This is a genomic window from Bacillus canaveralius (assembly GCF_002860125.1).
Lineage (GTDB): Bacteria > Bacillota > Bacilli > Bacillales > Cytobacillaceae > Bacillus_BJ > Bacillus_BJ canaveralius.
In genome coordinates this window covers 115,344-173,014 of the sequence record NZ_PGVA01000028.1, presented here as the reverse complement: position 1 = coordinate 173,014, position 57,671 = coordinate 115,344, and the positions used below count along the sequence as shown (strand labels likewise).

Annotated in this window: 51 protein-coding genes, 1 tRNA gene and 1 pseudogene (2 of these 53 cut by a window edge); 11 read left to right on the top strand and 42 right to left on the bottom strand. The window is 40.1% G+C overall.

Annotated features, from left to right (window positions below):
* From CU635_RS13120 to CU635_RS13095, 6 genes are all read right to left on the bottom strand, one after another.
* Positions 1–202, bottom strand: partial view of a malate synthase G gene (locus CU635_RS13120; protein ID WP_101577821.1) — the 5' end (the start) only. It extends 1,973 nt beyond the left edge of the window; the window shows 202 of its 2,175 coding nt (coding positions 1–202); its start codon is at positions 200–202; the stop codon falls past the left edge of the window.
* A 194-nt stretch (positions 203–396) separates the two neighbouring features.
* Positions 397–1,854, bottom strand: a complete 1,458-nt coding sequence (locus tag CU635_RS13115; RefSeq protein WP_101577820.1) for an FAD-linked oxidase C-terminal domain-containing protein — start codon at positions 1,852–1,854, stop codon at positions 397–399.
* Positions 1,854–3,212 (bottom strand): (Fe-S)-binding protein, encoded by a 1,359-nt coding sequence (locus CU635_RS13110; protein ID WP_101577819.1) that lies wholly within the window; start codon positions 3,210–3,212, stop codon positions 1,854–1,856. Before CU635_RS13110 ends, CU635_RS13115 begins: the two co-directional genes overlap by 1 nt.
* A 2-nt stretch (positions 3,213–3,214) precedes the next feature.
* Complete coding sequence (locus CU635_RS13105) at positions 3,215–4,540, bottom strand: FAD-binding oxidoreductase (RefSeq protein ID WP_101577818.1); 1,326 nt, start codon at positions 4,538–4,540, stop codon at positions 3,215–3,217.
* Positions 4,541–4,648: 108 nt separating this feature from the next.
* A complete protein-coding gene (locus CU635_RS13100) occupies positions 4,649–5,335 on the bottom strand; it encodes a FadR/GntR family transcriptional regulator (protein WP_101577817.1) in 687 nt (228 codons plus the stop codon).
* Between the two features lie 777 nt (positions 5,336–6,112).
* Entirely contained in the window at positions 6,113–6,394 is a 282-nt protein-coding gene (locus CU635_RS13095) for a hypothetical protein (RefSeq protein ID WP_101577816.1), read from the bottom strand.
* A 395-nt stretch (positions 6,395–6,789) separates the two neighbouring features.
* Here CU635_RS13095 and CU635_RS13090 point away from each other — a divergent pair, with 395 nt between their 5' ends.
* Positions 6,790–8,091, top strand: coding sequence for a hypothetical protein (locus tag CU635_RS13090; RefSeq protein ID WP_101577815.1), 1,302 nt, complete (start codon positions 6,790–6,792; stop codon positions 8,089–8,091).
* A gap of 362 nt (positions 8,092–8,453) precedes the next feature.
* On the opposite strand, the gene CU635_RS13085 is transcribed toward CU635_RS13090, so the two are convergent.
* The 11 genes from CU635_RS13085 to CU635_RS23370 all read right to left on the bottom strand — a co-directional run bounded on the left by CU635_RS13085 (position 8,454) and on the right by CU635_RS23370 (position 20,754).
* On the bottom strand, positions 8,454–9,455 hold the full coding sequence (locus tag CU635_RS13085; protein ID WP_101577814.1) for an agmatinase family protein: 1,002 nt from the start codon (positions 9,453–9,455) through the stop codon (positions 8,454–8,456).
* Positions 9,428–10,729: an imidazolonepropionase gene (gene hutI / locus CU635_RS13080; protein WP_180956512.1), complete on the bottom strand. Its 1,302-nt coding sequence runs from the start codon at positions 10,727–10,729 to the stop codon at positions 9,428–9,430. The genes CU635_RS13085 and hutI overlap by 28 nt, the downstream gene beginning before the upstream one ends.
* Positions 10,730–10,831: 102 nt before the next feature.
* The gene (gene hutU / locus CU635_RS13075; protein WP_101577813.1) at positions 10,832–12,502 is read right to left on the bottom strand and encodes a urocanate hydratase; all 1,671 of its coding nucleotides are present in this window, start codon (positions 12,500–12,502) and stop codon (positions 10,832–10,834) included.
* A 201-nt stretch (positions 12,503–12,703) separates the two neighbouring features.
* Positions 12,704–14,194, bottom strand: a complete 1,491-nt coding sequence (locus CU635_RS13070) for a helix-turn-helix domain-containing protein (RefSeq protein ID WP_101577812.1) — start codon at positions 14,192–14,194, stop codon at positions 12,704–12,706.
* Between the two features lie 130 nt (positions 14,195–14,324).
* Entirely contained in the window at positions 14,325–15,728 is a 1,404-nt protein-coding gene (bcaP, locus tag CU635_RS13065; RefSeq protein WP_101577811.1) for a branched-chain amino acid transporter BcaP, read from the bottom strand.
* Positions 15,729–16,086: 358 nt separating this feature from the next.
* Positions 16,087–17,343, bottom strand: a complete 1,257-nt coding sequence (locus CU635_RS13060) for a DUF445 domain-containing protein (protein WP_101577810.1) — start codon at positions 17,341–17,343, stop codon at positions 16,087–16,089.
* 201 nt (positions 17,344–17,544) lie between these two features.
* Positions 17,545–17,745, bottom strand: a complete 201-nt coding sequence (locus CU635_RS13055) for a cold-shock protein (RefSeq protein WP_101577809.1) — start codon at positions 17,743–17,745, stop codon at positions 17,545–17,547.
* A 174-nt stretch (positions 17,746–17,919) separates the two neighbouring features.
* Positions 17,920–18,087, bottom strand: a complete 168-nt coding sequence (locus CU635_RS13050) for a FeoB-associated Cys-rich membrane protein (protein ID WP_101577808.1) — start codon at positions 18,085–18,087, stop codon at positions 17,920–17,922.
* 14 nt (positions 18,088–18,101) lie between these two features.
* Positions 18,102–20,108 (bottom strand): ferrous iron transport protein B, encoded by a 2,007-nt coding sequence (gene feoB / locus CU635_RS13045; RefSeq protein WP_101577807.1) that lies wholly within the window; start codon positions 20,106–20,108, stop codon positions 18,102–18,104.
* Positions 20,108–20,332, bottom strand: a complete 225-nt coding sequence (locus CU635_RS13040; protein WP_101577806.1) for a FeoA family protein — start codon at positions 20,330–20,332, stop codon at positions 20,108–20,110. Before CU635_RS13040 ends, feoB begins: the two co-directional genes overlap by 1 nt.
* Before the next feature lie 272 nt (positions 20,333–20,604).
* Positions 20,605–20,754 carry a hypothetical protein gene (locus CU635_RS23370; RefSeq protein WP_180955651.1) on the bottom strand — a complete coding sequence of 50 codons (150 nt, stop codon included), beginning with the start codon at positions 20,752–20,754 and terminating at the stop codon, positions 20,605–20,607.
* Positions 20,755–20,878: 124 nt separating this feature from the next.
* Here CU635_RS23370 and CU635_RS13035 point away from each other — a divergent pair, with 124 nt between their 5' ends.
* Positions 20,879–21,118, top strand: a complete 240-nt coding sequence (locus tag CU635_RS13035) for a DUF1090 family protein (RefSeq protein ID WP_180955650.1) — start codon at positions 20,879–20,881, stop codon at positions 21,116–21,118.
* A gap of 321 nt (positions 21,119–21,439) precedes the next feature.
* On the opposite strand, the pseudogene CU635_RS24215 reads toward CU635_RS13035, so the two are convergent.
* From CU635_RS24215 to ald, 12 genes and pseudogenes are all read right to left on the bottom strand, one after another.
* A pseudogene (locus CU635_RS24215) lies at positions 21,440–21,558 on the bottom strand (phage terminase small subunit); the annotation flags it as partial.
* A gap of 126 nt (positions 21,559–21,684) precedes the next feature.
* Positions 21,685–21,879 carry a hypothetical protein gene (locus CU635_RS13030; RefSeq protein ID WP_101577804.1) on the bottom strand — a complete coding sequence of 65 codons (195 nt, stop codon included), beginning with the start codon at positions 21,877–21,879 and terminating at the stop codon, positions 21,685–21,687.
* A 1,425-nt stretch (positions 21,880–23,304) separates the two neighbouring features.
* Positions 23,305–25,320, bottom strand: a complete 2,016-nt coding sequence (locus CU635_RS13025; protein WP_101577803.1) for a S9 family peptidase — start codon at positions 25,318–25,320, stop codon at positions 23,305–23,307.
* 28 nt (positions 25,321–25,348) lie between these two features.
* Positions 25,349–26,338 (bottom strand): ABC transporter ATP-binding protein, encoded by a 990-nt coding sequence (locus CU635_RS13020; RefSeq protein ID WP_101577802.1) that lies wholly within the window; start codon positions 26,336–26,338, stop codon positions 25,349–25,351.
* Complete coding sequence (locus CU635_RS13015) at positions 26,338–27,342, bottom strand: ABC transporter ATP-binding protein (protein ID WP_101577801.1); 1,005 nt, start codon at positions 27,340–27,342, stop codon at positions 26,338–26,340. The genes CU635_RS13020 and CU635_RS13015 overlap by 1 nt, the downstream gene beginning before the upstream one ends.
* A 13-nt stretch (positions 27,343–27,355) precedes the next feature.
* Positions 27,356–28,366: an oligopeptide ABC transporter permease gene (gene opp3C, locus CU635_RS13010; RefSeq protein ID WP_101577800.1), complete on the bottom strand. Its 1,011-nt coding sequence runs from the start codon at positions 28,364–28,366 to the stop codon at positions 27,356–27,358.
* Positions 28,363–29,298, bottom strand: a complete 936-nt coding sequence (locus CU635_RS13005; RefSeq protein WP_101577799.1) for an ABC transporter permease — start codon at positions 29,296–29,298, stop codon at positions 28,363–28,365. The genes opp3C and CU635_RS13005 overlap by 4 nt, the downstream gene beginning before the upstream one ends.
* A gap of 71 nt (positions 29,299–29,369) precedes the next feature.
* Positions 29,370–31,022: a peptide ABC transporter substrate-binding protein gene (locus CU635_RS13000; RefSeq protein ID WP_245917459.1), complete on the bottom strand. Its 1,653-nt coding sequence runs from the start codon at positions 31,020–31,022 to the stop codon at positions 29,370–29,372.
* Positions 31,023–31,530: 508 nt separating this feature from the next.
* Positions 31,531–31,824, bottom strand: a complete 294-nt coding sequence (locus tag CU635_RS24350; protein ID WP_374702650.1) for a DUF3899 domain-containing protein — start codon at positions 31,822–31,824, stop codon at positions 31,531–31,533.
* Positions 31,825–32,217: 393 nt separating this feature from the next.
* Positions 32,218–32,937 (bottom strand): gamma-glutamyl-gamma-aminobutyrate hydrolase family protein, encoded by a 720-nt coding sequence (locus CU635_RS12985; RefSeq protein ID WP_101577796.1) that lies wholly within the window; start codon positions 32,935–32,937, stop codon positions 32,218–32,220.
* Position 32,938: 1 nt separating this feature from the next.
* Positions 32,939–33,790, bottom strand: a complete 852-nt coding sequence (gene dat / locus CU635_RS12980; RefSeq protein WP_101577795.1) for a D-amino-acid transaminase — start codon at positions 33,788–33,790, stop codon at positions 32,939–32,941.
* A 12-nt stretch (positions 33,791–33,802) separates the two neighbouring features.
* Positions 33,803–34,933: an alanine dehydrogenase gene (ald, locus tag CU635_RS12975; RefSeq protein ID WP_101577794.1), complete on the bottom strand. Its 1,131-nt coding sequence runs from the start codon at positions 34,931–34,933 to the stop codon at positions 33,803–33,805.
* 125 nt (positions 34,934–35,058) lie between these two features.
* Between ald and CU635_RS12970 the strand changes: the two genes are divergently transcribed.
* Positions 35,059–35,955: a LysR family transcriptional regulator gene (locus tag CU635_RS12970; RefSeq protein ID WP_101577793.1), complete on the top strand. Its 897-nt coding sequence runs from the start codon at positions 35,059–35,061 to the stop codon at positions 35,953–35,955.
* A gap of 179 nt (positions 35,956–36,134) precedes the next feature.
* Here the strand turns inward: CU635_RS12970 and CU635_RS12965 are convergent, their stop codons facing one another.
* On the bottom strand, positions 36,135–37,181 hold the full coding sequence (locus CU635_RS12965) for a DmpA family aminopeptidase (RefSeq protein WP_101577792.1): 1,047 nt from the start codon (positions 37,179–37,181) through the stop codon (positions 36,135–36,137).
* 140 nt (positions 37,182–37,321) lie between these two features.
* A tRNA-Val gene (locus CU635_RS12960) sits at positions 37,322–37,393 on the bottom strand.
* A gap of 374 nt (positions 37,394–37,767) precedes the next feature.
* Here CU635_RS12960 and CU635_RS12955 point away from each other — a divergent pair.
* Positions 37,768–38,316, top strand: a complete 549-nt coding sequence (locus tag CU635_RS12955; protein ID WP_308303497.1) for a DsbA family oxidoreductase — start codon at positions 37,768–37,770, stop codon at positions 38,314–38,316.
* 212 nt (positions 38,317–38,528) lie between these two features.
* On the opposite strand, the gene CU635_RS12950 is transcribed toward CU635_RS12955, so the two are convergent.
* On the bottom strand, positions 38,529–38,993 hold the full coding sequence (locus tag CU635_RS12950) for a DinB family protein (protein WP_101577790.1): 465 nt from the start codon (positions 38,991–38,993) through the stop codon (positions 38,529–38,531).
* Positions 38,994–39,174: 181 nt separating this feature from the next.
* Between CU635_RS12950 and CU635_RS12945 the strand changes: the two genes are divergently transcribed.
* The 3 genes from CU635_RS12945 to CU635_RS12935 all read left to right on the top strand — a co-directional run bounded on the left by CU635_RS12945 (position 39,175) and on the right by CU635_RS12935 (position 41,048).
* Positions 39,175–39,897, top strand: coding sequence for an alpha/beta hydrolase (locus tag CU635_RS12945; RefSeq protein WP_101577789.1), 723 nt, complete (start codon positions 39,175–39,177; stop codon positions 39,895–39,897).
* Between the two features lie 207 nt (positions 39,898–40,104).
* Entirely contained in the window at positions 40,105–40,626 is a 522-nt protein-coding gene (locus tag CU635_RS12940; RefSeq protein WP_101577788.1) for a YjcG family protein, read from the top strand.
* Positions 40,623–41,048 carry a GNAT family N-acetyltransferase gene (locus CU635_RS12935; protein WP_101577787.1) on the top strand — a complete coding sequence of 142 codons (426 nt, stop codon included), beginning with the start codon at positions 40,623–40,625 and terminating at the stop codon, positions 41,046–41,048. Before CU635_RS12940 ends, CU635_RS12935 begins: the two co-directional genes overlap by 4 nt.
* A gap of 304 nt (positions 41,049–41,352) precedes the next feature.
* Here the strand turns inward: CU635_RS12935 and CU635_RS12930 are convergent, their stop codons facing one another.
* The 4 genes from CU635_RS12930 to CU635_RS12910 all read right to left on the bottom strand — a co-directional run bounded on the left by CU635_RS12930 (position 41,353) and on the right by CU635_RS12910 (position 47,628).
* A complete protein-coding gene (locus tag CU635_RS12930; protein WP_180955727.1) occupies positions 41,353–42,786 on the bottom strand; it encodes an amidase in 1,434 nt (477 codons plus the stop codon).
* A gap of 116 nt (positions 42,787–42,902) precedes the next feature.
* The gene (locus CU635_RS12925) at positions 42,903–44,396 is read right to left on the bottom strand and encodes a sodium:solute symporter family protein (protein WP_101577785.1); all 1,494 of its coding nucleotides are present in this window, start codon (positions 44,394–44,396) and stop codon (positions 42,903–42,905) included.
* A gap of 420 nt (positions 44,397–44,816) precedes the next feature.
* Positions 44,817–46,301 carry an aldehyde dehydrogenase family protein gene (locus tag CU635_RS12915; protein ID WP_101577783.1) on the bottom strand — a complete coding sequence of 495 codons (1,485 nt, stop codon included), beginning with the start codon at positions 46,299–46,301 and terminating at the stop codon, positions 44,817–44,819.
* A 487-nt stretch (positions 46,302–46,788) separates the two neighbouring features.
* Entirely contained in the window at positions 46,789–47,628 is an 840-nt protein-coding gene (locus tag CU635_RS12910) for a helix-turn-helix domain-containing protein (protein WP_101577782.1), read from the bottom strand.
* A 532-nt stretch (positions 47,629–48,160) separates the two neighbouring features.
* On the opposite strand from CU635_RS12910, the gene CU635_RS12905 reads away from it, so the two are divergent.
* Both CU635_RS12905 and CU635_RS12900 read left to right on the top strand, forming a co-directional pair.
* Positions 48,161–50,083, top strand: coding sequence for a primary-amine oxidase (locus CU635_RS12905; RefSeq protein WP_101577781.1), 1,923 nt, complete (start codon positions 48,161–48,163; stop codon positions 50,081–50,083).
* 61 nt (positions 50,084–50,144) lie between these two features.
* Positions 50,145–50,630, top strand: coding sequence for a hypothetical protein (locus tag CU635_RS12900; RefSeq protein ID WP_101577780.1), 486 nt, complete (start codon positions 50,145–50,147; stop codon positions 50,628–50,630).
* 255 nt (positions 50,631–50,885) lie between these two features.
* Here the strand turns inward: CU635_RS12900 and CU635_RS12895 are convergent, their stop codons facing one another.
* Positions 50,886–51,674 (bottom strand): putative hydro-lyase, encoded by a 789-nt coding sequence (locus CU635_RS12895; protein WP_101577779.1) that lies wholly within the window; start codon positions 51,672–51,674, stop codon positions 50,886–50,888.
* Between the two features lie 896 nt (positions 51,675–52,570).
* Between CU635_RS12895 and CU635_RS12890 the strand changes: the two genes are divergently transcribed.
* Positions 52,571–53,257, top strand: a complete 687-nt coding sequence (locus CU635_RS12890) for a DUF421 domain-containing protein (RefSeq protein WP_101577778.1) — start codon at positions 52,571–52,573, stop codon at positions 53,255–53,257.
* Positions 53,258–53,278: 21 nt separating this feature from the next.
* Here the strand turns inward: CU635_RS12890 and CU635_RS12885 are convergent, their stop codons facing one another.
* Positions 53,279–53,554: a hypothetical protein gene (locus CU635_RS12885; protein WP_101577777.1), complete on the bottom strand. Its 276-nt coding sequence runs from the start codon at positions 53,552–53,554 to the stop codon at positions 53,279–53,281.
* A gap of 149 nt (positions 53,555–53,703) precedes the next feature.
* Here CU635_RS12885 and CU635_RS12880 point away from each other — a divergent pair, with 149 nt between their 5' ends.
* Complete coding sequence (locus tag CU635_RS12880) at positions 53,704–56,004, top strand: UvrD-helicase domain-containing protein (RefSeq protein WP_101577776.1); 2,301 nt, start codon at positions 53,704–53,706, stop codon at positions 56,002–56,004.
* A 78-nt stretch (positions 56,005–56,082) separates the two neighbouring features.
* On the opposite strand, the gene spoVIF is transcribed toward CU635_RS12880, so the two are convergent.
* The 4 genes from spoVIF to spoVAD all read right to left on the bottom strand — a co-directional run.
* Positions 56,083–56,337 (bottom strand): sporulation-specific transcription regulator SpoVIF, encoded by a 255-nt coding sequence (spoVIF, locus tag CU635_RS12875; RefSeq protein WP_101577775.1) that lies wholly within the window; start codon positions 56,335–56,337, stop codon positions 56,083–56,085.
* Positions 56,338–56,488: 151 nt separating this feature from the next.
* Entirely contained in the window at positions 56,489–56,626 is a 138-nt protein-coding gene (locus tag CU635_RS12870; protein ID WP_101577774.1) for a YjcZ family sporulation protein, read from the bottom strand.
* Positions 56,627–56,801: 175 nt separating this feature from the next.
* Entirely contained in the window at positions 56,802–57,158 is a 357-nt protein-coding gene (gene spoVAE / locus CU635_RS12865) for a stage V sporulation protein AE (protein WP_101577773.1), read from the bottom strand.
* A 15-nt stretch (positions 57,159–57,173) separates the two neighbouring features.
* Positions 57,174–57,671: the end of a stage V sporulation protein AD gene (spoVAD, locus tag CU635_RS12860; RefSeq protein WP_101577772.1), read on the bottom strand. It continues 522 nt past the right edge of the window; only the last 498 of its 1,020 coding nucleotides appear in the window; the start codon falls outside the window, past its right edge; its stop codon occupies positions 57,174–57,176.

Sequence of the window (57,671 nt, the reverse complement as noted above, 5' to 3'; positions counted from 1 at the left end):
GCAAGCGATTAATTTTAGCCTGGATCTGATCGCGACGGGCCAATAATTCCCTGTTTTTTGGAGTCAAATCGCGAACCAGTGATTCCAAGTCGGACCAAAATTGCTGCTGGTCGACACCGCTTCCCGGCAGGGCCTCTGAATTAATAAACTCATAGAAAACGCGAGCTACCTGTAGATTGCCTGTTTTTACATAGTTCGTCATTGAATGCTTCCTCCTTTACATCGATCGAGACAGCGCTTTCAAACAAACAGTAGCTTTATATTGTAAAAAAGAAAACCAACCTACTAACTATCTGTTTGTTATTACGAAACACCGTTTCAAACTTTCTTTAAAAAAAGAATATCATGGAACCTTTCTGTATTTCAATATTTTTCTTAAAATTTGTTCAATTTAAATTATGAGCTCGCTGCTGCTTTCATTTCCGTCTTTATTTCGACACAGAGCGCCGGGGATGGGAACAACTTGCCGGCATTTAAGAGATTATCAGGATTAAATACTTGGCGAATATCTGTCTGTGCTTTAATTTCAGTTTCGCTAAAAACAAAGCGCATTTCCTCTCTTTTTTCAATTCCAACGCCGTGTTCACCTGTAATCGTCCCGCCGGCATCTGCGCACGCTTGCAGACATGCACTGCCAGCTTCAAGCGCCTTTTCTGTTTCACCAGGTTTTCTTGCATCAAAAAGAACAAGCGGATGCAAATTTCCGTCTCCGGCGTGAAAAATATTGGCAATACGCAGACCTGTTTCTCCACTGATCTTATTGATTTTGCTTAATACTTCCGGCAGCTTGCTGCGCGGAATCACTCCGTCCTGCACCAGATAATCTGGCGATATTGCCCCCATTGCGCCAAATCCGGTTTTGCGATTGGCCCACCATTGCGCCCTTTCCAATTCATCGCGGGCGGCTCGTACCTCACGTACGTTCCTGTTTCTGCATACTTCAAGAATCTGGTGGATTTGCTCGTCGATGCCAGCAGAAATTCCATCAACCTCAATCAGCAATAACGCGGCAATGTCTTTCGGGTGCCCGACAGGAAAGGCAGCTGCTTCGACAGCTTCGATTGCTGTTTTATCCATCATTTCAAGAGCAGCTGGTACGATACCTGCCGAGATAATATCGGAAACAGCCTGGCTTCCGTCTGATACTCGATCAAAATAAGCGAGAACCGTTTGTTTGGCTTCCGGATTTTTCAAAATCCGCACGGTTATTTTTGTGACGATCCCCAGCGTCCCTTCCGACCCCGTTAACAGCCCGAGCAGATCGTATCCAGGTGTATCCAGAATTCCATTATGACCCAGTTCAATGATCTCCCCGTTTGGCAGGACTACCTCCAGTCCGAGAATATGATTGGTCGTCACCCCGTACTTTAAACAATGTGCCCCACCGGCATTTTCAGCAACATTTCCGCCAATTGTGCAGCAGTACTGGCTTGATGGATCCGGCGCATAATAATACCCTTTATCAGAGATCGAATTCGTCAGCTTTAAGTTCACAAATCCGGGTTCAACTACTGCGCGCCGATTCTCCAGGTCCACACTTAGCAGCCGTTTCATTCGAACAAGGCTAATAATGACCTCGCCATTGATCGGGATCGCTCCGCCGCTTAAACCCGTACCAGCCCCCCGCGCGAGAAAAGGCAATTGGTGTTGTGAGCAGTACTTAACAAGCTTTGCCACTTCCTGTGTATCCTTTGGAAAAACGACCGCTTTCGGCAAATGCTTAAGAATCGTAAAGCCATCGCAATCGTAGGCGAGCAGATCCTCTTTATGGTAAAGGATTGAACGGCTGTCACCGACAATGCTTGCCAACCCTTGAATGTGAGGATCGTTTGTTTTTAACCCTTTAACAGCCATTACTTTTCCCCCTCAAGATCCGCTTCTTTTTGATAAGCCCAATCAAGCAGCTGGACAGTATGGACAACTTTTTGATCCCTGCCGTACTTTTGGACTCCAATTGCCATTTGCAGCATACAACCCGGGTTCCCCATTGAAATCATCTCCACGTCGGCAGGAACATTCTCCATTTTGCTTTCGAGGACGGCACCCGCCATGTCAGGATTGGTTATATTGTAAATGCCTGCACTGCCGCAGCAGCGGTCTGCATTCGGCATATGGACCATGTCGACACCAGGAATATCGAGCAGAATGCTGCGCGGTTCCGTACGTACTCCCTGGCCGTGTGCAAGGTGACATGCATCATGGTAGGTGATCCTTGCATTGATGGCTGCTTTTGGTTTCTCATACCCGGTATCATGAAGATATTTTGCGATATCTTCAACCTTGGCAGAAAACTCTTCGGCTTTCTCATGCCATGCCGGGTCTTCCCTGAACAGCTCGGGATACTCCTTGAGCATGCAACCGCAACCGGCCGCATTAACAATCACTTTATTGGAATCTTTGAAAGCCTCGATGTTTTGTTTTGCCAGCTTTCTCCCGGTTTCCCTGTCGCCTGCATGGACATGGAGCGCCCCACAGCATGTTTGCTGGTTCGGGATCGTTACATCGCTTCCATTCCGCGTTAAAACGTTAATCGTTGCTTGATTAATATCACTGAACATAACATCCATAACGCAGCCCGTTAAAAAGGCCACTTCATTCTTTGTTTCGCCGTTCGCTTTAATGACGCTGTCATTTTTGTATTTTTTACGGACCGGCTCTTTTATTTCCGGCATGATCGCTTCCATTTCGACTAAATGCCGGGGCATTACATTGATCAGCTTCGTTTTTCGAACAGCCTTTTGCAGACCGCTTTTTTGGTAAAATTCCAGCAGGCGTCCGAAAGAATTTAAGCGGTTATGATGGGGGAATAAACCTTGCAGAAAAAATTTGCTGACCGTACCTTTCCAGCCTGTTAACGGCATCGCCTGGCGAATTTGTCCGCGCGCCTCTTCGATCAGGCCGCCCACATCAACATCAGCAGGACAAGCGGTTGTACAGGCGCGGCAATCCAGACAAGCAAAAACCGGGTCCATAAAGTGCTCATTCACCTCGAGCTTTCCTTCCGCCACTGATTTAATCAAGTGAACACGTCCCCGCGGTGAGTGCTGCTCCTGGCCGGTTAGTTCATAGGTTGGACACGATTCTAAACACATGCCACAGTGAACACAATCCGCCCATTTATTTTCATCAGGATGATCGCTCCAAAGGTAATTGCTTAAGCTTTTTGATGTACAAGCCGGGTCCTGCTTTAAATCAAACTCTCTTAAACTCACTTTCATATCCCTCCCAAGAACCGATTCGGATTGAGAACTCTGTTCGGATCAATCTTTTCTTTTATTCCTTCCAACAGGAAGAAATATGGTGGCTTATCACCCCAAACATTGACTTGCTGGCGGAGAGCAAAAGGCAAATGTTTCACAACAACATAGCCGCGCAGTTTTGATACATGGTCTCTTAGATGACCAATAGCAGCAACAACTTCTTCGTTTGTCCCGCGCAAATTTACGTGGCACAGTCCATGTCCGAACCCGCCATGCGCTTCGATTTTCAGATTGAAAGAGTCCTGCAACAGCTCGCTTTCTTTGATGACGTTAAGAACATCAAGATTGACTACACCGATTTTCAAAACGGCTTCTATGTCTTCACCAGCGAGGTCGCGTGTTCCATTCGGGGCGATCGCAGAAAACTGATCCCAAAATGCCCGTGCTGCTGATTGTTGAAGTACGTCAAGATCTGTACGTGCCGGCTGGATGCTTTTGATAAAATTTTCTTGATAATAAACAGAGCTTTCAACGTCCTCCAGACCGATTGCCAGCGTGTATTGCTGGCGCCCGTTTAGCCTGGCTGATAAAGAGGGGTTTAATAGTTCAAGTGTGACGGGCTCCATCGTTGAATCGAGCAGGCGAATCACAAATTGCCGAATCTCTTCATCACTTCCATTTGGAAAGGAAATGAGAATCAGACTTTCGAATTTTGCAATTGGACGGAGTTTTACAGTCACTTCTGAAACAACGCCAAGCGTCCCCATTGCACCAATAAATAGTTTGTTCATATCATAGCCGGCGACATTTTTTACAACCTTGCCCCCTGTGCGGATAATCGACCCATCTGGATAGACAATGCGAAGTCCGATAACTGCATCCCGGGCAGATCCATAGCCAAGCCGCTTAGGACCGCTTTCATTTGCAGCAATAATACCGCCAATCGTTGCAAGTTCAGGCGATGCCGGGTCGAGCGCAATTTTTTGGTTATAAGGCTGTAAAAAATCCTGTAATTCCGTGAATGTAGTACCTGCTTTAACGGTCAAGGTCATGTCGCCAACCGTATGCTCGACAACCCCTTTATAATTTGCTAAAGAAAGGAGAATGTCGCAAGCTTTTGTTAAGCCGCCAAACCCTCTTTTCGTGCCGCCGCCCTCAATAGCCACTGTTGTCCGATGATCATTTGCATACTTTAAAACAGCTGAGATTTCTTCCTCTGAAATCGGAAAAATGTGCAATTGTCCGTTATTTCCTAAATAATTACAGGGACTCGCAGCCACGATTATTCGTTCCTCTGGTAAAATTGTTCGCAATTCCGTTAAAAGTTCTGCAGTAACCAAGTCTCACACCTCCTGTTGTTTTGTAGTAACAAACAATGTTTTCTACCAGTCACAGAAAAAGACATTTTTTCGCCTGGTAATCTCCTTGGTTTACAGTCCTGTTGATGGTCAGGTGAATTTTCTTTTCAAAAGTTCATGTTCAACAAAGTCCAAATGCCGGATCATGAGCCGATTGGATGCATCACGATTTTGCGCTTTAATCGCTTCATAAATTTGTTTATGCTGTTTTTTGATTTTAATTACAGTTGCTGGATTCGTTTCAATATGATGATGAAAATCGATCATTGCTTTTTTCGTCGTTGCAGAAATCATTTGCAGCAACTCAATCAATATTTCATTGCCGGCGGATTTAGCAATCGCAATATGAAATTGGTAATCAGCTTCCCATTCACTGGCTGCTTGATTGAATATCGCATCTTCCATCTTGTGCAAATTCTCACTGGAACGATTTGAAGCAGCCAGTTCAGCAATACCCGGTTCCAATAATTTTCTTACCTCGAACAGTTTACCAATTTCATAGTTACTTGGGATTGCCACCTGATGGTTGAATAATTTCGCCGTCTCGAATTCACAAATATAAGTACCTTCCCCCTGCTTCACAAAAACAGTCCCTTTTCCCTTAAGCGTAGTAATCGCGTCGCGGACTGCCGAGCGGCCCACGCCGAACAAATCACATAGCTCGCGGACGGAAGGAAGTTTTTCGCCCGCTTGAAACTCACCTGAGTCAATCAGCTTTTCAATTCCTTCCACAACTAATTCAGAGACTTTCTTTGTTGGTATTTTTTCTACATTCACAACCCTCGACCCCATTCCTTTCACATATCACATATCAGATATGTTACCGCTTACAATTTATTAAAACATCTTTGATGTTTATTTTCAATCAATATTTAGAATTTACTAAATAATTTGAAATTATTTTCACTGTTTAAATACACTCGAATACAGCTTCTTTGATATTTTTTAAACACCAATTAATTCTAAAATGACGCGGATATGTTCCGCTAATAAGTCTTTGTTCAAATCTGCCAACATTTGTGTTCCTTTAAAAGAAATTTTAAAAAATCGATTATAAAAGCGGTTTACTTTTACGCAGCTTCGGGTATAAAACCAGTAGCTTTTAAAAATATATGACCATTTTCCTATAATGATCGGGAAAATAATTGTGGGGAAAAAGGAATCATGTTATTCTTATCTAGAATAGGACTTTTTACATAATTAGGAGTTTTCTATCTATGGTTACAGAGTATGATCATTTACTTTATATTAAGGAAATTGGAAATTTATTGGACGAATATAAAAAGTGCGATGATCCAAATATCCAACAGCATATTTATAAAGATATCGTTCTTTTGTGCGAGGTATTAGTAGATAACTAAGCGGTGGATTCTGGAATTTACGGGCGATCGGGCAAGTTGAAAGCCATTTGGCGACCTATTAATTGTGCAGGGCAAATTGGATGAACCACGAGGACGATTATCTTGCACTGCGTCCGAATTACTATGGGACAGAGGCTAAGCCATGAACAATTGTTCATGGCTCAGTTTCTGTCTTATTTTATATGATCCTGTTTTACTGCATTTGGCCATATTGCTGTTGCTGAAGCTGACGGGCCATCAATTCAATTTGCTGACATAATTGAGTAGCATTTTGCTCAGCAAGAGCTAGATACTGGAGTTGGCTGGTTACTCCATCTTGTGGATAAGTTTGCAATTGCATACCTGTTTGTGCCTGCATTTGCTGAAGTTGTTGGGCATTACGCTGTTCTTGGTACTGTAACTGGCGGGCAATCTGTTGAATTTGTTGCAGCTGGAGCTGCGCTTGTTGAGCTGCTTGTTGAATTCGCTGATGCATTTTTAATTCCTCCATAACTGTTGTGTAATAAGCATCCAAAAGATAGCATGATCTATATTCAAAAAACTTATGCAAAAATATTCAGGACGATTATCAGGTGAAATGTCTCGATATATTTGAAAAACTAGCCCTTTACTAAATACCTAAAAGGCTAGCCGAATTAGACATTAGAATGATAACAATACATTTAATGAAAATAAAATATGACGAGCATTTTTAAAACAAATATATGACTCTGTCCGCAAGATCGGTTTCTTTCGGTAAAAAGTAAATGTTTTGTAAGAAACGTAATTTCAAAATGATAATGTCGAAAAAAATAAAAAAAAAACGGTATAAAAAATAAAATAAAACGAATTCTATAGTTGTTGCTTAACACAATTCAAGGAGGAATGAGAATGTATCAAGCAGCAAGACAAGGACAATTCGGTGGCGGCGCTATGGGACAAACCATGATGGGTGGAACCATGATGGATGGAACTATGATGGGAGCTACTCGCCCTCAGCAAGCCATATTCCAACCGGGCTTCGCCGGTACTAATGCCAATCAGGTGAGACAGGATATCTTTGGAGGCATGACGGGGGATGGTTTCACCCAGCAAGCTGTTGGTATGCAAGGTGGGATGATGGCTGGTGGCATGCAAGATGGCTTATATCCGATAAGACGCGGCATGCAAGGTACGCCTCAACAAGCTGGAAATGTGCAATCAGTCCTTCAGCCAGGATTCGGAACGAATCCTCAGCAGGTGAGACAGGATATCGCCCGGGATTTAGCCTACGGAACCCAGCAGCAGCAAGGTGGTATGATGGCTGGCGGAATGCAAGGTGGTATGATGGCTAGCGGAATGCAAGGTGGCATGATGGCTGGCGGAATGATGGACGGTACATCCATGATGGCCGGCGGCATGCAAGATGGCTTATATCCGATAAGACGTGGCATGCAAGGTACGCCACAAATGGCTCAAAATGCTCAATCAGTCCTTCAGCCGGGATTCGGAACAAATCCTCAGCAGGTGAGACAGGATATCTCCAGGGATTTAGCCTATGGAAGCCAGCAGCAGCAAGGTGGGATGGCTGGCGGAATGCAAGGCGGACTGATGGCTGGCGGAATGATGGATGGTGCCTCCATGATGACGGGGGGTATGCAGGGCGGAATGATGGCTGGCGGATTGATGGACGGTTCAGCACCGATCAGACGCGGCATGCAAGGTACGCAACAGATGGCTCAAAATGCTCAATCAATCTTTCAGCCGGGATTCGGAACGAATCCACAGCAGGTCAGACAGGATATCGCCCGGGATTTGGCCTATGGAGGCCAGCAACAGCAGGGTGGCATGATGACAGGCGGCATGATGGATGGTTCAACCATGATGGCTGGCGGCATGATGGACGGTGCGTCCATGATGGCAGGTGGCATGCAAGGTGGGATGATGGCAGGTGGAATGATGGATGGGAGCATGATGGCTGGCGGCATGATGGACGGTTCAGCACCGATCAGACGCGGTATGCAAGCTTCACAACAAATGGCTCGAAACCCTCAATCAGTACTTCAGCCAAATTTCGGAACAAATCCTATGCAAGTAAGACAGGATATCGCCCGGGATTTAGCCTACGGAAACCAGCAGCAACAAGGTGCCGGCCAGCAGATGACCAGCTTACAAGCAGGGATGTTAGGTGCAGGCCAAGGCAGCTTATCGTAGTTTGCCGGCCAGTTAGTATTTCTATAGCAACAGCCCTCTTTGGAGGGCTGTTGTTATTTTACTTGACCGGGCCACGGGCATAACGGGAGCTAAAGAAATGGGCCAATAGCAGCGAGTTTTTTGTCTGAATTAAATCTGCTTAATATTTCCGCGCAAGGATGATGGATGTTGATTGGTGAATTTTCTTATAGTTTTTAAGTCGTTTCACGAACTGAGTAATTGTCACAATGTAAGAAGCTAAACCGAAAAACGAATGAAGTTGTCTACACTAAACGGGAGTATGCCGTAGGAAACGAATTATACTATCTTAATTTTAAATAATTGTTCGTTTTTCAATTAAAGGATTGTTTTATGAACTTCATTCATCTATTAATTCTTTGTTTATAACCCGTTAAAAAGGAAAGCATTGTATGGACTGCTGTTTTCACCGTTATTTCTTGATGGTCTTTGTAAGGATCAACACATACAATGTCAAACACTTTCACTTTAGAACATTTTCCTGCTAAATAAACAGCCTCAAACAGCTCGGTACTAAGCATTCCGCCCGGTGTAGATGCCGGCACTCCAGGCCCGAAACTCATATCCAGGACATCCATATCAACCGTAACGTAGATCGTATCAACTTTGGTGCTGAGTTTCTCCAATGCTTCTTTTATTGTAGTTTCGATCCCATGTTTTCGGGCAATTCGCATCGTTGTGTAGTTTAATCCAACTTCGTCAGCATACTGTTTTAAGGACCTGGCATTAAAAAACCCGTGCAATCCAATATTGTACACATCTTCTCCTTTGACCGTACAACTTTCAATTAAATTACGAATTGGAGTGCCATTGCTCGGTCCGTTGTCTTCCAAATCCCTTAAATCGAAATGAGTATCTAGCTGAAGAATACCAATCCGCTCATTAATATGAACTTCTTTCCATCCTTTTACCAGCATCGCTGTGATTGAGTGGTCACCACCGATCACGACAGGGAGCAGTTCTGGATGATGGATTTGCATACTGATCATCGCTTCTCTTATATTGTTATGGCACACCCTTATGTCAGTCACATGCTGGCGAACATCACCAAGATCCACTACGTTTAAACCGGAAAGATCCTCATCATGATCCAGGTTGTAAGTCGTAAAGTATTTCCAGGCTCTGCGTAGAGCGTCCGGATTTTCACTTGCAGCGGAGGCCGAGATAGAAGATCGCGATAATGGCACTCCGAGGATGGCAACATCATAAACGGTCCAGTTCACTTTCTCAGCGTCCTCCGAATTAAGTGTTCTGATCCATTCGTTTACTCTCGGCTCATGAATAACTGCGCTTCTATCCCAAGAAAAAGCAGGCCGTTTTAGCTGTGGATACGGGTATTGCTGCAAACCAATCTCCCTCCCTTAACGACCACTTCGCCATTTTTGAGGACCGTATGCACATGGTTGATGCCATACCGATATTGAAGTGATACGTAGTTTGGCACATCAAAAATGGTGATGTCAGCCTTTTTTCCTGTCTCGATACTGCCGATTACTTTACCTTTATTAATCGCATGTGCAGCATTAATGGTGGCTGCTGTAAGTACTTCAGCAGGAGTCATGCCCATTTTCATGCAGCCAAGATTCATGATAAGGGGCATTGCAACCGTTGGTGATGAACCGGGATTACAGTCAGTCGATAAGGCGACAGGTACACCTGCATTGATCATTTTTCGCCCGTTGGCCGACTCCTCCATCAGGAAGAATGCTGTTCCTGGCAAAAGAACGGCAATGACGCCCTTTTCGGCCAGTGCTGCAATTCCTTTATCCGATGCCTTTAACAGATGGTCGGCAGATATCGCACCAATCGATGCCGCCAGTTCTGCACCTCCATATGGTTCAATTTCATCGGCGTGGATTTTAGGAAGCAGACCATGTTCAAGTCCCGCCTTAAGAATGAGCTTTGACTGCTCAGGTGTAAAAACACCGCGTTCGCAAAATACGTCGTTAAACTCTGCAAGCTTTCGCCGCGCTACTTCAGGGATCATCTCGTTAATAATGTGATTGACAAACTCCTCAGGGTTTTCCTTATACTCAGACGGGACAGCGTGCGCACCCATAAACGTTCGGACAATATCGATCGGATGGTTTTCATGAAGAGTTTTGGCTACTTCCAATTGCTTTATTTCGTGCTCCAATGAAAGGCCGTAGCCGCTTTTTGCTTCTATGGTAGTTACACCGTGCAGCAAGAACTGATCAAGACGCTTTTTGCTTTCATTAAAAAGCGTCTTGTGGCTTGCTTCCCTGGTGGCGGACGTCGTAGCATGGATTCCTCCGCCGCTATTCATAATTTCCATATAGGTCGCACCGTGCAGACGCATGTTAAACTCATTTTCACGGCTTCCGCAATAAACAACATGGGTATGCGGGTCAACTAACCCCGGAGTAATAAGCTTTCCGGAAGCATCAATCGTTTCCGCTTCACTTAGCCGGTCATTGAAAGCCTCAGCCACAACTTCATCTTTCCCAACAAATTGGATGACACCATCTTCAAGCCAAACACTGCCGTTTTCGATAACATGGAGTTGTTCCATTTGTTTTCCAGTCAGTGGTGCATCACTGCTTCCTTTTAATGTGACCAGTTGGCCGGCGTTACGAATAAAAACTGGTTTATTGATCATGTCGTTTCCCCTCTCACAAAGTTGGCTAAATAGGTTCCGTTTAACTAATACGCATAGCTATTTATTCAGCACTAGTTGTATTAAACTTTTGCTAAAAAAGGCCTACTTTTTCAACATTGGAATCTGGATGCCTGTTTCTTTTGCAGTCTTGATCGCCAGCTCATAGCCGGCATCGGCATGGCGAATAATACCCATTCCTGGATCCGTTGTAAGTACGCGTTCAAGGCGTTTTTCCGCTTCCTTTGTTCCGTCCGCGACAATAACCATACCGGCATGCAGCGAATATCCCATTCCAACTCCGCCGCCCTGATGCACTGAAACCCAGCTTGCTCCGCCAACGCTGTTGATCAGGGCATTTAAAATGGGCCAGTCTGCCACAGCATCGCTGCCATCCTTCATTGCTTCTGTTTCACGATTCGGTGACGCAACAGAGCCCGAATCCAGGTGATCACGGCCAATCACAATCGGTGCCTTCAGCTCGCCACTAGCGACCATATCGTTGATCATTTTTCCGAATCTTGCCCGTTCTCCGTAACCTAACCAGCAAATACGGGCCGGAAGTCCCTGGAACTTGATTCTATCGCGGGCCATTTTAATCCAGTTGCAAAGGTGCGTATTGTAGCTGAATTCACGTAAAATGACCTCATCTGTTTTGTAAATATCGTCTGGATCCCCGGACAGAGCAGCCCAGCGGAACGGACCTTTCCCTTCACAAAACTGTGGCCGAATATACTCCGGTATAAAACCAGGGAAATTGAAGGCATCTTCGACTCCTTCATCCTTTGCGACTTGGCGGATGTTGTTCCCATAATCAAACGTAACCGCACCCTTGTCTTTGATTTTCAACATCGCGCGTACATGCTCTGCAATGCTTGCTTTGGATTTCACTTCGTATCCTTTAGGGTCTTTACTGCGCAGTTCGGCAGCTTCTTCCAAGCTCATGCCGATTGGATTATAGCCGTTAATCGGGTCATGGGCAGATGTTTGATCGGTCAACACATCGGGAATAAAACCTTTTTCAAGCATCTCGTTTAAGACTTCGCCGGCATTCCCCAGTAACCCGATGGAGGTTGTTTTTTTGTTGTGTTTTGCTTCTAAAGCCAAATTGATTGCTTCATTAAGGCTTTCTGTCATCACATCAAGGTATTTTGTATCCAAACGGCGCTGGATGCGACTGCGGTCAACTTCTATGGAGATGCTGACACCGCCGTTCAATGACACCGCAAGCGGCTGCGCGCCTCCCATGCCTCCAAGTCCGGCCGTTACGGTAATCGTGCCTTCGAGAGTACCGTTGAAATGCTTGCGCCCACATTCAGCAAACGTTTCATACGTTCCTTGGACAATTCCCTGACTGCCAATGTAAATCCAGCTGCCAGCCGTCATTTGTCCATACATCATCAATCCTTTTTTATCAAGCTCATGAAAGTGATCCCAGTTTGCCCATGCCGGTACAAGGTTGGAGTTGGCAATTAGCACTCTCGGGGCATCCGTGTGCGTTTTAAAAACAGCTACCGGTTTTCCGGACTGAACCAATAGCGTTTCGTCATTTTCCAGGTTTTTCAGCGTCGAAACAATCGCATCAAAGCTCTCCCAATTGCGAGCCGCTTTTCCGATTCCTCCATATACAACTAAGTCTTCCGGCCGTTCGGCGACATCGACATTCAAATTATTGCACAACATCCGCAATGCCGCTTCCTGTATCCATCCCTTTGCATGGAGCTCACAACCTGTATAGTTTTTAACTACTCTTTTCCCTGTTTGCTTTACAGACATATCATCACCCGCTCATTCAGTATTTTAAAGACTACAAAAGGATGGGAGTTCTTTTCAGAAACTCCCCTTGTTCTATACCGTAATTGTAGACAAATGATGCAAGCGAAAATAGATGTCTGTTTTTTGAATTTTTAAAATTTTTTTCGAATTTTATACTGTATTATAGCGCTTACATTTTAAACCTATATTTATTTTAGTTTTCTATACTTTTTTGCGATCTCTAAATGAGCGAGGGGTTATCCCGGTTTGTTCTTTAAAAATTTTGCTGAAGTAATTTGCATTTATAAATCCCGTTTGTTCCGCTACATCCTGGATTGATAGTTTTGTTTCAAGTAAAAGACACTCTGCTTTTTTTATCCGATTTTTCGTTAATAACTGCCTGAAAGAGATTCCTCGTTTTTTGGTTAGGAGCGAGCTGAAATAAGCCGGGCTTCTGTCTACATGATTCGCGACATCCCCAAGATTTAACCCGGGATTGTTAAAGTGCTCTTCAATATACTGGATACCCTGTTCGACCACATCTGTACGTGGATGCTCCTCGTGAGTTGCGGCCCGGTCAAGCACTTCGTAAAGGAATAACAAAAACTCCTGAACAATCCGGTACAAAATAGGATTGTATAGAATGGTTTCAAATATTTGATGGTAACGAGCCTCAAGCAATCCTTCGTCAAGGTAAAATGACTTCATGAAGCGGCGAACCTGGGCTAATAAGCTTGTTAACCTCGTCCGTAATAAACCTGGCTCGGGGTATGGTTCTCTCATATTTAAAAATTCTTTATACATCCACTGTTTAAACTTGTTCCTGTCGCCCTCATTTAGCATCTGAATCCATTCCCTCTGTTCTGACGGGGTCAGAAACGGATCGATCATTACCCAGTCCACTTTGTCTTCAATGACCGAAAGCTGCCGATATCCTTTAAAAAAACGGATTTCAAGCCCTTGCTTCGCGCGACGATATTGTTCATTTAACGAAAGAAACGGATCGTGGGAGTCATATAAAACAAGTGATATCGGTTCTGAAAACCGCTCTTCCCACTCTATTAAAATTCGATTGCTTATCTGTTTTAGGTATTCGAGCGGTGATATGTGATCGCATGAAAAAACTAAAACGATCATATCGCTAAGCGGCAGTAATACCGGCGGGTAATGAAAATAATATTCCTGTAAAAAAGAAAGCAGTATAGGAAGTTTTTTCGGGTTCTCCAACTGCATTAGCATTAATCGGTAATTTACGTCCAGCGTTTCTTGATGGACGAACAATGAACGGTAAGAGATGGAGGATTCTTCGCTTTGAGCCGATGGGTCTTGTTTTTTCTTAGCTTGGGAAACATCCTTGCAGCAGAGGGATAACACTCGTTTGATATGGTCAGGCGAATGCGGTTTTAACCAGAGATCAAAGGCATGAAGTTCAATGCCTTGAAGTGCCCGTTCAAATGTGGCCTCTGCAGTCATGACGATGACCTTGGTTCTATACCGTTTGACCAACTCCTTAAAGCGGTCCCATCTATCCTTTGAAATCATATCGAGTTCAATGCAGATAACATCCGGCAATTCGGCCTCGAAAAGGTCAAATAGCTTCGATATTGAGCCTGCCGCAAGAACATGATCAAACGGAATTGAATACGAGGAAACAAGCCAGCCAATCCCTGTTCGTTCATTGTGATCACGGTCGGCAATTAACAACTTAACCATACAGACCCTCCCTTATGGTAGTTAGGTATATTGTAAACTATATTCAGCTGCCGCTTATCATTTTTCCTATTAAAAAACCCCGCACTAAGATTAAACAAAAAAAAGCTGCCAAAAAAGACAGCTAAAAAAGTTATTTGTTGCGAGTAGCGTCGTTTAAGGTGCTGTGCTTTCTCCCATAGGAAAAGTAAATCACTAATCCGATCAAGATCCAGGTTGCAAAGCTTATCCATGTTGTTGCTGGAAGCTGAAGGGATAGATAACCACAAAACAGAATCGCCAAAATCGGAATTAATGGTACAAATGGGACTTTAAAGCCGTTACTTTCAGAGCGATTTGTTTTACGAAGATAAAGAATTCCCGCTGATACGGTCGTAAATGCAAATAATGTGCCGATATTGGTTAACTCCGCCAGCTTGTTGAGCGGTACCACCCCGGCAAAAAACGATACGACAATACAAGTTATCCATGAATTTGTAATCGGTGTTTGCCTCTTTTTATCCACCTGTGAGAATACTTTCGGCAGCAATCCATCACGGCTGATTGCATACAGCAATCTGGTTTGTCCATACATCATGACTAGTAATACGGTGGTTATGCCAGAGATGGCACCGAGGGAAATAAAACCGGCTACCCAGTCCTGGCCAATATAAGATAGCGCAAATGCAACAGGGTTTTTCACTCCCAGTTGATCATAAGGAACGATGCCTGTCAATAGCAATGAAACTATAATATATAAAGCTGTACAAATTAACAGTGAGGCGATGATACCAATCGGCAGGTTTTTCTGTGGATTCTTTACTTCTTCAGCCGCAGTAGCAACCGCATCAAAGCCGATGTAAGCAAAGAAAACAGTAGCGGCGCCTGCGGTAACACCGGCGAAGCCAAAAGGCATAAACGGTGACCAATTAGCCGGTTCAACATACCATACCCCTACCACAATAAACAAAAGGACAACAATAAGTTTAATAATGACCATGACGGTATTAAAACGGGAAGATTTCTTAACACCCTGAGTTAATAACAGGGTAATCAAAACTGCAATCATTATAGCCGGAACATCGATGAAGGTACCTTCTGCCGGGTTATAAGCGCTTGATAACGCCTTTGGGATTTCGATACCAAACCCCTGCAGCAGCCCTTGAAAATACCCCGACCAGCCACTTGCCACAGCAGAGGAGGCAAGACCGTATTCAAGTATTAAATCCCAGCCCAGTATCCAGGCAATCAGCTCGCCAAAGGTTGCATAGCTATAAGTATACGCACTACCAGCAACGGGCACTGTGGACGCAAATTCCGCATAGCAAAGAGCGGCAAAAACGCAAGCAAGGCCTGATAAAACAAATGAAAGAATAAGTGCAGGGCCCGCATGCTCTGCAGCAGCTACTCCAGTTAAAACAAAAATCCCAGTGCCAATTATGGCTCCAACCCCAAGCATTGTTAAATCAAATGCGCCAAGTTCTTTCTTAAGGGTAGTCCCTTTTTTACCCGTTTCCAAGATGAGCGCACCAATTGATTTTTTCCTAAACAAATTCATAACGAACCCCCGAAAATTAAATATTCAGAATTTATCTCCCAATAAATATATATTAAGATAATATATTTATTATATTGAAAAAAAAATAAAATTCAAATTTTTTTCATTTGTAGTTCTTGCCAATTCCAATTACCGCTGACTAAAGGTATTGTGCGCCAGTATAAGTTTTCACATAATATAGATGTTATTATCATATCCGCAAGCTTAACATTTCAAAACAGCAACAACAATCCACCCATCTATAATTGTACCCAAAGCAAAAGCATCTACAAAAAATAGATGCCTGTTTTGAGCAACATTATTGTTTTTAAGCTTTTCCAACTAAACAAATGCAATTTAATGTGATTACGGGTAAATGCTACAGAACCATTTTTAAAACCGCTAACACAACTCCTATCATAAACCCGCAAACAGCTCCATTGACCCGAATCCACTGCAGATCTTTTCCGACATTGTTTTCCATCATATGGATCAGCGACTCGGTATCAAGCTTGTCTAAATTTTCTTTAACCAGCTTGCCAATTTTTGAATGGTTGCTTTCAATCAATTCGGCAATTTGTTTTTGCAGCCAATTCTCAATCGCGTTGATTTTGGCCGGGTCAGTTTTTAGATCGTCAATAAATCGTTTCATAAGCGGGAATATATATTGATGATAAAAGGTTTCTTCATTGATAAATTTTACAGCTCTCTGCTGCGCCTGTAGTAATAGTTCTGTTATTTGGCCTGATAACCGCCAATCATCAATGATTTGTTCTTTCCAGTCATTTATTTCTTTTACCAATTCTTTTCGATTATCTATATCTGCGAGTTCTGTCCGGATTCGCGTAAGAACAATCTGTCTATATTCGTTATCCGGTTCCCTCAAAAGAGGAATTCTTTTCATAAGGAAACTTTGGAGAATCTGGCCAAGCTTTTCTTTATTGATAAACTGTTTTAAAGACTGGAGAGCAAATTGCATAAAGCCGTCGGATTTTGTGTTTTCAAGCAGTTCCATCGCGATGCTGCCCATCTTTTCTTTCGCATCCTCTTTTGCAGCCCATTTTTCAAGCTCGGCTAATAAATAATCAATTGTCTTTTCATCATATCTCTTTGCGATTACCTGCGACGCTCCCGAATGAAGAATTTTTCCAGCATCGATCCGGTAGAGATAATCTTTGAGCTCTTTTTCCAGGAAAGGAGAAATTTTCTCTGCATCGAGGCTGCGAATGATTTGTTCCATAATAGAAACTGCACCCTTTTTGATCGGTTCAGAGCGAATTTCAGTTTCTATGATAGGAATGAGCTTTTTAGTAATCTCTACTTCATTAAGCTTTTCGCGAATGCTTTCTTTAGTGAGCCAATTATTTTCAAGCATATGGATTAGCGCACTTACCATTTTGTCGCGATTTTTCGGAAGCAATGCCGTATGCGGAATCGGCACACCAAGCGGATGGCGAAATAAAGCTGTCACTGCAAACCAGTCAGCCAATCCTCCAACTAATCCCGCTTCAAATCCGCCATGTAACAATCGTCCGATTATGTGATCCTGAACGGGAATCGATACAAGGAACCCGCTTCCCATGATTATTAAAGAAATAGTTGCCAAATATTTTGACCTCGTGCTTTGTTTAGCCATAAAATCTTCCTTATCGTTTTGTTTTATATCACTTTAACATCTAATTTTACCACAGGAAAAATAATTTGCTAAATGTATGGTATAATAGTTAAACCATTTGCTTTACTTGTACCATTGAAGCCCTGCTCATTCGATGAGCAGGGTTTTTCAATATAAAAAAACAGACTCTCGCGATGGAGAGTCTGTTTTGAAAATCAATTATTATGCTTTTTGAACGTTGCTAGCTTGGGGTCCGCGTTGACCTTGCTCAACGTCAAAAGTAACTTCTTGGCCTTCATCTAAAGATTTGAAACCTTCGCCTTGAATAGCTGAGAAATGAACGAATACATCTTCTCCACCTTCACGCTCAATAAATCCGAAACCTTTTTCAGCGTTGAACCATTTAACTTTACCTTTTTCCATCTTTTGTTGCCTCCCTGTGTGTAAGCACACAATGTATTACTATCCTTGCTCTTTTGATATTCAGGCGAAAAGTATCAAAACTTGTTCCTTCCTTATATACCGAACAAAAATAATTCTTCTTTATAATAACAGAACTTAACGAAATAAACAATTATCCTGTTGATTTTTTTCTTTTTAAGCTTTTTTATGAACCGCCGTGGTCGTTTCTACACAATTTTGTGAGCAGGATTTTTTAATGCTGCAGCTTGCACATTTCCCTTGTTTTGACTTATTTATAAATCTAAATAGAGCCCAGCCCGCATATCCAAATATCGCTCCGGCAATAACAATGTTGGCAATCATTCGATTTCCCCCCTTTACGACAGACCCAGGAATTTGCCGCCCTGAAAAACAAGAAACGCTAAAGTATAGGCAATAAAAAATGCGTATAGAATAGAAAATGCTGTCCATTTTTTTGAACCGGTTTCTTTATAAATCGTTGCTGTCGTCGCAAGGCAAGGAATATAAAGTAAAATAAATACCATAAAGCTATAGGCAGCAAGGGGAGTAAAATATTCTGCAAGCAATCCTTGCAAACTTGCTTCATCAGGCACAAAATAGATAATATTCATCGTTGAAATAATTGCTTCCTTCGCAAAAAAACCCGTTAATAAGGATGCACCTGCCTGCCATGTACCAAATCCGATTGGCTCAAATAGAGGTGCAAAGAGACCTCCAACCGCTGCCAAATAGCTATCATCCATGGCAACGTTGAAGCCGTTTGGTCCGATATACGATAATGTCCATATAAAGACGGAACCTGCAAAAATAAACGTTCCAGCCTTTTTTACAAAGCCTTTCCCTTTATCCCATGTACTTTTCCATAATGCCTGGAATTGTGGGATCCGATATGGGGGAAGTTCAATCACAAATAAAGATGTTTCCCCTTTTAAAATCGTTGAAGAGAATATTTTAGCCAAAATAAGCGCCGTCAAAACGCCGAGGACGTACAGGGATAAAACAACAAATGCTTTATTTTGCACAAAAAATGCTCCAACAAACAAAGCATAAACCGGCAATCGAGCTGAACAGGACATCAATGGCGTAAGTAAAATGGTCAACAATCGTTCTTTAGGTGTTTCAATCGTTCTTGCAGCCATGATTCCCGGGACATTACAGCCAAAGCCAATCACCATCGGAATGAAGGCTTTTCCGTTCAATCCGACCGTTTCCATTATCCGGTCCATAACAAGAGCTACTCTTGCCATATAACCCGAATCCTCCAGTAAGGAAATAAAGAAGAACAGGATAAAAATTTGTGGAACGAAAACAAGTACTCCGCCAACTCCTGCAACAATGCCATCAAGGACCAAGGAATGAATGAATTCCGTGGCCCCTACTGCTGTAAGTAATGCGGCAATTCCACCTGCCAGCGGGCCAGAAATGAATCCATCCAACAAATCAGATAGCGGAAAGCCGACCCAATCAAACGTTAGCATAAACATCAGATACATGAATGTTAAAAAGATCGGGATTCCTAATACCTTGTTGGTGACAATCGTATCGATCCGCTCCGTTAAAGTAGTCTTCGCCTGGTCTCCCTTTACGACTGCTTCTGACAAAATTGTATCGATCTTTTCCTGTCTTTTTTCATGAATATACTGCTCAAGCGATTTTGCTCCGTGTTGATGTTTCAGGTTGATTTCGATTGATTGAACCAGTTCATCTAAAATGTGATTATCTATAAATGTTTGCAAATAATTTTTCACATATTGGTTTCCTTCAAATAGCTGTAAGGCAAGCCATCTAGTTGAGTGGGCTGCTTTACCTTTCAGCATTTCCTCAAGCTTCAGCACGCCTGCTTCAAGTTCTTTCCCGTAATAGACAAGATTGTTTTTTGTCCTTGAAGCCGAATTTGTGGTTGCTGTCTTTGTTAAGGAGTCACAACCTTTCCCGCTCCTTGCTATAACAGACACAACTGGCACACCCAGAAGTTCTGACAATTTTTGCGGATTCAGCTTAATGCCACGCTGTTTAGCTACATCAATCATATTTAAACCAATGACAATCGGTTTTCCGTATTCAAGCAACTGAATTGTTAAGTGTAAATTTCTCGGCAGTTGAGAAGCATCAATAATGTTTAGCGCCTTGTCAAAGTACTCCGTTAAAAAGAACTGACTGACAACTCCTTCATCCTTTGACAGCGGATTCAACGTATAAATACCAGGCAGATCAATTAATTTATCTTTGTTGTTCTTAAATAATCCCACTTTTTTCTCAACCGTTACACCACTCCAGTTCCCAACATACTCATATGAACCGGTCAAATGATTAAATAATGATGTTTTTCCGGTATTCGGGTTTCCAAGCAACGCAATATCCATTATACCCTCTCCACTTCGATGCGGAATGCTTCAGTTCGGCGAATGCCGACACACTGACCGCAAGACTCCAACAAGTAAGGTCCGCCAAATGGCATAATGCATTTAATACAAGCTTCTGTTCCTTCCGTTATTCCAAGACTCATAAGCCTTCGGCGCACCAAATGATCTGCCTTTGAAATGTCCAAAATCTTACCTTTATCGCCTGCTCTTAATTGTCCCAACATGTTCCTCACCCTATATAAAAAGTATTTATCAGCTAATTAGTTGAGAATGATTCTCTTTATCTTTATTTATAACAATTCCCTATTTGTTTTGCTGTGCGAAAAATCACATTCTTTGGCTCTTCTTCATGATTTAATAAAAAATTTACATGTATATTCAAAGCCCGGTAGTCTCAATGTCAAAAGAGCAAAAAAAGAAGCCATATTGAAGGCTCCTGATTGTTTCACATTTTGTAATTCTGCTGGATAATTTTCTCAGCCTGGACGCAGTTTTTTCACTCTGAATTATTGGTGAGCTGCTGTCCGATCACTCCGTGAGGCTCTGGAACATAATCCAAATGAAGCATTTCCTTTGATACAACATCACGTTCATACGAATCGTCTTTCAGATTCTTATCCTTTTTGACCTGATCATTTTCCTTCATATATGTCACCTCCATCTTCTATAATTTTTGGAGAACGCTTTAATAATATGCGGTAATGAAAATGGGTTGTATTGTAAATATTAAAGTAGTACCCGTTCGAAATAATTGTGAAGGAGAGACTTATATGGAGAACCAACGGATCAATAATCGAAGTGAGCTGAATCAAGCCGTATCACAAACTAAGCAATCAATTATCCAGTCATTTCAAGACGGTGTAACCCAGGCAAAGGACGATCTTGCCCAGGCTGAGAATGCTGGAAATCCAGACTCTATTAAGAGGCGCCAAGAACAACTTACTGAAGCACAGAATGGTCTATCACAAGCCCAATCTACTTTTAGTAATACTGCTGAAAAAACCCAGTAATGAGCGGATTATTTATGAAGCTATCCTGAATGGATAGCTTTGTTTAAAATTTTTGCAGGTCAAGTTATTCTTAGTACTGTATTCTACAGTTACTATTAAACTATAATTATTTTATTGCGTTTGCGCGCTAATCGAGAGACCTCCAACTTACTTTGAAGTTAAGTACCGACCTTATATTTCCATAATCAATAAAATGAATGCATAAATTTCATAAAGCATATTTTTTATTTAAAAACGAACATTTATTTAAAATTAAGACATTGTTATTCTTTTCAAACTGAATCCTCCTTGTGCATATGACAATTTAATTCGTTTTTCGGACTTTTTTTTGTGCACACGTTTTTCAGAGGGTGCACCCTTGTTTCCAACCCATCCATGTCGTTGTTTCCATGACTTTATGTTTTTAGCGACACTCCATACTTCTTGGTAATCTCTTTCATGTCTTTTAAATATTTTTTTTGCGATTTGATGTGAAGTTCAGCCTTCTACACACAGCCTCACCCTTTGATTCGTGTTGTTTTGGAGCAAAAGAAAAAGCACCCTTAAAAAAAGGATGCTCTCTATCTTTATTTGTGATTATATACCGAAACCCATGTAACTAAATTCATATTGATTTTATGAATTCCGTTATCGCGTTCCCCAACAAAGTAATCCCCAGAATTATATACGTTATCCATTACTTGTTCTGGGCTTTTTCCTTCTAGAAAAAGTGTTTTTGTGTTTTCTTTGCCAAAGTGAAATATTACTTTAAATTCTTGCATACGTGGAGTGGCCTCCCCTCTTTAATATATAATTCGATAAAAAGATGGGTCTTTCCTGCTTTATGATATATATTCAACAATGGATGGATTCTTAAACAATGCTGCCTTTGTGCTATTTCTAAATTTAACACGGCATTTTATTTGAGTACAAATTATAGCATCATTATGTATTCACCCAAGTGGCTTGTCCTTACATGATCTTTCATAAATCTATCTCCCTTCATTAGTACATTTCGACAAAAGGAGAAATTTTCTACAATACACCAAAAATTGCCTATATAACAACATCTATACGTCAAAAAAAAGAACGACTGTAAAAAAATGCACTTTTTGCGAATATGTGCATGGTTGAATGAATATATTTAATAAAACGTACTTGGAGGTGACGGAAATGGAATGGACAGAAATAGCTTTAATAATTATTGGTGTCCTTTTGTTTAAAAAAGGCCCGATAATAGTTATCCACAATCATAACGGACCTAAGGGTTAAGATTCCCCCACAGCCAAATGGGGTAAAAACTGACTTACCTTATATATATATTATATGGAGTGTTTTATGACTTGTTTTCACTAATTTACTAAGTTAATTTATTTTAAGTTTAAGAGCCTTTTTTTAGGAAACGAGGAAAAGGCTCTGTGCATCCTCAATTCAATTTTCGTTTCCGCCCGTTCTAGATGATTCTGAACAGTACTTTTCTAACTCCCATCAGCTCAGCTGTAAATTCTTCAGTAAACATATTTTTATTTAAATCAGAGCATTTTTTCAATTAAAGAACTATTTTCACAACACAATTTCTCTTCAACTAAATTATTGTTGATAGCCAAGGAATCCTTTAATATCAAGGAAATAACGTTTTTTTATCATATTTTAGAATTACATTAATGTTGGTTGTTGGTCATCACAAACAAAATAAACGTTTGAAGTTACAGATGTTGGTGACTAGGTCTGACATGTATATACACCTGGGCTTAAAATTCAAATACATCTTCAATCATCGTGCCCGTTTGTAGAAAAAACCCTACTGATTAATTTATGTATAATTACTCAATAAAAAAGAACTGCAGTTCTTTCATCACAGTTCTTTTTTATTAAAGTTTAATGCAGTATATTTATACCTAAGGTTGATTGAATCATATCGCTGCCAAAACGTCGAAAATATGTTCAAGTCACACACACATTGTACTTAACAAAAAAATGTTATCTTATTCGCGAAAAGATTGTCAGGCCTTATAAATCCACGATTCGTCATATTCGAGTCTACATAAACATATAAGAGACTTAATTGTCACTCTCCTACCATTTTTATGAATTAGATACCTTGGAAAAAAGACAGCTTCCATGAAGGAGATAGCTGTCTCAAAGATGTAAAAAGAAATAGGAATTTTCTTTTAAAGTGAGAGACATTGAGAATTCAGATACTTCTACTAAGCATTAGTTGCTGATGTTTGCACAATAGATTCGTTACTGTGGTTTAGACGATAATTTTCAAACCATTCTATTAAATGTCTCAGACGCTCCAATCTGTGTGTTGGTTTTCCTTTAGAGGCAATTCCATGGTTCTCATTAGGGAATCGGAGAAACTTAGTATCGACACCTAATCTACGGAGAGCAATGTACCATTGTTCAGCTTGTTCCATTGGACATCTGTAATCATCTTCATTGTGCAAAATAAGGGTTGGTGTTTTCACATTTTTTGCATACCGTATCGGTGAGAACTTCATAACGGTTTCCTCGTCATCCCACATGTCTGCTCCACCTAATTGCGCGCTGTTAAAGTAAAAACCAATATCACTTGTTCCAAACATACTATAAAGGTTCGTTACAGAATTTTGAGTGGCAGCTGCTTTGAACCGGTTAGTCCTAGCCGTAATCATATTGGTCATATACCCCCCATAACTTGCTCCAGTGACAAAGAGCTGCTCTTGGTCAATGTAGCTGAAGGTATCTAGTACGTAATCAACTGCAGTCATTAAATCTTTGTAGTCTTCGCCACCCCAGTCACCTACTACTCGACGTAAGAAATCCTCACCATAACCTTGGCTGCCTCTTGGGTTGGTATAGAGAACTGCATATCCCTTTGCGGCCATTAACTGCCATTCATGCTGAAATCCATATCCATAGGCAGAGTGGGGACCGCCGTGAATTTGAAGTACGAGTGGATGCTTGGCCTCTTTGCTTATTCTAACCGGATGCAAAATCCAACCTTCTATTTCTAAACCATCTTCGCTCGTAACGGTAATATGTTCTGGGGTACTTAATTGAATTTGTGTAAAAAGAGGATCATTCCATGTTGTAAGGTTTTTTTTCTCATCAATTTTATCAATGTTTTGAATAACTAAATCTCCAGTAGAGTGGCAATGAGCCTGAACGAACACAGCATGATGATCATCTATCATAGCAAAAGACGTTATTGTGTGCTGATCTTCAGATAAAGGTTTGGACACTTCCCCGTCCAGGTTTGTTTTGTAAAGTTGTATGCTGCCTCTGTCTGTTGCAGTGAAGAAGATAGAAGTACTATTTTGATCCCAAACGATACGCGGTTGACCAGTGTCATAAGCAGCGTCCACTCGAACAGGATTATCAACCGTCCGATCTAGAATACTAGTTAGATTTCTTGCACTAGTTGTTTCTATAGAAACAGCCCAAACATTCAAATTTGCTGAACTTGTCTCCCCATGCTCATGGCCAATAAAACCCACCCATAGGCCATCAGGAGAATAAGCTAAAGATCGTATTGGACCACTTCCCTGATAAAGCAATTTTTCTTCATTGTTTTCAATGTTAAATCTCCATATAGAAGGAACGTACTCTATCTCCTGGGCACCCTCTCTTGACCCTAAATAGACGAGTTCTTTTCCATTTGGTGAAAATATGGCTCCATAAAAATCAAAATCACCCTCCGTAATTTTCGTGTATCCATTTGTGTGAATGTCAAAAAGAAAAATGTGCTTGCGCGACTCTAAAAAATCTCGTATCCCATCCGCTTTGTATCGGAGACGAGTTATTTCCTTTATATCACTTTTATTCTTTGAATTAATGGTTTCCTCCACTGTTAATAGGAGCTTTGTTGCATCAGGAGACCAAGCAAATTCCTGTATGTTACCATCTATACTTGTAACAGGTATTGCTTCACCTCCACCTTCCACCGGTAGCATCCAGACTTGAGTGCTACCTGTTCGGTTAGATAAGAATGCGAGCTGTTCACCGTTGGGGGACCATTTTGGTGATTTATCTTTAATAAGTTTGTCAGATTCATAATATGTAAGCTGTTGAGACTGTCCTTCAAAATCACTCACATATATGGAAGAATAATAACCGTCTTTTACTATATCCAATTTAGTTAAGACATACGCAACTCTATCTTTCTTTGGAGATACTTGGGGATCTCCTACGAGATTCAAACTTAGTAAATCCTCAGCTTTTAATAAACGTTTGCTCATTTAAAAACCCTCCAATTTTCATTATGGATCAACCCGATAACTGCTGGTGTTCTGAATAAAGATGGCAAGCAACGTGGTGGCTAGGTGCAATCTCTTTTAATTCTGGAACAACTTGCGAACATATATCCATCGCATATGAACACCTCGTGCGAAAACGGCAGCCGCTGGGAGGATCAACCGGATTCGGTACAGTTCCTTCCAAAATAATTCTTTCTAGAGAACGCTCAATTTTTGGGTCTGGTATAGGAATCGCTGATAATAGGGCTTTTGTATATGGATGAAATGGTTCCTCATATAACTTGTCACTTGTTGATAATTCTACAACCATCCCCAAATACATGACTGCCACACGGTCACTTATATACCGTACCATCGACAAATCGTGAGCAATAAACATATAAGTTAATCGTTTCCGTTGCTGGAGTTGTTTTAATAGATTCACAATCTGCGCTTGAATAGAAACATCTAGAGCTGCTATCGGTTCGTCAGCGATTATAAACTCCGGATTAACAGCGAGTGCCCTTGCTATGCCAATACGCTGCCTTTGTCCCCCGCTAAACTCGTGCGGGTAACGATTAGCATGATGTTTATGCAAACCAACTGAATCAAGTATTTCAAAAATCTTTTCTTCTTGCTCTCTTTTGCTTATTCCAGGTTCATGAATAACCATCCCCTCTGAAATAATCTCAGCGACGGTCATTCGTGAGTTGAGCGAAGAGTATGGGTCTTGGAAAATCATCTGGACCTTTTTCTGAAAACGTCTTTCTTCTTCCTTTTTAAGCTTTCCAGTAATTTTTTGGTTTTCATATTTTATTTCACCTGATGTTGGTTCATATAAGCGAATCAGAGTCCTTCCCAAGGTCGACTTTCCGCATCCTGATTCACCGACAATACCTAATGTCTCGCCTTTAAAGATCTTCAATGAAACATTATCAACAGCCTGCAATACTTTGCCTTTTTTTAATCTGAAATGCTTTTTCAAGTTGTTTATTTCGATTAAAGTGTCTCTAGGCTGCATTAAACCACCCCAATCCGTTCAACATTTGCAGCTCGTTGATCTAGTAGCCAACAGGAGGCGTAATGACCTTTGGAAACAATTGTCGGTTCTGGTACGAATTTGTGACAAACCTTCATAGCATAAGGACATCTTAGAGCAAACGGGCAACCCTCTGGAAGCTGGCTTAAGTCCGGTGGTGAACCCGAAATAGGAATCAGCGGCTCATCTTGCTTTTCATGCAACTTAGGCATTGACTCGAGCAGTCCCCAAGTATATGGATGTTTAGGCTCATAAAAGATTTCATCTACTGTTCCAATTTCAATAATTTCACCCGCGTACATAACAGCTACTCGCTGTGCCATGTTGGCAACTACCCCTAGATCATGAGTGATAATAATAATCGCTGTTTGCAACTGCTGTTGCAGGTTTTTCATCAAATCTAAGATTTGAGCTTGTATTGTTACGTCCAAAGCTGTTGTTGGTTCATCAGCTATTAAAATTTTGGGGCTACAAGCAATTGCAATAGCCACAACCACTCTTTGCCTCATTCCTCCTGAAAACTGGTGTGGATATTCCTTCATCCTGTCCACCGCGTTCGGTATCCCTACCATCTCAAGTAATTCGACCGCTTTAATGAATGCTTCCTTTTTAGATAAGGGTTGATGCACCCTCAAGCCTTCCATAATTTGTTTCCCTATTGTCATAGTCGGGTTGAGGGAGGTCATAGGGTCCTGAAAAACCATGGATATTTCGGAACCTCGTATTTTTTGCATTTCTCTTTCACCGAGCTCTAACAAATTTTTATTTCCAAAAATCACCTCACCCTTATTTACAAAACTTGTTTTTTTAGGCAGCAGCTTCATAATCGCTTTAGCTGTTACTGATTTGCCTGATCCAGATTCTCCTACTATAGCTAACGTTTCACCTTTATCAAGGTGAAAGCTGACACCCCGTAAAACATTGGATTCTCCTCCATAGGTTCGAAAAGAAACCTTTAACTGTTTAACAGAAAGTATTTTGTCCATTTCCATCACCTCTTCATTTCCGCATTTTAGGATCTAGCGCATCCCTTAGCCCATCTGCCAAAACATTAAAGCACATCATAATTAAACTGATCACAATAGCTGGAAATAGCATCTTGTAAGGAAAAAGTAACATTGACTTGTAACCATCATCGACGAGTACTCCCAAGGAAGCTAATGGAGGTTGCAAACCCAGCCCTATAAAACTTAAGAATGCTTCAAAGAAAATGGCCGTAGGTATTGTAAACATAAGGGTGACAATAATAGAACCTAATGTGTTTGGAAGAAGATGCTTAGCGACAAGTCGGAAATGACTGACACCTAGTGTGCGGGAAGCAAGTATAAACTCTTGCCCTTTTAGCTGTAAAATTTGACCTCTAACAACTCTTGCCATGTTAACCCAGCCGGTTATAACCATGGCAAGGGTGATAGACATAATTCCTGGTTCCAAGACTAAGATAAATAGTATGATTAGAATCAAATTAGGAATTCCCATCAATATTTCAATAATCCTCTGCATAATATTATCAATGCGCCCTCCATAAAAACCAGAAATACCACCGTAGATCACACCAATAATCAAATCCAAAGAAGCTGCTAAGAACGCGATGTATAACGAAACTTTCGTGCCTTCCCATATTCTTGTCCATATATCCCGTCCAAACTGATCTGTACCAAACCAGTAGTTTTCATTTAAATCTCTGGCCTCGTACTGGTCAATACCATTTCCATCTATTCCGTTAAAGCCTAGCCATTCAAGGCCAGAAATTTTAGGAGGGAGGTCCGAATGCGCTAAATTTTGATCAGTTGCATTATATCCACCTAAGTAAGGGCCTAAAAAAGCTAGAGCTATTATCACCAATAGCATAACAATAGAAAGGAGGGCACCTTTATTACGTCTTAAACGGATCCATGCGTCCTGCCAAAAACCGATTTGCGGACCTTGAGCCACCTCTGTATGTTTCAGGCTTACTACTGGATCGGGTTGAAATAAATCATCCGTAATTAAATCTGCGTTTATCTTCATGATTTAGCCTCCACCCCATCCAACCGAATTCTTGGATCGACAATTACGTATAGTAAATCTACTAAAAAGATAACGATGACAAAAATAATACTATAAAAAATAGTGATGCCCATAATTACACTGTAGTCATTCAACATAATCGACATAGTAAACTGTTCGCCTATTCCAGGAACGGCAAAAATCTTTTCTATGACAAGTGTTCCTGTTAATAAACCAACCGTTAACGGGGCAAGCATCGTAATAACTGGAATTAAGGCATTACGGACAACATGTTCTATTACAATCCTTTGTCGGCTAATTCCTTTAGCCTTTGCCGTGAGAACATAATCTTGGCCAAGAACTTCAAGCATTTCAGTTCGGATAAAACGGGCGACGGTTGCTATTACAATAACTGACAACGCTATACTTGGCATGATCGTATTTTGATACCCTTCCCATAATGCCGGAGGTAGCCAACCTAGTTTAACACCGATAAAATATTGCATAAGCGCTGCGAATATAAAAGACGGTATAGACATCCCCAAAACAGCAATGACTACCGCTCCATAATCGACGAAAGTGTTATGTCTTAGTGCAGAAGTTATGCCTAAAATTAATCCAACTATTGCTCCAATGATTAAACCTTGAAAACCGATAAGAGCCGAGGGACCAATCCGCTCGCCAATGATATCATTGACAGAACGGCCAGCGTACTTAAATGAAAGACCAAGATCTCCTTGAATTAGGTTTCCTAGATATTTTACATATTGAACAGCCACAGGTTGGTCTAAGCCATATTTCTGATCCAGAAGCTCAATTTGATTGTCGGTTAACTCGTCGATGTTTCCATAAGGGGTACCAGGAAGAAGTTGCATAAGCAAAAAAGTCAAAGTAACGATGATGAATAAAGCCATAAACATGGATAAAAATCGCCTTAGAACATAACTCTGCAATCGTGTTCACTCCTTAACATATGACTTAATAGGAGAGGCTGTATCAATGATAAAACCTCCTAAATTAGTTATTATTTACCTTCTATATAGGCCCATTTGTAGTCATACTGTGGTAAAGTCGGGTGATGAATAACATCTTTTACATAAGGCTTGCTAATAATTGCAGTAGCATCTTGGTACATTGGCCCAATCGCCGCATCTTCTTCAAACAACATTCGTTCGGCTTCAAGCATCAACTCATATCTTTTTTCTTCATCAAGTTCATTCCATGCTTGGTTGACTAATCCATCATAATCCGGATTGCTATAACCCATTCTGTTGAAGCTTTTGCCTGTTACCCACATATCAAGGTAATTCAAAGGATCTGCACTGGAAGGAATATAACTCGAAATGGAAATATCATAATCAATTGCTTTTTCAAGCTCAAGACGACGCTGGAACGGTTGAACAACAATATTAACTGTTAAACCGTCGAGATTCGTTTCCCATTGATCCTTTAAATATTCTGCAGTTGCTTTGCTATCTGTTTCATCTGCAGTAAGTAAGTTTAGTTCAATCGCATTCTTTCCAATCTCTCCTAAACCAGTTTTAAAGAATTCTTGAGCTTCTTCAACCGTTCCTTTAAAATCACCGTTTAAAGAACGGAAAGTTTCACCTGAAGGGGATTTTGCAATATCTGGAACCAAATAATAAGTAGGTACTGAACCATTCTTTAAAATCACATCTGTCAAAGCTTTCTTTTCCCAACCTAGGTCCAGAGAGCGCCTGATATTCTCGTTCGATAAAGCTTCGTTACCATGATTAAATCTAAGGAAGGATAACCCCGCTGTAACTTGGGCGCTATAATTAGGATCATTTTTATATTTGTCAATAAAGGCTGAGGTAATTTCAATTAGATCGACATCACCAGTTTCATAAAGATTAACTGTCGTAGACTCCTCTTTAACGACATCGACATTGATTTCTGTTAATTTGACATTGTCTGCATCCCTGTAATCAGGATTCTTTTTGTATTGCCATCCTTGATCATGTTTCCAATCTGTCAAAGTAAATGGACCATTATAAATCACTTTATCGAACTCAGTCCCGTAAGCTTCTTCGCCCACACTTTCCACAAAAGCTTGATTAACAGGAAAGAAGGCTGTAAACGCCAATGAATAATTTAAAAGTGGGCTTGGACCAGACAGAGTGATAACAAGTGTCTTATCATCAGTAGCTTCAATTCCAAGCTCATCAGGAGATTTTTCTCCATCCATAATTTCCTGTGCATTAAGAATCTTTGCGTTTGCAAAGGAATAGGTATAGTAGCCAACATTCTGGAATGTTCGTTTCCAAGAATACTCAAAATCATGTGCGGTGACTGATTCCCCATTGCTCCAAACGTTATCTCGAATGGTAAATGTATGAATAAGTCCATCCTCACTAATTTCATGCTCCGATGCTGCGGCTAAGACAGGTTCATGATTTTTATCAATGCTGTATAATCCTTCTGTTGTATTTGCGATAACTACACCAGAAACTGTATCATGTGCTTTTACAACATCAAGTGAGGCTATTTCATCAATGGCCACCACATTAAGTGTTTGTTCAGAATCTTTCTGGCTGGCATTATTCGCATCAGACGTACTGTTTGAAGAATTGTTATTGGATCCAGAAAAATTACAAGCTGATAGAAGTCCAATCATACAAATAAAAGTAACTAATATACGTAATTTGGATGTCAAGAAATTTCCCCCTCCTAAAATTAAAGAGTCTACATTCTTTATACTGTAATTGAACTAGTATACAACTTGGATAACTATAAGTGTCTTGGTAAGAGCGGATCTTGGTTGATTCGGTGAGTGGTAAAAGTGTTGACTTGTCCTGTGGCAGTTGAAAGGAAACGAGAAAGATCTTAAGGATCAATGTTAAAAAGAAGTAATTGCACATTCTCTTATCAAGCCGCTGAGTTTGTAAGTCATAGTTGAATGCTCCTCGATGCTAGAGGAAAATTGAGGTTGGATCTCTATCTAAACTATTAGAGATTGATTCTGTGGATCAAGCCATAGAAGTTTTATAAGAGAATCTAGTTGTTAGTTAAGCCTAAGTACTAATTTTTTAAGGTATCCTCCCCTTTCACACTTTAATATATAAAAATTATCTAACTTTTTTATATATTAGCACAATTCTGAACTGAAGTAATATTAAACTTTTTTATTACTTATATAGAGGATATTTATAAGAAGAACTATTTCAAACAACCATAAACGAACCAATTAAAGAAATAACAGAAAGAATAAAACCAGCCCATAATATTGATTGGGTATAAGGATTATGCACGTGAAACTGATCCGGTTTTCCTACTTTTCCTTCTATTTGATCCGCATAAATATAAGATTGGTCGAATGATTTGTAGAAGCGCTTAAAATTACTTCTCATTCGATTAAAAGAATCTCTCTGTATAAGAAACATAATACAGCCCAGCACTAATAGGCTTATTGAAATAATAAAAATGATATTAATAAAATGCAAAAAGGTTAAATTCATAGTAGCCGTCAATACCATGATAGATAGCAAAAATGTGCAGCATATTATAAGAGAAACTCTATAAATTGTTTTAATAATAAACTCCTCCTTCTGCAACACCCTTTAAACATATGGTCACCGTGGGTATCTATATTGTAACTTTACTCAACTTACAACAAATTGGCCGATTGTTAAAATAGGCAAAAAATATCAATTTGGTCAAGGTACTTGAAATTTAGGATTGCATTTTATTTCTGGACCAACAAATACATCATAAAATTGGACTTGGACTTCTCCTGCCTGTAACCAATTTATATTAGTCTGAAGCTCCACTGACTCAGAATAAATGAGATCACGATTTTTATAGATTCGATATAAAGTATCGCAATGTGTATCTATGATGCGCATAACTTCCTACACCTTAATCCTGTTCTGTTTGCATGCTTCAATAAATGTTTCAAATATTGAAATTGAATGTCGATCTCGTCTCATAACCATACTTTCCGGATGCCATTGTATCCCTAAAACAAAGGCATGTGTTTTGCTTTCAAATGCTTCCATTACACCATCACTGGACATAGCGCAAGCTTCGAATCCTACTGGTATCCGTCTTACCGCCTGATGATGAAAACTATTTACTTTAAACTTTTCTTTTTGAGTAATTTGAAACAGTAATGAATCAGCTTTCACATTGACATAATGAGACGCATGCCATCGGGGGGCTTTTTGAGCGTGCTGCAACAGTGATCTATCATGCTGATCGTAGATATCCTGATACATATCTCCTCCAACAGCAATGTTTAAAATTTGGCAACCTCTGCAAATTGCTAAGATCGGTTTATCTAGAACAAGCATTTTCTTTATGATATTGATTTCAAATGAGTCTCTTTCAGGACAAATAATTCCGAGGTTTCGATGAGGTTCCTCACCAAAAAGTGTTGGATCAATATCCCCTCCGCCTGAAACCAAAAGACCATCAAGCCTCCCAGCTATTGAATTTATCATTGCCATATCGAGCAAATTAGGAAGTACAAGTGGGACAGCATCTGTACCTGTTAATGCATCAATGTTATCCATAGAAACGCAAAGCTGTTGATCAATTAAATTAGAAGTTACACCAATAATAGGGTTCATATCACTTTACTCCCTTTAATGAATATAACTGACTGTATGCTTCATAAAGGCTCTTGGTAATGGGGCCAGGCTTACCATTTGAAATCAGATTATGATCGACAGAACAAATAGGGAGAATTTCCACAGAAGTACTTGTCATAAAAACCTCGTCAGCGTCCATTAGAAATGTGGTAGAGAACGATTCCTCTTTAAATATTATTTGTTTTTCTTTTGCTATTGCTAAGACAGCAGCCCGAGTAATACCAGGGAGTATGTTACAGGTTAAAGGAGTGGTATATAATTTATTATTTTTTACTACAAAAATATTGCTACTAGTACCTTCCGTAATATAAGCATCTTTTGTTACTAAAATTGCTTCAAAGTAACCGCTATCGAAAGCTTTCTGCTTAGCTATTACATTTGGCAATAAATTTAATGATTTAATATGACAATTAGTCCACCGCTCATCATTAGAAAGAGTCGCAGATATTCCATCATTATAGTATTGTTTTAGAACTATCCTCGCTGGTCTAATCGTCATGGTAAAGGATGCTGGTACTTTCGGAAACAAGTGATTGCGAGTAGCAATTCCTCTTGTTACTTGGAAATAGATTTCCGCTTCTTGTAATTGAGACAAGGAAAGTCCATCCATAATAATTTTCTTCACTTCATGTAAAGTATATGGAAGATTTATTCTAATTTCTGAAGCGCTCTTTTCTAGACGTAGCAAATGCTCATCTAGTAAGAATGGACTTGAATCGTAGACTTTAACAACTTCATAAACCCCATCCCCGAATTGATGACCTCGTTCATCGATCGGTAGCACAGCCTTATTAATATCAATGAACTCACCATTAATAAATCCAATTTCCACGGAATTCTCCTCCTATACAGCTACCGAATTTAGTAGTAAATCATCAAGAGACCGAAATTCACATCCGAGTGAGTGGGCAACTGCCCTATTTGTGATATATCCTCCTAAAACATTCACCCCTTTAGCTAACGGTAAGTTTTCTCTAATTGCTTTACCAAATGAGTTTGCTAGCTTTAAAGCATAAGGAACCGTGGAATTCGTTAAAGCAATAGTAGATGTGCGTGGAACAGCCCCAGGCATGTTTGCGACTGCATAGTGGACGATACCGTGTCTTGTATACATTGGATTATCATGTGTTGTAATATGGTCAATAGTTTCAACTATTCCACCCTGATCTATAGCTACATCTACAATTACTGAACCGGATTTCATTTGCTTTACCATTTCTTCTGTTACTAATATTGGTGCTTTTGCTCCAGGTATTAATACTCCGCCGATAACTAAATCAGATTGCATAATTGAGTGAGAGATATTCATGGGATTAGAGATCAAGGTTTGAATTTGTCTGCCAAATAAATCATCAAGTTGGCGTAGCCGATCAGGATTTAAATCAATTATGGTCACATCTGCACCTAGTCCTAATGCCATTTTAGCTGCATTATTTCCAACCACTCCCCCACCAATTATGGTTACCTTGCCTCGATTTACCCCTGGCACTCCAGATAAGAGAATGCCTTTACCACCCCGCGGTTTCTCAAGAAACTGAGCCCCGATTTGTGGAGCCATTCTACCTGCAACCTCACTCATAGGTGTTAGAAGCGGCAGTGTTCCATTTTCCAATTGAATGGTTTCGTATGCAATTGCGGTCATTCCACTCTTCATAAGTTCGTATGAGAGTTTGATTTCAGCAGCCAGATGAAGGTAAGTAAATAAAATAAGATTTTCCCTAAAAAAAGAATATTCTTCAGGTAAAGGTTCTTTTACTTTCATAACCATATTGGATCTGCTCCAGACTTCTTGAGCATTCTCTACAATTTCACAACCCAATTCAGAATAGTAGCAGTCTTCAAAACCACTACCTGTTCCGGCGTTAGTCTCTATCAAAATATGATGACCATTTCTAATCAATGTGTCTGCTCCAGCCGGCGTTAAGGCAACTCGATTTTCATTGTTTTTAATTTCCTTAGGGACACCTATAATCAATCTTCTTCTCTCCCTTACATTAATTTGATATATTTTAAATATTAAATTAATTTATAAGAAGGAATAAATCCAATCAAATTATTTTATAGGCTTCATCACATTTTTTTATACGGGTGGTTGCACAGATGAATATCGAACAAGTTGAGGCCTTTATTTACGTATCATTAACAGGGAATTTCAGTAAAGCAGGTGAAATTCTTTTCATATCTCAACCTGCTGTCAGCGCAAGAATAAGGTCGCTTGAAAATGCAATTGGTTATCCCTTGTTTAATCGTAATGGAAAAAATGTATCGATGACTCAGGAAGGAGAAACGTTTCTACCTTACGCTAGATCTTTACTTCAGAACATGCAGGACGGTGTCCTTGCCATTCAGCAAAAAAATAGAAAAACGGAAGGGGAACTGAGAATTTCAACTGTTCTTACGGTATCGAATTATATTTTGCCTGCTTGGATCAGTGAGTTTCATGAGGCGTTCCCTCAAGTAAAGTTGGTTGTTCATACAGGTCATTCTCATAACGTTCTTGACATGGTACTAAATCATGAGGTTCCTATAGGGATCTCACGTTCAGTTACACATCCCCAAATCGAGTCCATTCATCTTTATGATGATGAAATGGTACTAGCTATATATCCAGATCATCCTTTTTCTGCAAAGAAAACAGTGTCTGTTGATGAGGTAGCAAGTCAGGATCTCATTCAATTTAACAGGGGTTCACTGGATTGGGCTTTGATAAATAATGCATTTCATAGTATGAAAATCCAGCCTAATGTTGTAGTAGAAGTAGATAATATTGAACTTGCCAAACAAATGGTGAAAAATAAAATCGGAATTGGAATTCTTCCGCGTTTTTCAATTGAAGATGAGCTGAAAACAGAAAATTTAAATATCATAAAAATTGGTGATCTTCCTAATCTAAATCGCCCTTTTCAGCTAATATATTTAAAGGATACAAAGATTGAAGGGATTCTAAAAATCTTCGTTGATTTTGTACTAAAAAAACTAGCTCTAGAAAAAAACTGACAAAATAAAAATTGGTACCGTTGCATTGTTTGATGAAGAAATATTATTTTGGTATCAATGGTTGCTTTAAATTAAAAACGAACTGCCAAGGAACTCCCATGACAGTACTACGATTTTGTTAATGAAGTTGAATTTACTAATATAAAGTGCACGCTTTTAATTACAAAATTTATATTCATCTAAAAAGGATATTGGTGAACAACTCTGCTATTTCTACCTTTGGTTGTTTCAGCTTGTGACATAGAATTTAAAATAGCTTCCTCTGTTGTTTCAGAAGCAGCTGAAAACATTTCATTCATTACTGGGTGGTCATCCCTCAATTGATTTCGAAATTCGATGTTATCTATGTAATCATGTGGTGTTCTATGTGCTGTTGAAAAAGCAATAACTATATCTCCGCTTCCATTGCTAAAATGACTACCCGTTCTCCCTAGTCCGATTCCACACCTTTTGGATATCCTAAGAAGTTGCCGTTCGCTAAGTGGCGCATCGGTCGCCAACACAATGATTATTGAGCCATCGGAAGTTTCGGAAAGAGCTACATTACCGTTATCCTTAAACTGAATGTTATACTTGCCTGATTGAAATTCTTCTTTTTTGCCAAAATTACTTAGGACAAGACAACCGATTTTATAAGATATATCATTAGATTGGATGACACGAGAAGAGCTACCAATCCCCCCTTTATATCCAAAACACACCATTCCTTTTCCAGCGCCAACAGATCCTTCCTCAACAATGTTGTTGGATGCATTTTTAATGGCTTCAACTGCATGTTCAGACTGTACTGAAAACCGTCGAATTGAGTTTAAGTAGCTGTCGTTACATTCACCCACCACGATATTGATCGTACCAGTAGATTCTCCTATTTCCGCATTCTGCTCAAGCATGTATTGTAAGGTTGCATGTGTCACAGTGGGTACTGCGAATGTATTTGTTAACATAATGGGCGATTCAAGTAACCCTAATTCGTTAATCTGAACAAGTCCTGTTGTTTTTCCGAACCCATTAATGACATAACTAGCGGCTGTTACTTTTTCTTTAAATAAGTTCCCGCCATGTGGAAGTATTGCTGTTACTCCCGTACATGCGTACTCACTTCCTTCTTCATTCAGCGCAGTATCAATCGTAAAGTGGCCTACTTTAATCCCTTTGATATCTGTTATACAATTCTTGCTCCCAGTTGGTAATTTTCCTATCGTAATTCCTTGTGCTCTTACTTTCATATTTACCCTCCAATATAAGTAGTCGGTATACTCTCTCTATAGCAAAAAGCTAATTCTGATAAAAAAAGCATGAAAGAAACTCAAAATAAAAAGAGGCTGAAACCTTTGATAAATCAAGGATTCCAGCCTTTTCCCAATAGTGATCCGAGAGGGATTCGAACCCCCGACCCCATCCCTGTCAAGGATGTATTCTCCCGCTGAACTATCGGATCGTAATATGATTTGTGCGAGCAAAGTTTTGCTCTCAAGCTGAGATAGCAGCTTGTAATTTGTTGAACCTTAAAAGGTACATATTTAATTATATGTATCTTCGAACAAAAGTCAAGGAGTTTTCTGAGGCTTTCTTCTTTACTCAAAAAGTTTCAAAATGATCCTTTCGAAACAGCATATAAAGCAGCTCTCAAAAGTTTTTCTACATCTTACCACCCATTTGCTAATCTGTCTTTTGAAAAATCACTCGAGCTTTGAAGCATATTAATAGCTATACTGACAAAACAGCTTTAAACTACTAACAAATATACGAGGAGGAACAGCGATGACATTAAAAATTCGTGTTTATTCTGATTTTGTTTGACCGTTTTGCTATATAGCGGAGGCTCCGCTGAAGGAAGCAATAAAGGAAAAAGAAAATATTGAACTGGAATGGATGCCGTTTGAGCTTCGCCCGCTTCCATATGAAACATTGTCGCCAAAAAGCGAGAAAATGCAGCAAAGCTGGAAGTCTTCGATCAAGCCGCTGTCTGAACGGTTCGGTGTCAACATGAAGCTGCCGGATATTGATCCGATGCCCCATACCCATTTTGCACATGAAGGGTACCAATTTGCGAAAGAAAACGGCAAAGGAAATGAGTATGTGGAAGCTGTATTGGAGGCTTTCTGGCGTGACGGTAAAAATATCGGATCTATTGATGAGTTAACCGAGATTGCCGCTTCAATCGGTTTAGAGCGTGACGCTTTTCAAAAAGCCTTGGAAGATCGAAATTATGAAAGAGCCCATAAACAGGCTTTAAGGCATGCCTATGAAGAAGCCGCCATCACGGCAGTACCCACCTTCTTTATCGGCAGCCAGCGTGTCCAGGGACTAAATACTAAGGAAACACTTGAAGCAATTATCGACCAGGAATCCGCCAAGTAAAATTTTTTATTGTCTGATAAGCTGCACAGCTAAAATAAATGACTTTCAAAGCATCAGCCGCAGCTGATGCTTTTGTATTGCTTTTACTGCCTGATAAAAATAACTTTAACATTGTTCACACTATCCATACTCCCAGCCAAAGACAGCTTGCAGAAATCATCCAAATATAAGACGTCTTGAGATCACTATAAAAAACCTACGAAAATGGAGACTCACTTGCCCAAAAGCTTTTTCCGTAACGAAATTAACGTGCCGGTATGCAGTCCTTCGTGATAAATCGTTCTTGGAATCACATCACCGATTGTCCGGATACCATGTTCTGATTCTTCATTCAACTTCTCATCGAATCTTGCGGCAAACGTCTCTTTCAAAAAAGGTATTTGTGCTTGTAAAAGCTGCTTAATTTCTCCAATCGAAGGTGGCTGGCTGGTCTGGGTCCAATCCCGCGGAGCACTTCCATAATTGAAAAAAGGCGCAATTTCTTGTAGTGGCATGCTATCATCGATTTTATGGTAAAACCACAAATATTGGTCGAGCAGAATATGGCCTGCATTCCAGCGAACCGAGTTATTAAACCCATCTGGCACAAAATCTGTCAATTCGTCCGGTATTGAATCTAAAATTTCCAGTGTATAACCCCTGATGTCTTCTGCAAGTTTCCATACAGCACTGTCCATGCTTTTCCCCCTTGTTATGTTTTAATTTTACAATTACGTTCAGAATATTCGTATTATAACATAATTGTCGAAAGTTGATGCTGGATAGCCAAAAAAGCATTTCTGCAAATGTTATGATAAAATCGCATAAAAAGCCTTTTAAAAAGCACGACAGTGGGTCTGAGCATTGGAGGAAACAGCAATGGAAATTCCACGAGGTACAATCAAAGATATGACGATTCCAAGCAAAGAGTTGGGGGAAGATGTAAATATTCTCGTTTATTTACCGGCTTCCTTCTCACCTCTTTATAAATATTCTCTGTTAATCGCATCTGACGGAAAGGATTATTTTCAATTTGGCAGAATCGGGCGCATCGCCGATGAATTGCTGCATAATAAAGAAATAGAAAATGTCATTATCATTGGTGTGCCCTACAAAGATGTCAAAGATCGACGCGAAAAATATCACCCGCAAGGAAGCCAGCAGAAAAACTATATACGTTTTCTCGCCCATGAACTTGTCCCATTTTTAGATAAACAGTTTCCAACCTATCAAATGGGCATGGGCAGAGCACTGATCGGCGACTCGCTGGCAGCGACCGTGTCTTTAATGACGGCGTTGGAATATCCCAATATATTTGGACGGATAATTCTCCAGTCTCCGTTTGTGAACGATCGGGTGCTTGAACTTGTAGAAGCCTTTCAGTCCCCGCCTTTAGTACATATATACCATGTAGTCGGAAATCAAGAAACCAATGTTAAAACGTCGAGCGAAAACGATAGGGACTTCCTGACACCGAACCGCCATCTAGCGGAGGTGTTCCAGAAAAAAAGCTTTCCGTACCATTTTGAAGAATTTGCCGGCAATCATACTTGGTCCTATTGGCAGCCCAATTTAAGACAGGCTCTGGGAACAATGTTTTAAATTTGGCTAATATATGCTTTTTCGGGGCAAGAGGGGTATAATTAACCTATCAATTCAGAAGATTTGTTATAATCGTATTAAATTCTTTTTTTTCTAAAACAGTTCAATTCCGGCTCCTTTTTACATTGGCGTGCATGTTCGAATTTTAACTCCTTGACATTTAATTCAATCTCATAAATCCCAAATTATAAAATTGGAGGTCATAATATGAAATTCGGTATCGTTATTTTTCCGACAAAAAAGCTGCAAGATTTAGCCAACTCTTATCGAAAACGTTATGATACACACTACGCGTTAATTCCGCCACACTTGACGTTGAGAAGCGGGTTTGAGGCAACAGAAGAACAGATCACAGAACTGACTAAAAAACTTGAGGAGATCGCCGGGAACTACGAACCGTTTAGGCTGAGGGTATACCGGGTCAGTTCATTTCATCCGGTAAACAATGTAATCTATTTAAAAGCTGAAGTTACAGAACAATTGGAAGGCCTGCATAACGAGTTTCTAAAAAGCTTTGATGATGGCCAGCCCGAGTATGCTTTTGTTCCTCATATTACAATCGGGCAAAATCTATCGGATGCAGAACATTCGGATGTATACGGTTCTTTAAAAATGCTGGATATTGACCATGAAGAAACCGTAGACCGCTTCCACCTCCTTTATCAGCTGGAAAGCGGCCAATGGACTGTATATGAAACATTTCGCCTGGGAAAGGATAATCAAAATTGAAAGTCACTACCGTTTCGACCGAACAAGAATTAGAGGATGCCTTTACAGTCCGTAAGAAGGTATTCGTTGAAGAACAGCAAGTTCCAGAAGAAGAAGAAATAGACCAGTTCGAATCCAACGCAGTTCACTTTGTTTTATATGATGGTGAAACTCCTGCTGGTGCCGGCCGTTTCCGGGTTGTTGATGGTTTTGGAAAGGTTGAACGCATTTGTGTGCTACAGGAGTACCGAAAGACCGGAGCCGGTAAAGCGATAATGGCTGCAATAGAAGCATATGCCGCCGGCAATGGGATATCGGCCTTAAAGCTTAACGCACAAACCCATGCTATTCCCTTTTATAGCCGCTTGGGCTATGAAGTTGTTTCAGGGGAGTTTTTAGATGCAGGTATCCCCCATAAAACGATGAAAAAATTCACAAAATAAATGCTAAGGGCTAAACGAAACAGTAACAAATTTTTGTTTAGCCCTGTTTCATTTCTCTCTGATTCCTTTTCGTACTGTCATGTACAAGCCATTTAACTATTTTTGATATCACAACTAACCTTATGACTGCCTTTATGAGTCCCTTCTTGTGAATGCACAAAGAATTGGCAAAAGTTAATTTGAACAGCAAGGAGTTTACCTCCATGCTGAGGATTTTCTTAAAGGGTGTAGTAATTCACAAACTGCTTCCTTACTTGCACATTTAAATTCTCTGTGTATTTTAACAATAATCCAATCTACCAATTTAAGATTGGAATTGAGGACGCATTTCGCTCCATGGAGATAATCGTTCGAAGGCACGGGAAGCACGAAATACAGTCTCATCCTCTAAACGACGTCCAATAATTTGCAAGCCAATGGGTAATCCCTCTCCAGAAAATCCACACGGGATAGAAGCCGCTGGATGACCTGTAAGATTAATAGGATAAGTCAAAAACCAACCATGGAAAGGATTGATTGGCTTTCCATTAATTTCTGTAGGTCCCCAAGTATCTAGAGAAAATGCTGGAACTGCTGTAGTTGGACATATTATGATGTCATATTCTTTAAAAATGTTCTGCAGTTTTGACCACGCTTCCTCACGAGCTTTATTTGCTTGAATGTATTCTGTTGCTTTCAATTCTTTTCCAAGTTTAATAAATTCCTGTACTTTTGGGTCAAGTAGTTCCAGCTTATCTTGAGATAAACTACCGTGCGAAGTCGCTACCATTCCATACCAAAGAGTTGCCCATGCTTCTTCAATATTTTTCTTTGGATTTTCAAACCTTGGATTTACTTCTTCAACAATACACCCTAATTCTTTAAAGATACCAGTAGCATTATCACATGCTTTTCGAACTTCAGGATCGATTTCAAAAAAACCAAGATCCGGACAGTAAGCTACTTTTAAATTTTGAATCCCCGTTTCTAGAGTCTCAAAAATATTTTCTTTTATTGGGAAAGTAAATGGTTCATCTTCCGCACTCCCATCCATAACTGAGTAAAGAAGAGCAGCATCAGATACAGTTCTTGCGATAGGTCCAAAATGAATGAAGGGTGCTTGGGAATAAAAAGGACCTACTGTTTCATACGGAATTCGTCCGTAAGTTGCTTTATAACCATAAACTCCACAAATCGCAGCCGGAATCCGAATTGAACCACCCCCATCACTTCCTTCAGCAAAAGGGACTAACCCTGCTGCAACAGCAGCACTTGATCCTCCGCTTGAACCCCCTGATATTCTATCAAGCTTCCAAGGATTACGTGTAGCACCAAATAATAGATTATCTGTTGTTCCTTTAAAACCAAATTCAGGTGTGTTCGTCATTCCAACAATAATTCCACCTGCTTGTTTGATCCTCTTAACTACTATTGCATCCTCTGTTGCAACTTGCTCAGCATACAATTTTGAGCCCATCGTTAACCTAACACCTTTTACAGGTGTTAGGTCTTTTATTGCAATTGGGATCCCATGTAATGGACCTAGAGAGATACCTTTCATTACTTGGCTCTCTGCCAGTTTTGCAGATTCGCGTGCTTGTTCTGGAATCAATGTACAAAATGCATTTATTATCGGGTTTATACGATCTATCCTTTCAAGACAAATTTCTACTACTTCTACAGGAGAAATCTTTTTCGTTCGAATCAAATATGAAAGCTCCAATGCAGATTTCCAGGCTAATTCATCTTTCTGAGTCATGGTTTTTTCCTCCTCCATTAATCACTCGTAAAAATATTTTTTAAATTCTGAAATATTTTTATATTATTTTTGTATAGCTTGCGCTTGTGAGTCGAACAATTGATTAGTATATAATTTTACTGTGCGATTTCACCTCCTTTTAATTTTATCTTAATCTTCGTGTCCGAACCGTTATTTAAGTCATCGAACAGTTGATCAACATGATTCTGTTTTGGCAAAGCAGCGGAGACAACAATATAAATAATTAGATTTAGCAATAGTCCCACAAGGCCAGCCGAAAGTCCACCAGCCCAGCTTACCAACCAAGGAAAAGGGCCTTTTAATAAGACAATAGACATGCCCACAATCGTTCCGGCTGCCGCTCCATATTTATGCCCCTTCTTCCAAAAGACCCCTAAAATTATTGGTACAGCAACTTGAGCTATGCAATCATAAAGATAAAGGATAATGCTAACCAATCTTGAAATTTCCATTGTCGCTATGAAGATAGCAATAATACCTACACTTAGTGTTAACAGTTTCGCATATTTAAGAATTTGTCTTCTATTCAAGTCAAATAGCCCTAACATGTTTTTCCCAATCATGACTGCGGCAGCTGTTACAACGGCACTGATGGTAGACATACTTGCAGCCATTGCAAATATTCCAATTAACCCAAGGACTACTGGTCCCCCATATTGTTCTGCCATCCAAAAGATACCGGATTGAGCATCTTCTGGAAAACCATTAAGCAGACTTCCTCCTAAACCTAAGGACAAAAGTATTATAGTAAAAGCTGCTCCAATAATCGGGACACCTAAAGCAGATTTTTTAGCCTCCTTTACGCTTTTTGACATATACATACGAGCAAAAATTGCAGGACTCATCATTCCACCGAGTATTCCGGCGATAATCGCAGAACTCCATACACCGTAACCTATTTTATCGTTAATAATTAATAATTCAGGCGCCCTTTCCGCAACCATTTGAAACATAGTCGTGAATCCGCCATAAGCTTTATTAAACAGGTACAAGACAGTGATGCTACCAATGAACGTGAAAAATATTCCTTGCACCAGACTTCCCACAGCACTCGCTCTTGATCCTCCTAACCAGCAATATATTATGACAAATAGGCTAACCAAAACCAATCCCACATTAAAAGGAACAACACCATAGGTAGCTGCAGAAACTAAATAACCGATTGTCTTTATTTCAACAATAAGCCATGGACTCCAAAACAAAAATGTGAATATAGCAATGAACGTTGCGAACGCTTTACTGTTGTATCTTAACTCAATGAAATCAGCAATCGTTTCTAAATTATATAATTTCCCCCAAATCCATACAGGCCTTACCAAAACATACATGACGGTTATTGTTCCCACAGAATAGACAGCAGCATATTGTGAAAATATTCCTATATTCGCTGAATCAGCAAAAAATCCAGTATACATTGCCCCTACATACCACGCGCCCAAAAATCCAAATAAACTAAGAATCCATGGAAAAGATCGTCCACCAACGGCATACTCTTCTAACGTATCCTGTTCTCGGTGAAATATTTTAATGACAATCGCATTGATTACAAAAAATGCTAATATAACAGAAATGGATATAATGGCATTCATTCTAACTCACCCCTTGCCTCTTCGATTTTGTACCATACAATAAAAGAAAGTGAAATAACGGTTATTACAAATATGATCCAAAACTGAACAAAAGGTAGTCCAAAAATCCACGGCTCAATTTTGTTAAATAACTTAAAAAATGGTGGAAAAACTAAAGTGGAGAACATTAAGCAGTTAAACAATACAAAAATAAGTGTAATTTTCCCGCTCGTCATTAATATATCCTCCTTTTTTTATCTGAAATTAAGATTATTAGACTTTCATTATTTAAATCAGATGCATTACGCAGTGCCTTAGTTACTACAAGATCGCCTTATACTTACAATCAGCGAATAGAGACGCCCCTCTTACACGGTCTACATATTGAATAAAATCCTTTGTGTAAGAAAACAGCTCTAAATATCGATAATTCTTTGTATTTTATTCCAAACTTATCCAAATGCTCTTTACTTCAGTATAGTTATTTAGAGCATAAGTACCCATTTCACGTCCGAATCCAGAATGCTTATAACCGCCAAATGGTGAAGCAGCATCAAACACGTTATAGCAGTTAACCCAAACAGTTCCAGCCTTTAAGCGGTGTGCTACATAATTAGCGTTCTTAATGCTTTCTGTCCATACACCCGCAGCTAGTCCGTACTCGGAAAGGTTTGCCCGGCTAATAACTTCATCAATATCTTCAAATGGCATTGCTGCTAAAACTGGTCCGAAGATTTCCTCCTTAGCTATGGTCATCTTATCATTTACATCAGAAAAGATAGTTGGCTCTACAAAAAATCCTGCTTCAAGTGGTACAGAACCGCCTGTAAGCAGTTCAGCTCCTTCTTCTTTCCCTTTTTGAATGTAAGTCAAGACACGGTTATGCTGTTCTTGGGACACAAGCGGCCCCATAGCAGTATCCGGATCCATTCCATTCCCTTGTTTTATACTTTTAGCATACGACACGAGATCTGCTATCACATTATCGTAAACCTTTTTTTGAATAAATAGCCGGGAACCCGCGGAACACACCTGCCCCTGGTTGAACATAATTCCATTTAATGCTCCTGGAATCGCCTGAGACATATCTGCGTCGGGAAGAATAATATTCGGTGATTTTCCGCCAAGTTCGAGCGTAAGGCGCTTTAATGTTTTGGATGCTTTTACCATAATTTTCTTTCCGACTTTAGTCGAACCTGTGAAATTGATTTTGTTTACATCAGGATGATCAACTAAGTGTGCGCCTGTTTCTCCTGCACCTGTAACTACATTGAGAACACCTGCTGGAAATCCAGCTTCCTGTACTAATTTAGCAAGATATAACGCAGAAAGAGGGGTTTGTTCGGCTGGCTTTAAAATCACTGTACAACCAGTGGCTAAAGCCGCTCCTAGCTTCCATGTCGCTGTAAGGAGAGGGAAGTTCCATGGGATAATTTGTCCTACTACACCAACAGGCTCGTGGCGTGTGTAATTAAAGTAATTTCCTTCTACCGGAATTGTTTGACCTACAATCTTTGTGGCCCAGCCTGCATAATATCTAAAATGCTCAATCGCAAGAGGCACATCCCCATTGGTGGTTTCACGAATCGGCTTCCCATTATCCAATGTATCTAGTTGCGCAAGCTCTTCTTTGTGTTCTTCCATTAAATCAGCTAGCTTGTATATCAATCGACTGCGGTTGGCTGCGCTCATTTTCGACCAGTAACCAGTTTCAAAAGCTTTCCTTGCTGCTTTAACCGCACGCTCAATATCTTCTTTACCTCCTTCTGCGACACGAGTAAGGACTTCACTCGTTGAAGGATTTATGGTTTCAAACGTCTTTCCTGATAACGCATTCACCCAGTCACCATTAATGAAGAGTTTCTTGTGACCATTAATAAATTCTGCCACTCTAGGTTTTAAGCTAAACCCTACTGTCTTCTCCATTTTTTCACTCCTTGAAATCGAGTTTTTTTAGAACTGTAAGCTGCAATGGTTTTCTTCTATTGTTATAAAAGATAACTTAATTTGTTTTTTGATAATTGTAAAAAACGGAATATTAAGAAAATGTGTTTTGAATTAAATAAAATACTCAAATGCTTTCTAATGAGTAGTACTCTCTTATATATCCGAAAACCAAAAATACTAAAAAAAGGGGGCACCATGCCACATCCTTGAGATAATTTAGTCAGACAGCACACTAAATAACACAAAGGTGGAGGTTGACTCCCTAATTTTATCTGTTCCAGTGAAACTTATTAACTTGAAATAACGGGTTTGTTGATAATTTACTAACAGATTGTTATTTTATGGTATATAACTCAGAAATTAGCATAGAAAAGAATTATTTGTCTGCGTAAGTTTTTGATAACTTTCTTACTGAGAGTGTTTGTAGTAGGAAGGTATTCCGGAGAGAAACTTCGTTTTTAAATTCTCAAAACTTTTTATTATATGGATATTGAGAAACAACTTCTTTAAATTGTATGGGGGTCAAATGGGCAAACTTCTTAAATCCCTTAATAAAATGCGCTTGGTCATGATAGCCATTTTCATGAACTACATCTAATAAATTAATGTTGTCTGTATGAAGGACCATAGCTAATGAATTTTGAAATCTAACTATTTCACTGAATTGTTTTGGTGAAAATCCAATATATTCCTCGAATTTATTGCGTAAATGACGAGCTGAATATCCCGTCTCATTAGATAATTTGTCAATATTAATTAGTCCGTTTGATGAGTAAATTTTCTTAATAGAATATTCAACTATATTTAGACTATAATTCAAGCTGGATGCGCTATTTTTGATAAACGTTTCAAATAGCACGATTCGCTCATAAAAAGATTTTGCTGCTCCGATTTTCTCTACAATGGAAGAATCTAAAGAGATAACATCTAATAAAGGAATTTTCTTACCAAGTAACTCTTTCATGGAATTCTTTAGTTTAAAAACTTTTTGCTCAGGTAAAAATCTAATACCAAAATAGTCACATTCGCTTTCAAAATCATGTTGCGTGGTTCGGTGAAGCGGACTGGTCCAAAGTACAGCAGAATGTTTGTTCGAACCACAACAAAAAAGAATATCAAAGCAGCCATCTGGAATAACTGAAAACGAGCTGATTTCATTTTTTTTAGTTTTGAATTGATAAAATAGCGCAATATCCTTACATAAATGCCCTTTTGCTTTTACTTCTTTATATTGCTGGGTATTACTTTCGATTTCAGGTTGAGAAGGAAAAAAATATTTTCCTGCTAACTTTACATTAGTTTTCAAATTAGGCTCACTCCTTATATTTTAGAAAAATTCAAATTTAACTAACTCAGAAGAGTTTGAATAACTCATCAAATTATGTAATATAAGGGTTTGAGTAATAATAGAATTTTTATTAGGTCCCTAACCAGCATATCCATATTTATTTATATCACTTGTTTCTAACCTTACGGATACTAAACTACTATATTCTCCTATCTATAGGGTAAATCAACTTACTCATTTCCAGATCTCAACTTTATTAACACAGTTTGTGAAATTTTTTGAATATTCTTAAAACCGATAATGCTATCTTAAATGCTATTTGATTAATTGTAAATATTTTTTAGTTAAAGGAGTGTCAATCTATTCAGTGTTAATACGGTGAAATTACTTTATGAAGTATTAATATTTTTACAGAGTATGAGCACCATAATTCCGCTTTTTACAATAAACTTCTGATGAAAACAGATATCATTAATTTTATACAAATCGATTTTCCTTATGAATGGTTTGTCTGATTTACTATCTATTCTATTGTAAAGGAGTTTTGATTATGGCCAGTATTACTGATAAAGGAAAAAAAATCACTCATCCCCTTGAGCCCCTAACTGTTGAAGAGATCGCACTTGCAACTGCGACCTTAAAAAAGGAGAAAGACCTGAATAACTCTTACCGTTTTGTCAGTGTGACATTACATGAGCCACCCAAAGCTATAGTCTTAAATTATAAAGAGGATGACCCAATCGAGAGACAAGCGTTTTTAGTATTGCTCGATAATGCAGAGGCCAAAACTTATGAAGCCATCGTTTCCTTAAACAATGAAAAGGTGAAGTCCTGGCGGTTCATACCAAATGTACAACCTGCCATCATGCTTGATGAATTTATAGAATGTGAAAAGGCAGTAAAAGAGAATCCTGAAATGCAAGCTGCCTTCATCAAAAGAGGGATTACAAACTTTGACTTAGTTATGGCTGATCCATGGTCAGTGGGGAACTTTGGATTTGTGGAAGAAAACGGCGTGCGGCTAGCACGTACGCTTTGCTGGTACAAAGCTTCTGATAACGATAATGGTTATGCTCGTCCTATCTCGGGTCTCTATGCATTTGTTAATTTAGATACTATGCAAGTAGTCAAAGTCGTTGACAAAGAAGTAATCCCATTCCCTCCACTCGATGGAAATTATAGGGCTGACCAACTAGGGGAACTAAGAAAAACTATAAAACCTTTAGACATAATTCAGCAAGAAGGTCCAAGTTTTGATATTAATGGACATGAAATTAGCTGGGAAAAGTGGAAGATCCGTTTTGGATTCACCCCAAGGGAGGGTCTGGTATTACATACGGTTACCTATAACGATGGGGGAACACACCGTTCGATACTATACCGGGCTTCTTTATCCGAGATGGTCGTACCTTATGGAGATCCCGATGAACCCCTTAGTCGAAACAATGCATTTGATGTAGGCGAATATGGAGTTGGAATGCTAGCAAACTCTTTGGAGTTAGGCTGCGATTGTCTTGGTGAAATCAAATATTTTGATGTCGCATTGGCTGACAGTCGTGGAAATCCCGTTAAAATTCCTAATGCAATTTGTCTGCATGAAGAGGATTTCGGTATTCTTTGGAAACATACTGATTGGAGAACAAACCATGTGGAAGTCCGGCGTTCTCGACGTTTAGTATTATCAAGTATATCGACAGTAGGAAATTATGAATACGGGTTCTTTTGGTATTTTTACCAAGATGGAAATATCGAATACGAAGTAAAGCTAACCGGTATCGTCCATACACAAGCGTTAAAGCCTGGTGTTACAGCAAAATATGGAAATCTTGTTGCTCCGCAGCTATATGCAGCGCATCATCAGCATTTCTTTAATCTCAGGTTAGATATGATGGTGGATGGATTGGATAATTCAGTGTGTGAAGTAGATACGGTACGTTGTGATAGTCCTTATGGTAATGCATTTACTGCAGTATCTACCGAGTTCAAAACCGAAGCAGAAGCAAAGAGAAAAATGGACCTTGAAAAGGCTCGTTACTGGAAAATTATTAACAAATCAAAAAAGAACATCGTGGATGACCCGGTCGGATATAAATTATTCCCTGGAGAAAATTGTTTGCCCTTTGCGGATGAAAATTCTAGCCTTTTAAAACGTGCCGCATTCATTAAAAATCATTTATGGGTAACACCTTTTAATGAAAATGAAAAATTTGCTGCAGGAGACTATCCTAATCAACATCCAGGAGGAGACGGTCTAGAAAAGTGGACGAAAGAAAATCGTACAATAAACAACACAGATATAGTTGTGTGGTACACCATGGGACATCATCACATCACTCGTCCAGAGGACTGGCCGGTTATGCCGACTGCTTATATGGGCTTTTCGTTAAAACCCGTGGGGTTCTTCGATCGAAACCCTGCACTTGATGTTTCCCCATCTAAACCAAAGAAAGATAGACACTGTAGTCACCATTAAGCGCTTAGTCGGCATATTGTATACAATCCCTACTTTCTTATAAAAATAAGGAGTGATCAAATTGTTACTAATCGCCAACTTGGCAGTAATAGCCTTACTGACGATTTGTTGCATCTTGTTTATTTTTAGAATACGACAGCAGTTAAACACTTCAATCATTCACACACATATTATTATCATGGTATTAAGCGTCGTAATCACTCTTACGATAGGTTCGATTTTAGGTCTTATCTACGGCCATGATCTTGTTTCTTCTACGGTTATTTCTACTATCCTGGGTATGGCTATTGGGCTCATTCTAGGCCAGGCTTTCAATTTTTATGTCATGCTAAGTGGAATGGTTGAAGGAATTATGGGAGGCATGATAGGGGCAATGATCGGAATGATGTTGCATCACTCCGCAAATTGGGCGTTCTTTCTTTTCTTAATCAATGCTATTTATATCATTATCATTTCACTCTCTATAATTACGATTAATCGTGATTCCATTAAACCGAATCATAATAGGTTATTAAATAGCACCAACGTGAAAAAAAGCATAATTTAATTTCATACAACAGTTGTTTATGGGGAAACTTCTGCAAGGCTCCCCTCTTATCAAACCATAAGAGCACTATGAATACACAGAGTTTTACCTTTATTTCACAACTTCATCTAAGGGTGCATTCATGAGTCAAGTGTTATATGGGCACTCCGTTTGGGCCAATCCCAAATCTGCATTCCATAAAGCCGATGCGCTGGCAAGAGCAAAGGCGTCCAAATCTTATTTTGGACGCCTTCTTTATATAGTGCAAATCAGTTATTAAATCGAAAACTGTTCATTAGGCAGGTCAGTAATAAACATATATCCCGGGGCATGTGTGATCATGATCTCAGGCTTGACATGCATGGCAACCGCCTGTGGAGTAACACCGCAAGCCCAGAATACCGGGACCTCACCCTCTTTAATTGTTACGCTGTCACCGAAATCCGGAGTGTGAATATCTTTTATTCCAATATTGGCGGGGTTCCCGATATGCACGGGTGCCCCATGGACAGAAGGGAAACGGCTTGTTACCTGGACCGATCTGATGGCGTCTTTTTCAGACATTGGCCGCATGCTGACCACCATAGGGCCTTCAAACCGTCCAGCTTTTACACATTGGATATTTGTCTTATACATAGGTACATTGCGATTCTCCTCAATATGCCTGATCGGAATTCCATTTTTCAGCAGGGCCTCTTCGAATGTAAAGCTGCAACCAATTAGGAAGCCAACCATATTTTCATCCCAAAGATTCGTTACATCCGTCTTTTCTTCAACTAACTTACCATGACGGTAAACCCGGTACTTTGGAATATCGGTTCGGACGTCTGCGTTAGGGGCGGCCACAGATGGAATCGCTGAACCAGGTTCTATTACATCTATGATAGGGCACGGCTTAGGATTACGCTGGCAGAAGAGAAGAAACTCAAAGGCTAAATCTTTTGGCAGCACAGCTAAATTAGCCTGGATATACCCATGTGCGAGACCAGATGTAGGTTTCAACCATCCGTTTTTGCGAATCATTTCCCGAGCCTTGTAAGGGCTCATTACTGTAATAGATGTCATGTGCATACTCCCCCATATACTATTTAAATCATTGTGAAAACCCTTTATCAAAGAACTACCGCCTATATGCGTCATCGCAATCACTATAATAATACCAAAAATCTTTATCCACAAGCGATGTTTATAATCCGTCGATGATTTTTTGTTATATATTCGGCGACCAGCATTACACCTAATACACGGGATATTACTAAATAAATACTGAGGGCTAACCAAAAAGCTGTCAACCTTTTGTTTAGCCCTTTTTGATTCTCTTTTAATCGATTTCGCATGTAATGTACAAAGCGTTTCCACTATTTAGCGATATCCCACCTAACCTTATAACTGCCTTTGTGGCTCCCTTCAACTTTTAATTAATAGGTGCCATCCTTGTTTATTTTAACCGTGGAACTGGGGCGTTTCTTAGGATTTTCCACCTTCTATAATTCATTGTTTTCCTCATCGATTAAAGCAATCGTTAAATGTCCACTTACTGTTGTTACTTCAACACTTAATGTTAGTTCATCTTCGTTTTCGAGCGTCAATGTAGTAAATTTAACTTACCTTAAACTTTGAGTAAGACATCTCAGTGCTATGATCCGAATTCTTTTCAACAGACATCACAGTTGTGAAACTGCCACCCGAGCAGCCTGATAAAAATATTATCATGATCAGAAATGCGATTAGGCATTGCAAGTTTTTAGCTTCATCTACACACCTCCTCGGGTAAAGAATTGTACTTAAAGTTTGTGGGTCCCGCCAATAGATGTGACAGTTTTATTAGTTTATACCAAAACCCACTCACAAAAAAGCCTACTTACAAGGACATTAAAATTCACTTTTTGGCTGACTGTTTCAATAATTTACTGAAGAATAACACAAACTAATGTTTAGTTCGTTGTGAAGGAGAGATAAAAATGCAATTTTTTCATATATTTATCGAGCTTGTCGTTGGCTATATCGCGCTTTTTCTGATCACAAAATTACTGGGGAAAACGCAGATCACCCAAATTACAACTTTTGATTTTATTTCTGCGCTCGTACTGGGAGAATTAGTTGGAAATGCGTTTTACGATGAAAAAATAGGTCTAATAGAAATTTTATTTGCGATCGCGATATGGGGCATGCTTATCTTCGGAACAGAAATACTTACACAAAAAAAGAAGGGTGTCCGGGGTTTGCTGGAAGGGAATCCGTCGATTGTCGTCCGAAAAGGGCAGATAGATTATAACCAATTGCGCAAAAACCACCTGGATATTAACCAGCTTCAGCATTTACTCCGAAAAAAAGACACTTTCACGATTAGGGAATGTGAGTATGCGATCTTGGAGACAGATGGCTCAATCAGTGTATTAAAAAAGCCTCCCTTTCAGACGCCTACTACCCAGGATTTAAAGCTGCCTTTACATGAAGTTCACTTACCGGTCACTTTGATATTGGATGGCGAGATTGTCTATGATAATTTGCAGAGTATTGGTTGGAATGAAAAAGATTTGGAAGCGGAAATTGAAAAAGCTGGTGTCCTCTCTGCTAAAGAAGTCTTATACGCAGAATGGCTGAAAGGAAAACCTCTACATATCCAAACATATAAATCCAGTCCTTAAAGAGATTTTCCTTCACCATGCTTAAACGATTTTATTAAAGTTTCGCCCTTTTCCAGAAAGTTCTGCGTATGTTTTGTCAATGAATTCTTCATTGCGTTTCACTTTGGGGACCGGAGTGAAACGGGTATCGCCCATTTGCCGTTGTGTCACCGCGCTATTTTCGTGGGTTTGATAAGCTTTACCCAGTTTATTAATTCTTTCAACAGGAGTCAGTATGAAAGGGTCATAATGTACTCCAATCTCCCTTTCTGCGTACTGAGCGTACTGATAATTCGTGATCGGCAAAATATAACCCATCGTTCACACCTCTTTACACATATCATTATATTTCCCTCTACCCTTTATTGAATATGATTAAACCTGTTGCTAAAGAAACTTTTGTATAGCTGCTTGTTTTGGTATGATTATGGTTGTGGAATTTTTAGTTACTAAATGAGGGATTACCATTGCAGACCGCTGTTTATCAAGGAAAACCATTACATCTAAAAACAGAAAGCTTGGAAAACTTCCAAAAATTATACGATAAGGGCAAAAAGGGCGAACTAACTTGCCCAACATGCGGCGAAACGGTTCGTTTCCATTTCAGCATTGAAAACGAGCCCAGTTTTAGGCATACGAACATGTACAAACAAGACTGCCCGGAGTCGCCAACGATCGCCGAGGCTTTAACCGATTATAAAACGCCTGAATATATAGACAAAAACGGGTTTCGGATTCCTAAAGCCCGCCAGATTCAAACTGTTGCCGTAAGCCGATCCACCTATAAGCCAATTAAAAGGATCGCGTCTTCCTCACCTTTTTTACGATCACAGCCTGGTCAGCCATTGGAAACGAAAGGGTACTTTCACCAGCTTCAGCAATCGGGGATTGGTCTCGATCTTAACCAAATGGAAGCGGCAGCCCATACTGATGGAGCACTTCTCGTCCTTGCCGGTGCTGGAAGCGGAAAGACAAGGGTGTTGACGGCAAGGACAGCATATCTCATCAACGAAAAAAATATTGACCCGAAAAACATTATGCTCGTAACATTTACAGCGAAAGCAGCGGCAGAAATGAAAACCAGGCTATCGCGCTATCCGGCGACCGGCCCGGACAAAACACGTCAGCTCGTCGCAGGTACCTTTCATAGTATTTTTTATCGGATCCTTTCTTTCCATGACCCAGCAAGCTGGTCTTCGGAAAAACTGTTGAAACAGACGTGGCGTAAGGAGCAAATAGTAAAAGAAGCGGGCAAAGCGCTTGGTCTTGATGATAAGGAGTTTGCCTTTGATCTTGCTCTTCTGCAGATCAGCTACTGGAAAAACTCTCTGCTTTCGCCTTCACAGGTTAAACCTGATACAGAATGGGAAGAAAAGACTGTTTTCCTTTTCAACGCTTATGAAAAAAGTAAGCAATCGCAAAGCCTGTTTGATTTTGATGACATGCTCGTTGGATGCTATCACCTATTCCTCGACTCTCCAGATATATTGGGAATGTACCAAAATCGCTTTCAATATTTTTTAATTGATGAGTTTCAAGATATAAACAAAGTGCAGTACGAATTAATAAAGCTGCTTTCCGCCAGCACAAAAAATGTCTGTGCAGTAGGCGACGACGATCAATCCATATACGCTTTCAGGGGAAGCAATCCTGCCTATCTGCTTGAGTTTGAGAAGGATTTTCCCGATGCAAAAATCGTCGTTCTTTCAGAAAACTATCGTTCCAATCATGAAATTGTCTCGACCGCCAACCGGGTCATTTCCGAGAATAAACAGCGAAGACCAAAGGAAATGAAGGCGCAATTTTGTGAGAATCATTCCCCGGTTCTGTTTTATCCATTTGATGAAGAACAGGAAGCAACGATGATTGTCACTGATATACAGGAAAAAATAGCTGCGGGGGCCGATCCAGGTGACTTTGCGATTTTATTCCGGACCCATACCGCAAGCCGGGCGGTTTTTGAGCGGCTCGCCCACTCTAGTCTTCCGTTTAAAGTTGACAATGAGGCAGAGTCTTTTTATGATCGGTTTATTATTAAGGGTATGCTTGCCTTTTTAAAACTAAGCTTAAATGAGGATGACCAGTCTGCGCTTCAGCCAATACTGCCTGCTTTATTTATGAAACAGGCCGTGATCCGCGATGTAAAAGCAAACAGTATCCTGAATGACTGCTCACTGCTCGAAGCCCTGTCTCGCGTTAAAACGGGCTTTGCTTTCCAGGAACGAAAGCTTAAAAAGCTTGTACCGGTTGTCAGGTCATTATCCGCTTTGTCTCCGTTGACCGCGATCGAAACGGTCGAAAAAGAACTTGGCTATCAAGAATTTGTCAAGAAACGCGGGAATGAAGGCAATAGCACCGAAAAAGGATCAGATGATCTTAGAGATTTGAAGGTTGCTGCGAGAAATTTTACAAATATACGTGAATTTATTGAGCATGCTGAGCATATGATGGCGATGATGAAAGAAGTGAAAGCCATTGGCCGCCAACTGGAAAAAGCCATTACATTGAGTACAATCCATAAAGCGAAAGGACTTGAATACGATACGGTATACCTCCTCGGGGCTGTAGATGGCAGCATGCCACATGACCATGCTCTTGAAGCTTTCCGTATTGGAAACTCCGGGCCGCTTGAGGAAGAAAGACGGCTGCTTTACGTTGCGATCACAAGGGCAAAGGACCAGCTGTACATCTCGGTTCCAGAACAAAGACGCGGAAAAATAGCACAGCAAACGAGATTCCTAACACCCCTTTTACGCAATAGAAAATGATCTCCTTTACTGATCGCATTGTTTTTATACACAAAAAAAGGACTTGCCGAAGTCCTTTTCTTTCATTATGATGCACATTTATTTTTTATTGATCATTTTTGAAATCGTATTTAAATCAAGCTGTTGTCCATCTTTCACAATTGAGCTGACAAGCTTATCTTCCATCTCTTTCGTTACAGGCTTATTGGCAATCTGCGACACTTTTCTAATGACGCCCCTGACCGTTTGCTCATCTTTGAAGTTTGCATGTTGCAGCGAATTTGCCAAGTCGAAAATATCCTTCATATTGACGCCGGTCTTTTTTTCAACATTCTTAAAGAAACCATTTTCCATGCTAGTACACCACGCCTCCTTTAGATACTACTTTATCTTATGAACGAAGGCGAAAAAGGTGAAATGGAGATCAGGGTTACCCCCTGCCTGCAGAAAAAGGGGCCGCCTCTTAAGAGACAGCCTTTGCAGTAAAATATATTTATCGCCATTGTTAATTATAGAAGCTGGCACCAACAACAATTAACAAAATAAACAGTACGACGATTAATACAAACGCGGAGCCGCCGGCGTATCCACCACCGCCGTATCCGTATCCGCCATAGCCACAACAGCCATAACCGAAGCCCATGTTCGTCACCTCACTTTAATATATTCATTCATATCATATGTAGGCAACATCAAAATGTTTGGGCGAGCTCAGGGCGAAGGCAAAATCATCGTTCTATATTAGAAAAAATGGTTTGCTGCTGCCCATAAATCATTTAACATCTGTACAAAATCGAGCAATATGATTCGCGGATGGCTTAGCCCTTGGGCTTAAATAGAAGGGCGCCGATAAAGCCAAAAACAACGGCGGCTGATATTCCTGAACTTGTTATTTCAAACATCCCGGTCAACACACCGACAAGGCCGTGCTGCTTAGCCTCCTGCAAGGCTCCATCAACTAAGGAATTCCCGAAGCTCGTGATCGGTATGGATGCTCCAGCTCCTGCAAAGTCCATTAGCGGTTCATATACTCCAAACCCACCCAAAATGGCTCCAATAACAACAAATAAGCTTAATGTATGGGAAGGTGTCAATCTGGCGACATCAAACAGCAGCTGGCCGACTACACAAATCAGGCCGCCCACCACAAACGCCCAAAAAAACATGGAAAGCATTCTTCTTTTCCTCCTTTATCCGTTCATTTCAATGGAAACGGCATGGGCTATGCATGGAATCGTTTCCTTTTGTTGATACGAGAGCGGTGACAGCAAAGCGCCTGTTGCAATCGCAAGAACCCTTTTGTACCGTCCCTGCTTCATTTGCTTTAGCAGATGCCCATACAGTACGGTTGCCGAGCAGCCGGCACCGCTTGCTCCTGACTGGACTGGCTGATCGTCCTTGTAAATCATCAACCCGCAATCCTGAAATTGGTTGCTATCGATTTTCAACCCATCTTTCTTCAATAGTTCCATAGTTGTTTCCCGGCCAATTTTACCGAGGTCACCGGTTACGATTAAATCATAATGTGACGGCTCAAGCTGCAAGTCTTTAAAATGGGCTGAAATCGTATCTGCGGCCGCCGGTGCCATCGCGCCACCCATATTAAAAGGATCGGAAAGCCCCATATCAATGACCTTGCCGATCGTTGCCGTTGTCGTTACTGGCAGCGATTCTTTCGAATCGTTGTT

Coding starts and splice junctions, on each gene's coding strand:
- CU635_RS13115 (WP_101577820.1), bottom strand. CDS start 1,854: ATGGCTGTTAAAGGGTTAAAAACAAACGATCCTCACATTCAAGGGTTG.
- CU635_RS13095 (WP_101577816.1), bottom strand. CDS start 6,394: ATGCATCAGCGAATTCAACAAGCAGCTCAACAAGCGCAGCTCCAGCTG.
- CU635_RS13090 (WP_101577815.1), top strand. CDS start 6,790: ATGTATCAAGCAGCAAGACAAGGACAATTCGGTGGCGGCGCTATGGGA.
- hutI (WP_180956512.1), bottom strand. CDS start 10,729: ATGATCAATAAACCAGTTTTTATTCGTAACGCCGGCCAACTGGTCACA.
- hutU (WP_101577813.1), bottom strand. CDS start 12,502: ATGTCTGTAAAGCAAACAGGGAAAAGAGTAGTTAAAAACTATACAGGT.
- CU635_RS13070 (WP_101577812.1), bottom strand. CDS start 14,194: ATGGTTAAGTTGTTAATTGCCGACCGTGATCACAATGAACGAACAGGG.
- bcaP (WP_101577811.1), bottom strand. CDS start 15,728: ATGAATTTGTTTAGGAAAAAATCAATTGGTGCGCTCATCTTGGAAACG.
- CU635_RS13060 (WP_101577810.1), bottom strand. CDS start 17,343: ATGGCTAAACAAAGCACGAGGTCAAAATATTTGGCAACTATTTCTTTA.
- CU635_RS13055 (WP_101577809.1), bottom strand. CDS start 17,745: ATGGAAAAAGGTAAAGTTAAATGGTTCAACGCTGAAAAAGGTTTCGGA.
- CU635_RS13050 (WP_101577808.1), bottom strand. CDS start 18,087: ATGATTGCCAACATTGTTATTGCCGGAGCGATATTTGGATATGCGGGC.
- feoB (WP_101577807.1), bottom strand. CDS start 20,108: ATGGATATTGCGTTGCTTGGAAACCCGAATACCGGAAAAACATCATTA.
- CU635_RS13040 (WP_101577806.1), bottom strand. CDS start 20,332: ATGTTGGGACAATTAAGAGCAGGCGATAAAGGTAAGATTTTGGACATT.
- CU635_RS23370 (WP_180955651.1), bottom strand. CDS start 20,754: ATGAAGGAAAATGATCAGGTCAAAAAGGATAAGAATCTGAAAGACGAT.
- CU635_RS13035 (WP_180955650.1), top strand. CDS start 20,879: ATGGAGAACCAACGGATCAATAATCGAAGTGAGCTGAATCAAGCCGTA.
- CU635_RS13030 (WP_101577804.1), bottom strand. CDS start 21,879: ATGCAAGAATTTAAAGTAATATTTCACTTTGGCAAAGAAAACACAAAA.
- CU635_RS13025 (WP_101577803.1), bottom strand. CDS start 25,320: ATGAGCAAACGTTTATTAAAAGCTGAGGATTTACTAAGTTTGAATCTC.
- CU635_RS13020 (WP_101577802.1), bottom strand. CDS start 26,338: ATGCAGCCTAGAGACACTTTAATCGAAATAAACAACTTGAAAAAGCAT.
- CU635_RS13015 (WP_101577801.1), bottom strand. CDS start 27,342: ATGGACAAAATACTTTCTGTTAAACAGTTAAAGGTTTCTTTTCGAACC.
- opp3C (WP_101577800.1), bottom strand. CDS start 28,366: ATGAAGATAAACGCAGATTTAATTACGGATGATTTATTTCAACCCGAT.
- CU635_RS24350 (WP_374702650.1), bottom strand. CDS start 31,824: ATGAATTTAACCTTTTTGCATTTTATTAATATCATTTTTATTATTTCA.
- CU635_RS12985 (WP_101577796.1), bottom strand. CDS start 32,937: ATGAACCCTATTATTGGTGTAACTTCTAATTTAATTGATCAACAGCTT.
- CU635_RS12970 (WP_101577793.1), top strand. CDS start 35,059: ATGAATATCGAACAAGTTGAGGCCTTTATTTACGTATCATTAACAGGG.
- CU635_RS12965 (WP_101577792.1), bottom strand. CDS start 37,181: ATGAAAGTAAGAGCACAAGGAATTACGATAGGAAAATTACCAACTGGG.
- CU635_RS12950 (WP_101577790.1), bottom strand. CDS start 38,993: ATGGACAGTGCTGTATGGAAACTTGCAGAAGACATCAGGGGTTATACA.
- CU635_RS12945 (WP_101577789.1), top strand. CDS start 39,175: ATGGAAATTCCACGAGGTACAATCAAAGATATGACGATTCCAAGCAAA.
- CU635_RS12940 (WP_101577788.1), top strand. CDS start 40,105: ATGAAATTCGGTATCGTTATTTTTCCGACAAAAAAGCTGCAAGATTTA.
- CU635_RS12930 (WP_180955727.1), bottom strand. CDS start 42,786: ATGACTCAGAAAGATGAATTAGCCTGGAAATCTGCATTGGAGCTTTCA.
- CU635_RS12925 (WP_101577785.1), bottom strand. CDS start 44,396: ATGAATGCCATTATATCCATTTCTGTTATATTAGCATTTTTTGTAATC.
- CU635_RS12915 (WP_101577783.1), bottom strand. CDS start 46,301: ATGGAGAAGACAGTAGGGTTTAGCTTAAAACCTAGAGTGGCAGAATTT.
- CU635_RS12905 (WP_101577781.1), top strand. CDS start 48,161: ATGGCCAGTATTACTGATAAAGGAAAAAAAATCACTCATCCCCTTGAG.
- CU635_RS12895 (WP_101577779.1), bottom strand. CDS start 51,674: ATGACATCTATTACAGTAATGAGCCCTTACAAGGCTCGGGAAATGATT.
- CU635_RS12890 (WP_101577778.1), top strand. CDS start 52,571: ATGCAATTTTTTCATATATTTATCGAGCTTGTCGTTGGCTATATCGCG.
- CU635_RS12885 (WP_101577777.1), bottom strand. CDS start 53,554: ATGGGTTATATTTTGCCGATCACGAATTATCAGTACGCTCAGTACGCA.
- spoVIF (WP_101577775.1), bottom strand. CDS start 56,337: ATGGAAAATGGTTTCTTTAAGAATGTTGAAAAAAAGACCGGCGTCAAT.
- CU635_RS12870 (WP_101577774.1), bottom strand. CDS start 56,626: ATGGGCTTCGGTTATGGCTGTTGTGGCTATGGCGGATACGGATACGGC.
- spoVAE (WP_101577773.1), bottom strand. CDS start 57,158: ATGCTTTCCATGTTTTTTTGGGCGTTTGTGGTGGGCGGCCTGATTTGT.